This window comes from Taibaiella chishuiensis (genome assembly GCF_003014535.1).
GTDB lineage: Bacteria > Bacteroidota > Bacteroidia > Chitinophagales > Chitinophagaceae > Taibaiella > Taibaiella chishuiensis.
This window is the reverse complement of record NZ_PYGD01000012.1, coordinates 115,343-173,013: the sequence shown is the minus strand read 5'-3', so window position 1 is coordinate 173,013 and position 57,671 is coordinate 115,343. Positions and strand designations below refer to the sequence as shown.

Genomic DNA, 57,671 nt, shown 5'->3' with positions numbered 1-57,671 from the left:
GGCTGATGCTCCATTGTTTGGCCACGTTCTCTGCTGTTTCACCCATGGTATACGGATGGTACAGCGCCGATAATTTAGGGTTGATAAACCGCCAGCCCATGGTGGTATCGAACATTTGTTGTCCGCGGCCAAAGGCGCCTTCGGCTTTACCCATTACAAAAGGGGCGCGGGTCATGCTTTCTACGCCACCGGCAATAAAGAGTTCGCCTTCGCCGCACTGGATGGCGCGGCTGGCGTCCATAATAGCCTGCAGGCCGGATGCACAAAGACGGTTAACCGTGTTGCCGCCTACGGTAATAGGCAACCCCGCCAGCAACGCCGACATACGGGCTACATCGCGGTTATCTTCGCCGGCCTGGTTGGCTGCGCCGGCAATCACGTCTTCGATAGCATTTACATCTACCGAAGGATTGCGGGCTACCAGGGCCTTAATCACGTGGGCGAGCATATCGTCCGGGCGCACTGTGCTTAATGTTCCGCCATACTTGCCTATGGGCGTGCGTACGGCATCAATGATATAAACTGACATTTGAGGAAAGATATTAGATTTCAGATAAAAGACATAGGATTTATGAGCGGTTGTTTTCCGGTTGGTTATCTTTAACGCCTGCCGTGTTGGCTAAATGTCATTTTTTAGCATCCATTTATCTACACGTTCCGGGTCTACCCCAACTCCGATGCCTCCTTAAACTTTAACGCGGAATTACTTGATTACCCCCAGCTCTTTACCTACTTTGGTAAATGCGGCAATAGCGGTATCCAGGTGGTGCTGATCGTGCGCGGCCGAGATCTGTACCCGGATACGGGCTTGCTCTTTAGGCACTACCGGGAAGAAGAAGCCGATTACATAGATGCCTTCTTCCAGCAGGCGGGCAGCCATTTTCTGCGCCAGTACCGCATCATACAGCATGATCGGCGTGATAGGGTGCGTACCGGGTTTGATATCAAATCCTGCTTCGGTCATTTTCTTGCGGAAGTACAGGGCATTGTTCTCCAGTTTATCGCGCAGTTCGGTGGTTTCGCTCAGCATATCCAGCACAGCGATAGAAGCGCCTACTACCGAAGGAGCAACGGTATTGCTGAACAGGTAAGGCCTGCTGCGCTGGCGCAGCATTTCGATCACTTCTTTCTTACCGCTGGTAAAACCGCCGGAGGCGCCGCCCAGGGCTTTGCCCAGTGTGCCGGTAATAATATCTACACGGCCCATTACACCGCAAAGTTCGTGTACGCCACGCCCGGTCTTACCCATAAAACCGGAAGAGTGGCTTTCGTCGATCATAACGATGGCATCGTATTTATCGGCCAGGTCGCAGATCTGGTCCAGCGCGGCAATGGTACCGTCCATAGAGAATACGGAGTCGGTAACGATCAGGCGGGTACGGGCATCTTTATGTTCGATCAGGCGGGCTTCGAGCTCCGCCATATCGTTGTTCTTGTAACGGGCGCGTTTGGCTTTACACAGCCTTACGCCATCGATAATAGAAGCGTGGTTGAGTTCGTCGGAGATAATCACATCCGCTTCGCCCAGCAGGGGTTCGAATACACCGCCGTTGGCATCGAAGCAGGCCACGTACAATATCGTGTCTTCTGTGCCCAGGAATTGGGCGATCTTTTGTTCCAGCTCTTTGTGGATGTCCTGCGTACCGCAGATAAAACGTACAGAGCTCATACCATAACCGCGGTCGTCGATCGTCTTTTTCGCGGCTTCCAGTACTTTGGGATGCGAAGACAGGCCGAGGTAGTTATTGGCGCAAAAATTAAGCACCTGCTTTCCGTTTACAGTGATCTCCGGGCCCTGCTCAGAAGCGATAACGCGTTCGGATTTAAACAGGCCGTTGGTTTTGATCTCTTCCAGTTCGTTCTGGATACGGGTATAAAATGGTTTGCTTGACATAAGAGCGTAAAAATTTGCGGCAAAGCTAAGCAATTACGGCATAGCGCGGCATTTTAGCCGGTAGATTTAGCGGCATATTTATGTTGCCTGCCGGGCTTAAATAACAGGGAAATAGTAACTTCGCGCCGGCTATACGTCATGCAAGGGGGGCCTGGCTGGCGCAGGGGCCATCACAATCGGCAATAAACAGGTGATTTCAGGATACATATAGCCGGCATGGCATAAATCCCCTGCCCCGGCAGACTATGGGAAAAGAAATCCCCGTTTTTAAACTATCCGGCAACGGGAGCATCTATGATGGGATGTTTGCCCCGGTTACCGCAGCAGCATTTAATACCTTATTCAATAAACGATACCGCATGCAATTTTTAAAATCCCTGGCCGTCGTAAGCGCCTTCAGCCTTATTACCCCGGCTTATGCCCAGCAGAAGTTTACTGAAGGAACCATCGAATATACCATATCGATCAACGGTCCTGCCCCTACGGATTATAGTAACCCGGGCCTGAGCAAGGCCGGCACCCTGCTGTTCAGTATCAAGGACAACAATGTACGCCAGGACCTGAAACTGGAAGATGGTTATACCTATTCCCGGATCGGTAATTTCACGACCGAAAAAGATATCATCCTGCAAACGCTGAATACCATAAACTACGCGATAGAAACCGATCTTAAAAGCCTGAAAGCCAAAGCCGGCGCTTATTATGGCGCAAAGCTGGAAACCACAGGCAATACCCGAAAGGTAAACGACCTGGAGGCGCAGGAAGCCCTGCTTAAATACAAAGACGGGACCTCGATGCGCTTTTTTTACCACAAAGACTACGAACTGCCCCATCCCGAGATCTTTGAACGCATGCCGGAACTGAAGGGCATTCCCGCCCTGTTCGACGTGCCCATGAGCAACGGGTATGTAACTCACTTCGAACTGCGCCGCATTACCCCCGGCCCGGTAGGGAATACCATTTTCCGCGTACCGGAAGGTTACCGTATCATTTCCAAAAAAGAATATGATAAATTGACGAACTAGTATTGTATTTTTGTTGCATCCGCATAAAAAATAATCTGTAACAAATAAAATCAATAGAGTTATGCGTTGGAGAGGCGAGCGCGAAAGCGATAACGTAGAAGATCAACGGGGCATGTCGGGCGGTGGCAAAGTAGCCATTGGCGGCGGTATCGGCGCCATTATCGTACTGGTGCTGGGCCTGCTTACCGGCAAAGATCTCTCGTCCCTGTTGCCGTTTTTACAGGGCGACCAAGCCGCTACGGAGCAAACGAATGGACCGCGTCAACCGCGCCCCGACGATTCCACCGCGCAATTCGTAAGCGTAGTGCTGGCCAGTACCGAAGACGTATGGACGGAACTGTTTACCGCCAACGGCGAACAATACCAGAAACCGAAGCTCCGCATTTTCGAAACCAGTACGCAAAGTGCCTGTGGCGGCGCCTCGTCGGCCATGGGTCCCTTTTACTGCCCTGCCGATCAGCGGGTATACATCGACCTCTCTTTCTGCGACGAACTGCGGACCAAATTCCGGGCGCCGGGCAACTTTGCCGTAGCCTATGTCGTAGCGCACGAAGTGGGGCATCATGTACAAAACCTGATGGGCATATCGGAACAGGTACAACGCCAGCGTGCACGCCTGAGCGAAGCCGATTACAACAAGTTATCCGTTAAACTGGAACTCCAGGCCGATTTCCTGGCGGGCGTATGGGCCTACCATGCCAACCGTACGCGCAGGCTGATCGAGCCCGGCGACCTGGAAGCCGCACTTACCGCAGCCAACGCGATCGGCGACGACAAACTGCAAAAAGAAGCACAGGGTTATATTGTACCCGATGCCTTTACCCATGGTACCTCCCAGCAACGGATGTACTGGTTTAAAAAAGGTTTCGAAACCGGGGACCTCTCCCAGGGCAAATTCCAGGATATCCGGTAAAACAGGAAGCGGTCCATTCAACTATACGACGATCATTTACACATGTCCATAAAAGTAGCACACCTCAGCAAAGTATTCGGCGAGCAAACAGCAGTAAACAATATATCCTTTGAAATAGGCAGCGGCGCCGTCGTTGGTTTTCTCGGGCCCAATGGCGCCGGCAAGTCCACGACGATGAAAATGCTGAGCACTTATATCAGCCCTACCTCCGGCAAGGCCGAAGTATGCGGTTTCGACGTAAGCGCCCAGGCCATGGACGTACGCCGGCAACTGGGTTACCTGCCCGAAAGCAATCCCCTGTACTACGATATGTATGTAAGGGAATACCTCGAATTTGCCGCGGGCGTACACCGGCTGGATAAGGTAAAAAACCGGGTGGATGATATGATCGCCAGGACCGGCCTGCAAAAAGAAGTAAAGAAAAAGATCGGTACGCTGTCCAAGGGATACAAGCAGCGTGTAGGCCTGGCGCAGGCCATGATCCACGACCCTAAGGTGCTGATCCTCGATGAACCTACCAGCGGCCTGGACCCCAACCAGATCGTAGATATCCGCGACCTGATTATAGAACTGGGCCGCGAAAAAACCGTGCTGTTATCGACCCACATCATGCAGGAAGTGCAGGCCATGTGCAGCCGGGTAATCATTATCAATAACGGTAACCTCGTGGCCGACGACGCCATAGGCAATATCCAGAGTGGCAAGCAACAGCAGGCAGGCCTTATTGTCGAATTCGACAAACCTGTGCCCGAACAAAGCCTGTTGCAGTTAAAGCAGGTAAATGCCGCATTGGCGCTGGGCGACAACCGCTGGCAGTTGCAGACGCAGCAACCCGAACTGCTGCGCAAAGAGCTGATGGCCTGGTCGCTGCAGCAGGACATAGCCCTGCTGAGCCTGCAAAATAGCAGCCAGTCGCTGGAAGAGGTATTCCGCGACCTGACCCGCAATAAATAAGCAACAGCTTTGCCTGACATAAAAAAAGTCCGTTGCTCCCTGGAGCAACGGACTTTTTTTACCTGGAACAGGTACCGCTTAGTTGATACCGGCGGTAACGGACTCTTTATTGATCTTTTTAACCAGGCCCTGCAGCACATTACCCGGACCACATTCGGTAAAGCTAGCCGCCTCGTCGGCCACCATGTTCTGGATGGTCTGCGTCCAGCGTACCGGCGCAGTAAGCTGGTTGATCAGGTTTTCTTTGATCTTTACCGGGTCGGTATAAGGTTTCGCGTCTACATTCTGGTAAACAGGACAAACCGGCTCGCGGAATTCCGTTTGTTCGATAGCCTCCTGCAGTTCCTGACGGGCAGGTTCCATAAGCGGTGAGTGGAACGCGCCACCAACCTGCAATACCAGCGCACGTTTGGCGCCTGCCGCCTTCATGGCTTCGCAGGCCTTATCGATACCGGCAATGCTGCCGGAAATAACCAGCTGCCCAGGACAGTTGTAGTTGGCAGGTACCACCACTTCGTCGGTAATACCAGCGCATACTTCTTCCACTTTGGCATCTTCCAGGCCAAGAATCGCGGCCATGGTAGAAGGATTCAGTTCGCAGGCCTTCTGCATGGCATCCGCACGGCGGGCTACCAGCTTAAGCCCATCTTCAAAGCTCAGTGCGCCTGCAGCCACCAGTGCCGAAAATTCGCCCAGCGAGTGTCCCGCAGTCATATCCGGCACGAGGTCGGGCTGCACGAGATAAGCGATCACAGAGTGCAGGAATACCGCAGGTTGCGTTACTTTGGTCTGCTTCAGCTCTTCTTCCGTTCCGGAAAACATAATGTCGGAAATACGGAACCCGAGAATTTCATTGGCCTGTTCGAACAGGTCTTTGGCTTTTTTATCAGATTCGTATAACGCTTGACCCATTCCGTGAAACTGGGCGCCCTGACCGGGAAAAATGTAGGCTTTTTTCATATGTATATTCAAAAATATGTTTACGACGGGTACTCCGGTAGCTAACAAAAGGCGTTTTCCACAATCAAACCCCTGCTATATTTCCATAATATATCCATCAAATCTGCTGCAATGTTACTATCAATAGCGCAATTTCACAAAGGATTTTACTTGAATTGCCATCGGGGAAAATTGTAATTTATCCACAATCAACCAAAAAGTCATTCTTAGAGCGTATTTTTGTAGCAGGTCTTCGTACCTTTTTATTCTATTTCGAACCAAGCAAACAACCATACCGGTATACCGATGAAGTTCACGTTTTATGGCCATGCCTGTTTTGCCGTTGAGGTATCAGGCAAAAAATTACTGTTTGATCCATTCATTACCGGCAACGAGCTGGCTAAAGATATCGATATCAATACAATAGAAGCGGATTACATCCTGGTATCCCACGGGCACGGCGACCATGTTGCCGACCTGATGGCGATTGCCCGTAATACCGGCGCTACCGTGGTATCCAACGCTGAAATTACGACCTGGGTTCAACAGCAGGGTTATGATAAGGTTCACCCGATGAACTTCGGCGCCCGCCAGTTTGATTTCGGTAAGGTGCATTATGTGCCTGCAGCGCACAGCAGTGGTTTGCCCGATGGCAGCTACGGCGGTAATCCCGGCGGTTTTGTGATCAAAACCGACAGCATTAATTTTTACTATTCGGGCGATACCTGCCTGACCATGGATATGCAACTGATACCGCGTTATGCCAAACTGGATGTGGCTATTATGCCCGTGGGCGGCAACTTTACTATGGATGCGGAAGAAGCGGTTATCGCTGCCGATTTCGTACAGTGTAACAAAGTTGTAGGCATTCACTTCGATACCTTCGGGTATATCGTGATCGATAAGAACAAGGCGCAACAGGTATTTAAAGATGCCGGCAAAGAACTGATCCTGCCCGAAATAGGCGCGACGATAGAACTGTAGTACCAGGGGCATTGTCCCTGGCGAGCAACAACAAAATCACAATCAGTCCCGCACCCAACAGGCGGGACACCTGATATCAAGATAAGATGGCAAAGATAATAGCGATAGCGAATCAAAAAGGTGGCGTAGGCAAAACAACGACAGCAATCAATCTTGCTGCGAGCCTTGCCGTCCTGGAATATAAGACACTGCTTGTAGATGCGGATCCGCAGGCAAACAGTACGACGGGAAACGGTTTTGATCTGAAGAATATCCAGGTAAGCCTTTACGACTGCATCGTAAACGAGATGCCCGTATCGCAGGCCATGCTGGAAACAGAGACGCCTAACCTGTACCTGCTGCCCTCGCACCTCGACCTCGTGGGTGCGGAGATCGAGCTGATCAATCATCCGAACCGCGAACACGTGATGAAACTGGCGCTCGAAGCAGAGAAAAAGAATTTCGATTTTATCATTATCGATTGCTCCCCCTCGCTCGGCCTCATTACCGTAAATGCGCTTACTGCCGCCGACTCGGTAGTGATCCCGGTACAGTGCGAATACTTCGCCCTGGAAGGTTTAGGCAAACTGCTGAATACGATCAAGATCGTGCAAACCCGCATCAATACCGAGCTCCAGATCGAAGGTATCCTGATGACGATGTACGATGGCCGCCTGCGCCTGAGTAACCAGGTGGTAGAAGAGATCAAGAATCACTTTGAAGATATGGTATTCAATACCATCATTCACCGCAACACCCGCCTGGGCGAAGCGCCCAGCTTCGGCAAGCCTGTACTGATGTACGATACCGACAGTACAGGTTCCGTAAACTACCTGAACCTGGCCAAAGAGATCCTGCAGAAGAACAACCTGACCAAAATTAAAAACGAGGATAAAATATTCGAACCGGACGAGCATGGTACAAGCAACTAATACCGACGAGAAAGTGAAAGAAAACGCGAACATGACAAATTCCAACAATAAGAAAAAAGCATTGGGCCTGGGCATCAAAGCCCTGCTTAATAATATTGACGAAGAGCTGAAAGCTACTTCAGAAGCGGTTCCGGCGGCAGCCAAACCGGCTTCTGCCACGGTAGCCGTGGGAGGACGTATTCCCGTAGACCAGATCGAAGTAAACCCCAAGCAGCCCCGCCACGATTTTGACGAGCAGGCTTTGAAAGAGCTGTCGGAAAGTATTGCCCTGCACGATATCATACAGCCGATAACCGTAGCCAAAATGGCAAATGGCAAATACCGGCTGATATCGGGCGAACGCCGTTTCCGTGCTTCCAAAATGGCCGGACTGAAAGATATACCGGCGTATATCCGTACTGTAGACGACCAGGAACTGCTGGAGCTGGCCCTGCTGGAAAACCTGCAACGCGAAAACCTGAATGCCATGGAGATCGCGCTCAGTTATAAAAGACTGATGGACGAATGTACCCTGACCCAGGAACAGGTGGCAGAACGCATGAAGAAAGAACGCAGCACGGTAACCAATTACCTGCGCCTGCTGAAACTGCCGCCCGATATCCAGAAATCGGTACGCGACGGACAGCTGAGCATGGGTCATGCCCGCGCCATCATAAGCCTCGAAAATGTGGACGAGCAGTTGTACGTACACCGCGAAGTGATCCAGAAAGGCCTTTCTGTGCGCCAGGTGGAACAACTGGTCAAAAACATGATACAGGAAAAGAAACCGCTGGACAAAAATGCCCCGGTTATTCCCAAACTGCCACCGGCCTACAAACGTATCGAAGATAATATGGCCTCCCATTTCGCCACCCGTGTATCGCTGAGCCGTAAGAAAAACGGTAAAGGTTCGATCCAGATCGAGTTCTACAGCGATGAAGACCTGGAAAGGATCATGGATGCGATGAAGATCTGAGGATAGCAAACAACTTATAAAAAAGACAGGCGTCAATGACGCCTGTCTTTTTTAGTATCACTCCGGTAAAGCCGGCTAATTGATGAGCTCCTTCGCTGCGCTCAGGATGACAGGCTTTCTCCTGGTGCTTGATGTTTTACACGCTGATAAAGCCGGCTAACGGATGAGATCCTTCGCGATGCTCAGGATGACAATCGTCCTCTTGGTACTTGCTACTTGATACCAGATACTAAAAAAAGGAGATTCTTCGCTGCGCTCAGGAGACAGGCTTTCCCCTGGTGCTTGATGCTTTACACGCTGATAAAGCCGGCTAACGTATAAGCTCCTTCGCGATGCTCAGGATGACAGCCTTCCGCTTGATACTTGATACCTGATACTAAAAAAGGAGCTCCTTCGCTACGCGCAGGATGACAATCGTCCTTTTGCTACTTGAGACTTGATACCTGATACTAGAAAAAGGAGCTCCTTCGCTGCGCTCAGGATGACAGTCTTACTCCTCAACGGCGGCGTACATCATTTCGATAATCTTTACCACTTCCCTGCCCTCTTCGGCGCCGGTCATCACGGGTTGGTTATGATGCAATACATCCACCACATTCTGGATTACTTTGTCGTGGTTGCTCATCGACCCCTTGTACAGGCCATAGTCATTCTCCTTTGCTACGATATTGATCTGGGGCAGCTCTTCGCCGGCGATACACTGGTATTCGAGGGTATTCAGGTATTGTCCGCCTATCTTAAGTGTCCCGTTCTCGGCCAGGATCGTAATGGAGCCTTCCATGTTTTTCTCATAGGCACAGGTCGAGAAATTAAAATTGATGATGGCGCCGTTTGCAGCTTTCATTACGAAGCTGCCGCTATCTTCAAATTCGGTATTGGATTGGTGCGCAAAATTGGCAATCCTGCCCGAGGCCTCTGTAACCGGGCCATTGAGGTAATACAGGATATCGATAAAGTGGCTGAACTGGGTATACAGGCAACCACCATCTTTGGCTTTCTTACCGCGCCAGTCGCTTTGTGCATAATAAGCGGCGCCCCGGTTCCAGAAGCAGTTTACCTGCATCATAAACACACGGCCCAGCCTGCCGGAAGCGATCAGGTCTTTAACTGCGGCCACCGGCGGGTTATAACGGTTTTGCTTTACTGCAAAAATGATACGGTCGTTGCGCTGCGCAGCCTCGATCATTTCGTCCGACTCGGCTGTGCTCATCGCCATCGGTTTCTCCACCACCACATGTTTGCCGGCGTTCAGCGCGGCCACGGTATGCGCAGCATGTAGATAGTTGGGAGTACAGATACAGATCACATCGGCTGTGGTGGCCGAAAGCAGGTCTTCCACGTTGGGGTAAAAAGAAATTTCTTTATCCGGCAATTCATCGACGATATCGGTGTTGATATCGCAGATCGCAACCAGTTGGGTCGCTTTATTGTTCCTGATATGCTCTGCATGCCTGCGGCCGATATGGCCAAATCCTATTATCGCAAACTTAATCATGGTTCTCTTTTATCATGCATCCTCGCAGGGATGCGTAAAATACGCACTGGTAGCGGCTTACAGCGCCGCATCTATTTCATCAATATGGTTAAAGACCGGTAGCCCTTTGCCCGCCACCAGGTCGCGTTCCCGGTTGGCGCCCGGGCTTTCGGCCAACAGCAGCAATGCTTCGCAACGGTCGATCACTGCCATGGATATGTCCATAACGGCTTTATAGGTATCTATGCCCGCAGCCTGCGCTACTACCGGCAAGGCTGCATTAACACCGATCAGCGGGATATGTCCTTTGGCAAGCAATTGCGCCGCTGCCTGGTTCATACGGTCCAGGTTATGTTGCCGCTCCGCTGCTGTGGCTGCGGAGTAAGGCCCTGCTACACCTATAATCATAGTCCTCGTTTTATAAAAGCCGGCTGGGCAGGCTCAGCTTGCAAATATAATTCCTGTTGGATAAACGCGGCAAAGATGTTCATCGCTCAACTGGCGGATATACGCGATCAGGCGATCCTGTTCCAGGTCGGGGAAAGCGGCGGTCAGCGCCGCTACCGAAACCTGTTGTTCCTTCCGGATAAGGGCCAGCAGTTTTTCCTTAAGGGGGTCTGAAGGTACGTTATCTTTCTTTGCCTTCCGCCTGCACACATCACATCCGCCGCATTCTTTCGCGGTTTGCTCGCCGAAATACCGCGCCAGCAGTATATTGCGGCATACGTCTTCCGTTTGTATATAACGGATCATCTGCTCTGTGCGCTCCTCGTGGGCTTTACGCAGCCGGTCAATACGGGCGCTGTTCAGCAACAGCTGGTGCGGCGTCATGCGGTTGTGCTGCCAATACAGTGCGCCGCCTGCAAGCCCCGGCCGGTAATCGATAATACCCAGGGTGTCGAGGCGCTGCAAAGCCTGGTCCAGCGCCGCTTTATCCACTTTCAGGATGCGGGCCAGGTCAAATTCGTTAATATAAGCCGGGAAGTGAAATATACTGCCGTATAACCGCAACAGGCCCGTGGTTACATAAGCCAGTTTGGGCTCGTTACGCGCCAGGTAATCGAGCGTCGGCCTGTCGGTGGTAAACTGTACCTGGGTGCGGGTATTGGCCTGTTCGATCCATTGCCAGAAACCTTCGCGCTCCAACAGGCGGATGGCGCTGAAGGCTGGCAATACATCAAGCTTGAAGTTATGTGCAAACTGCAGTGCATCGAAGGGTTGCAACTCTTCAAAACCGGATCCCACGGGCATTTGCAGATAATCGCCCACCATCTGGTATACCTTACGGATAAACGCATCGGGCGGATAGCTGATTGCAGTCGACTCCTGCAACCTTACGATATCGCGATGGTTGTAAAACAGTACGGCATGCGCCTTATTGCCGTCGCGGCCGGCCCTGCCTGCTTCCTGGTAATAGGCTTCGATATGTTCGGGCACATCGTAGTGCGCCACGATCCGCACATCCGGCTTATCGATACCCATACCGAAAGCGGTAGTGGCACTCATGATCTGGCTATGACTTGCCGTCCAGCTCTGTTGTGCGGCCTCGCGTGCGGTGCGTTCCATACCGGCATGGTATACGAGCGCATCCAGTCCTTCTTCTTTCAGCTGCAAAGCCGTTTCCACACAACGTTTGCGACTGCGGCAATACAGCACGCCGCTGCCCTTTATGGCTTCGAAAGCGCGTACCGTATCCACCGGTTTATTTTCGGTATACCGTATCGTATAAAAAAGATTGTCGCGCACCACGCTCTGTTTAAACAGGGCCGGCTGCTGCAACTTGAGTTGTTGGATGATATCCTGCTGCACCTGTTCGTTGGCCGATGCCGTAAGCGCCAGTACCGGCACCCCGGGTGCGAAAGCCCGCAGGGTATCGATCTTCAGGTAAGCAGGCCTGAAATCGTGGCCCCATTGCGAAATACAATGCGCCTCGTCTACCGCGATCAGGTTGAGCTGAAAAGCGCCGGCGTACTCGCGGAAAACATCGGTCTGGAGACGCTCCGGCGACACGTACAACAATTTGTACTGGTTGTCTGCAGCCCGTTCCAGCGTATCGCTGATCTGCCGGGCATTCATACCCGAATGCAGGAATGCGGCACTGATACCGCGGCGCTGCAATTGCATTACCTGGTCCTGCATCAGCGCAATGAGCGGGCTCACTACGATAGCAAAACCATCGCGGGCCAGTGCAGGCAATTGGTAACATACAGACTTGCCGCCACCGGTAGGTAGCAGGGCAAAGGTATCCCTGCCGGCCATTACAGCGGAGATGATCTCCTCCTGCAGGGGCCGGAAGGAAGTATAATGCCAGTATTGTTCTAAAAGGGAAAGCAGCAAGGGTACAGAACGGGCGTTTTTTTAATCCGGTAATTTCTGTCAAAGATAATGATCCCCTGTTTATATACCGCGTTGCATACCGGTTATCCTGTTCTTTATCACGATGGGCCTAAGGGGTCAATACCAGGCGTTGTACCTCGTTGATTGTCCCGTTGGTCAGACGTACAAAATAAAGGCCCGCAGGCTGATCCCTGAGATCGATATCCAGCGCAGTATTGCTACCCCTGGCTATGGTATAACGCCTTACGGTATTACCGCTTACATTGCTTACCTGTACCGTCAATGCCTCGGTCAAGATACCGGGATATACCAGCCGGAACCTGCCAGTGCCGGGGTTAGGGGCAATGGTGCTTAACGACCGCCCGGGTACTGAAGGCAAGGCAGTAGGAGGGCCCACGGCTTGCCTTATAGCAGCGTATACATCGGGCAAGGGGCCTATGTTTTCGGAAACAGGCGCTATACCCGGTAATTGGGGCTTCCCGGTAGTCCTCAGGATCGACAGGACGTTCGCCGGTGTTAATACAGCACCGTTGTTACGGCTTTTGTAGGCCGATTGTAAAAGAATAACCGCACCGGATACAATGGGCGATGCACTGGATGTACCGCCAAAATTAGCGGTATAATGATAGTTAGCGCCTTCGGTATTATACAGGTCTCCATAACCGGTAGTCGTTACCTCTTCGCCATTGCCCTGCAGATCCACACGGGAGCCGTAGTTAGAGAAGTAAAGCCGGGACCTGTTGGCAGCATTGCCACCCACGCCGCCTGCCCCCACGACAATAGCGCCGGAATTATTCGCCGCCAGGAAAGGATGATGCCCGCCGTTGCCGGTACTGTATACCGGGGCGTCCAGGTTCTCATCGCCATTACCCGCCGCCTCTACCACGACAATACCTTTACCGGAAGCCAGCCTGATGGCATTATATGCCGGCCGGTACCATTCCAGCGGCACTAAGCCTCTTTGTGTTTCGGGAGTTACCGTATCGACGTTAGGACCTGGTATCTGCTGTTCCAGCAACAATACATCGCCCGCGGCAAGCGAATCTATGGCATTGGTAATCGCTCCTACAGGGTTATAGCCCTGGGGCGTATAAGCCGCCGAGAAATAAGGACTGCAATCCGGGGCAATGCCCGTAATACCCCAGTTATTATCCTTCGAGATGACGGAACCCAATACGGCGGTCCCGTGGTCTTCTCCACCACCTCCGTTGGGGTCTAAAGGAGCGCCTCCTATAATAGTAACCGCGGGCAGATCGCCATGTGTGGCATTGAATGCAAATTCAAGATCACAGAATTTAATCCCGGCGCCCCTGTTCCCGTACCTGATCCTTACGCTGTCGGCCCCGATGCCGACGGCTGCATCTTTGTCGTAGCGTTGTTGACTGGTAAAATCAGGAGGAAGGGGCAATTGCGCAGGCAGCGGCACCTGTAATACTTCTGCGGCATCCTGTAAGCGGCGCAGCAAAGCGCGGGCCTTATCCAGGTTTCCGGCAAGGGGCAAATGAAAGTAAAACTCCATACGGGAATCCGGCAGGGACTGGCCGAGTTTCTTTTCCGCGGTCCTGCGCCAGGTTTCCAGTTTAGCATCGCTGACCTGGTGCACCCGGCTCCAAAAACCAAGCGCATCCAATTCCCCGGTTGCAACCGCCTGCCCGTTTTTGTTGACCAGGCGTTTATCTTTTATTTGATAACCGGCATCGTCTTTCATTTTTACATACAGCATATCCGCCGCATAGTAGCGGTCCGGTTGGCTGTACCCCACCAGCGACAGGAAACAGCAACAAAGCAAAACAACTATACCATTTTTCATATGATTCCTATTAACGTGCGATAAACAACTTACAAGGTAAAGCAGTTACTATTTTTTTAAATAATATTAAGAAAAATAAACTTTGTACACATTGTCAATACACGGTATTCATCCTACCATTCCGGGTCATGTACGCACAGTTTGCTGTCGATGTCGCTTTCAGGATCCTGGATGTAAAACGTTTATCGGGCCAATACCAGGCGTTGCACCTCGTTGATCGTAGCATTGGTGAGGCGTACAAAATAAACACCGGCAGGCTGATCCCTCAAATCGATATCCAGCGCGGCATTGCTCCCCCTGGCTATGGTATAGCGCCCTACGGTATTACCACTTACATTGCTTACCTGTACCGTCAGCGCTTCTTTCAACATACCCGGATACAACAGACGGAACCTGCCCGTGCCGGGGTTGGGGAAAATAGCGCTTACCGGTTGCCCGGGTACCGATGGCAAGGCCGTAGTGCGGTCCAGCACTTTTTTAATAGCGGCATAGACATCGGGCAAAGGACCTATATGCTCAGCAACCGGCGCAGCCCCGGCCAGCTGGGGTTTCCCCGTACTCTTCAAGATCGACAGCACATCAGCCGGCGCCAATACGGCGCCATTGTTGCGGCTCTTATATACCGATTGCAAAAGCGCAACGGCAGACGTTACGATGGGCGATGCACCGGATGTGCCACTGAAGACGCTGGTGTAATGATAATTTTCGCCCTCCGCATCATACAGGTCGCCGTAGCCCGTCGTGGTTATCAGTTCACCGTTGCCCTGCAGGTCTACACGCGAACCGTAATTGGAGAATGCAAGACGCGACCTCGGTTCAGCCCGGCCACCAACGCCACCCGCCCCCACGATGATCGCCCCGGAGGTATTGGCGGGTATAAAGGGATGATGGTCGCCATTGCCGGTCTTATAGACACGGTCATCCAGGTCTTGCCGGCCATTACCGGCCGCCTCTACCACGATGATACCCATACCCACGGCATACTTAATAGCATTGTATATAGGCCTGCTCCATTCTACAGGCACCAGGCCGCCCTGCGATTGCAAATAGGTATAATCGGTATTGGGCCCGGCCATCTGCTGCTCCAGCAGCAATACATCGCCGGGACCCAGCACATCAAAAGTACGGGTGATAGCGCCGGCAAGATTATAGAAACCGTTGTCGGCGGTAAAGACCGCCGAAAAATAAGCCTTGCAATCGGGGGCAATACCCGTGGTGCCCCAGCCATTGTCCAGCGATACGATCTGGCCCAGCACGGCAGTGCCATGATTGCTATTCCCGCTGCCCTGACCGGGCGGCGATCCGATCAGGGTTACGGCCGGCAGATCGGCATGCGCTGCGTTGAAATCATATTCTATATCGCAGACTTTTATACCGGCGCCTTTATTCTGGAAAACCAGGTAAACACTATCCGCGTTGATTCCCGTTTCTACGGTCTGCCAGTACAACTGCTGGGGCGTAAAATCGGCCGGGAGCGGCGCAGATATGGGTACCGGCATCTTCAATACTTCTTCGGCATCGCTGAGTTTTTGCAGCAGCTCCCTGGCTTGGTCCCGGTCTTCGGGCCGGTTTAAGCGGAAGCAAAATTCCATGCTGATATCCGGGAGCCTTTGTTGCAAACGGGTTTGCGCTTCCCTGCGCCAGGCCGCTAATTTTTCGTTGGAGGGGGCATGCAACCTGTTCCAGGTACCCAGTACCGCCAGGTCGTTCAGCACACTTTCGTCCTGCTTCCTGAGCGGGATCAATTGCCGGTTGTCCAGGCGATACCCGGCATCGTCCTTCATTTTCACATACAGGAGACCGGGGATATAACATGCATCAGGTTGTCCATAACCTGTCAAAGAGAGGGCACAGCACAATATGCCGGCGAGCAGCGCTTTCAGCTTCATCGTTTATCTTTTGTAGTTCAGGTAAATGGGGCAGGTTGAAAGTAACGCTTTTGTGTTGCATATCCATACACGATTGACAACCTGCCGTTTTTTATTGATAACCGCTGTCAATTATTTCACCACTACCCGGGATACCGCTCCCGGTAGCGGTTTCCACACTGCGGCAAAGGGGCATGAAAAAGCCCCGGATCAGCCATCAGGGCGGCGATCCGGGGCGTATATCATATAGCTATCCTTGCTTCAAGGCACTACTCAGAGCACAAGTTCCAGGATGGTAAATATTGCGAACACGATACTGGCAATACCATTGGTATTGGCAAAGGCCATATTGACTTTGCTGAGGTCGTTGGGTTTTACCAGGATATGCTGGTAGATAAGCAGGCCCGTAAATACGGCGGTACCGATCCAGTACAATATGCCGAACTGAGCAAAGATACCCGCGCCGATCACGAATAGGGCCGAAAAGAAATGCAGGGCATTGGATACCCGCAGGGCGTTGCGCGTACCCAGTGCGGCAGGAATGGAATGCAGCTTTTGTCCTTTATCGAAATCCTGGTCCTGGAGAGCATAGATGATATCGAAGCCCGATACCCAGGTCAGTACGGTAAAGGAAAAGAACAGGGGCAGAAAATCGAAATAACCGGTAACGGCCAGGTAAGCGCCAATGGGCGCCAGGGCCAGGCCCACACCCAATACCAGGTGGCATAAAGCAGTAAACCTTTTGGTAAAACTGTAGAACAGGATCACGAACAGGGCTATGGGCGACAGGTACAGGCAAAGAGGATTGATCAATGCCGTGGTCAACACGAACAATACACAGCATACGATCGTAAAGATAAGCGCATGTTGCGGTTTGATAGCGCCGGCGGGTATTTCGCGCTGTGCCGTACGCGGGTTCAACGCATCGAACCTGCGGTCGAGGTAGCGGTTAAAAGCCATAGCTGCGCTTCGTGCAAATACCATGCAGAGCAGCATCAGCCCCAGCAACGACCAACGAAAGGTCTGGTGGTCGTAGGCAACGGCGAGCGTAAAGCCGATAAGCGCAAAAGGCAGGGCAAAGACGGTATGACTGAACTTTACCAGGGAAAGATATTTCTGGACTACATTACTGTGCTGTGGCATAGCGGGTACAGTTGTCTGGGCCATCGGTACTGTTTTTGAGTTGAGGTACTGCGGATAATTTTATTCTACCTCTGCTTCGAAGGAAACAGAGATCTTTTCGCGGTCCGCGTTGGAAACGATCAGTACATTTTTTTGCTGATGTCCTTTCCTGCCGGCCGAGTTAAACTCGACCAGGATCTCGCCTTCGCCACCCGGCAGGATCGGGTCTTTGGAAAAGGAAGGTACGGTGCAACCACAGGAAACGATCGCGTCGGAGATCATCAGCGGGTTATCGCCCAGGTTTTTGAATTTGAAAGCGTGGCGTACTTTCTCACCTTCTTTTATTTTACCGAAGTTGAATTTATCTTCCGGGATGACCATTTTGGTTTTGGGCATCTCTTTCACTTTGGCTTCCCGCTCGTTGCGTTCATCAAGTTCCGTACTATGTCCTGACTGGGTGCCGATGCCGTATTTATTGAACAGGGCACGCTGGCTTACACCGCTTATTTCCACCAGTGCAATCGTCAGCACGGAAAGGGTAAGTACGGTCAGTAATATTGTTTTTACCTGGGAGTTCATTGTCGTTTGTGTTATTTAAATTATGCCCTTACGGGCAACATGCAAAGGTAACCTGAAATCCGGTATTCCCCTAGCCGGCCTGAAGAAATACCTGTTCCATGGCCCGGGCTTTCAGCCTTACTTCTTCCCACTCTGCCGCAGCCACGCTATCGTAGGTAATGGCACCGCCTGTCTGGTACGAGAGGTAACCGGTAGCACTGTTGTAAAATAAACTGCGGATCACGACATTAAAATCAAAATCGCCGCCGGGGCTGCTATAACCCAGGGTACCGGCATACAGGCCGCGCCGCGATCGCTCGTACTGTTCGATCAGCTCCATTACCATTACCTTGGGGGCGCCGGTCATACTGCCCATAGGAAAGGCATGCCGTATGGCCTGTTCGGGGGTAACGGTTTCTTTTAAAAGGCCGCTTACCGTAGAGATAAGCTGGTGCACCTGTGGAAACGAATAGATACCAAACAGCTCGGGCACGCTAACACTGCCCGTCCTGCAGCTGCGTGCCAGGTCGTTGCGCACCAGGTCTACGATCATTACGTTTTCTGCCCGTTCTTTCTCATCGTTGTACAGGGCCGTTTTCAGCCGTTCGTCTGTTGCCGGATCGCTGCTTCTGCGGGCTGTGCCCTTTATCGGTTGCGATACCAGTTCGTCGCCGGCTTTAAACAGGAAACGTTCGGGGCTGGCGCAAACCAGGAAGGCATCGTGGGTACGGTAAAACGCCGCAAAGGGAGCAGGATTCAGGCGGTTGAGCCGGTGAAAGGTGAGCCAGGGATCGATCGTAGCGGCTGTAGCATAGGCTTCGGTACAGAGGTTAAGTTCATAACAGTCGCCTTCGACGATATGCCCGCGCACCTGCTCTACGGCATCGATATACGCTTCTTTGGTAAAACGGTATTGCCAGGATACGCCTGCCGGAGCGGGGCCTTCAATTACAGCCTCCTGGCCAAGTATGGCCTCCAGGATGGCTTCCGGAGCGGCATCCAGGCTTTCCACCACCAGGGTATGGGTACCGTAAGGGATATAAGCCACATGTACGGGCTTAAAAAAGAACTGTTCTTCAAAGCCTTGCCGGGCCTGGTGCCGGCTGGTCAGCCGGGGTTCGACCTGGTTTTTAAAATCGTATTCCAGGTGTCCGAATAACCAGTCGCCGCCGGCTTCGCCGAAGGGGATATTGCTCCCAGCAGCGCCGGCAGCTACCAGCAATTCAAAGCGGTTGGGACCATGCTGGTATTGGTTATTGTCCAGATAAGCAAAAATGCTGAAAGGGCGGAGCCAATTCAGCATTTTTGTTTTTATTACTGCCAATTCTTCTCCGGGAAAAGAATAAGATACAGAATTTCGTATTGTCATTAAGTTCGATCAATTAGTAATCGTCATCGTCGTCATCGTCAAAGCCACCACCATCGTTAAAGAAACCGAGGTCGCTGAAGTCATCGTCCAGGTCATCGTCTCCCGCTTTCTTTTTACCTGCGCCGCTACCGGAGCTGGTTTTCTTTGATTTCGGGATATCGAATTCTTCAAAGTCCGGGTCTTCGTCAGCGAAATCATCAACCTCTTTGAAATCATCATCCTCGTCAAAGTCATCATCCTCGTCATCGTCGTCGTCATCATCATCGTCATCTGCTTTTGACTTTTTGGGAGAAGCCTTTGCAGCAGCTACTTTTTTCTTGGGTGTTTCATCGTCAAATAACTCATCATTATCATCATCGTCCTCTGATTCAACGCCTTTTGCTTTGCTATCTTTTTTAGGCGCAGCGCTTTTTTTTGCCGGAGCGGCCTTTTTCGCCGCTGTCTTTTTTTCTGAATTGGATTTCATAGCACACGAACTATTATTTGCTGGTTGTATAATTTTCGATGTAAATTTTTAATTGTTTTTTGATTTGACAAAATCTTTTTGGGAAAATTATCGGAAAATAAATTTTGCCCGCTTAAAACAGTGCCAAAAGCTGATCCCGGCCGGTTCCGTTGGAAATAAACTGGATACGGATCTTCAGGTATTCTTCTACAAATCTACAATAACTTTTAAAAGATTCCGGCAGTTGTTCATGCGAGGTGCAGGTGCTGATACTGGTTTCCCAACCGGCGAACGACTCGTATACCGGCGCTATATCCCTGTCGCATATATCAAACGGGAATTCTTCGGTTTGCTGACCATCGATCTGGTAAGCCGAAGCGACTTTAATCTCTTCAAACTCATCCAGTACATCGGCCTTGGTTACGATAAGACGGGTAACGCCGCTCAGCATCGATACGTAACGCAGAGCTACCAGGTCCATCCATCCGCAACGGCGCGGACGTTTGGTAACAGCCCCGAATTCATGACCGGCAGCACGCAGGCGTTCGCCTGTTTCGTCGTGCAGTTCGGTAGGGAACGGGCCGCCGCCTACACGGGTGCAATATGCCTTGGTAATACCGTATACTTCGCCGATTTTGGACGGCGCTACACCCAGGCCGGTACATACGCCGGCCGAGATGGTATTGGAAGAGGTTACAAAAGGATAGGTACCGTAGTCCACATCGAGCATACTGCCCTGGGCGCCTTCGGCCAGTACTTTTTTACCCTGTTGCAAATGATTGTTCAGCCAGTATTCGCCGTTAACGATATTGAGCGTACGCAGGTAAGCCACCGCTTCGAAGAAGGCTGCCTCCCAGCTTTGCCAGTCGGGCACTTCATCATAAAGACGCAGCATATCGAGATGCTTGCCTTTCAGGCGCTCGTAACGTTCTTCCCAGTTTGGCGCCAGTATATCGCCTACCCTGAGGCCGTTACGGCCGGTTTTATCCATATAGGCCGGACCGATACCTTTCAGCGTAGAACCGATTTTCTCTTTGCCTTTTGCATGCTCTGACGCAGCATCCAGCGCACGGTGCGTTGGCAGGATCAGGTGGGCTTTATGAGAGATGAAGAGGTTGTGCTCCAGGGCTACGCCCAGCTTTTTCAACCCTTCTATTTCTTCCTGTAAAGTAACCGGGTCGATTACGACACCGTTACCGATAAGGTTCAGTGTTTTTTCATGAAACACACCGGAAGGTATGGTTCTTAATACTACTTTCGATCCGTTTACATACAAAGTATGTCCGGCGTTCGGGCCACCCTGAAAACGGGCGATAATATCATAATGAGCAGCCAGGTAGTCTACGATTTTACCCTTTCCCTCATCACCCCATTGCAAGCCAATTAATACGTCAACCATGTTGGATTTTTAATGCGAAAGGGCAAAAATAAAGAAAGCTCCCGGGTAAAATCCAAGAAATTTGAGTTTTTTTATTGCCTGTTTTTGTTTATTAATCACCCCGTGCAAATATTGCAGGGGCCTGTCCGGCATTTGTTTTACCTTGCCGCCGGCGGGCGCCTGTGTCCTGCCGGTTTTATCATGAAAAGAATACTGATCTCCGGGCTGTTTTCCCTGTTGCTGACGGGCATTGCTTATGGCCGGCAAACGACAGGTGGCAACGGCTTTAATGCCGACTCGGCCTACGCCTTTACGGCGCGCCAGGTGGCCTTTGGCCCAAGGGTGCCCAATAGCCCGGCGCAACTGGCCTGCGCAGCCTGGCTCGGGCAAAAGCTGGCACAGTATTGCGATACCGTGTACCGGCAACAGGTTACCGTTACCGCCGGCGATGGCGCTACCAGCCTGCGTTGTATCAACCTGGTAGGCGTTATCAACCCCGCGGCCACACGCCGCATCCTGCTGCTGGCCCACTGGGACTCGCGCCCCTGGGCCGACCGGGACCGTAAAAAAAAGAAACAGGCCATAGACGGCGCCGATGACGGCGCCAGCGGTACGGCCGTACTGCTCGAACTGGCACGGGTATTGCAAAACAGCGCCCCGGGCCGCGGCACCGTGGGCGTCGATATCCTGCTTGCCGATGTGGAGGACTATGGTAAAGATGAATGGCAGGACGCCTCATACGCCCTGGGCACACAATACTGGTGCCATAACCCGCATGTGGCCGGTTATACGGCCGAAGCCGGTATTCTGCTCGATATGGTGGGCGGCAGCAAGGCCCGTTTCCCCATGGAAGGCTTCTCCCGGCAATACGCGAGCCCGGTAGTGGATGCCGTATGGCAGGCCGCAGCGGCAGCCGGTCATAGCGCCTATTTCCCCACGGAGAAAGAAGGTTATATTACCGACGATCATGTACCAGTCAATACCATACGGCATATACCCACGATCGACATGATCCACCTGCCCCGGCATTCGGAAACGGGTTTCCCGGAACACTGGCATACGCACCGCGATAACATGTCAGTGATCGACAAACACACCTTACAGGCCGTGGGCGAGACCCTCCTGTACTACCTCCGGCATTTATAGCACGCAAACGAAAATGCCCGGAACCTGATGGCTCCGGGCATTGTTTATCTTCAGCGCTTAGTGCGCGTATTTCCGCAGGGAATCGAGCGGCGTATCGCCGTAAAAACTCTTGATCAGCACCCGGTGCTTATCGTAGATATTGATCTGGGGCAGCATTTTATAGGAAAATAAGCGGTCGACGGTCTGGGCGCTGTCTATACCCACTTTGATGGCAGGATGCTCGCCGAGCTTGGTCTGTTCAAAAAAGGATTTGAGATAAGGCAGCATTTGTCCGCCTGCCAGAAACAATACCTTATTATCTTTGAAGTCGGATTCGTGTTCGCCTATCGCAACCCCCATATGGATACAGTGGCCGCAGGTGGGATTGAAAAGCACAAGGAAAAAATTATGATCGTCCTTAAAGCTTGCTGCCGGGTATTCTACACTATCCCTGCTGATGACACGCATAGGCGGCAATACAGAACCTATCTCGCGGTACGAAACCTTTGCCTCTTCTTTTTGTTGTGCAGGCGATAAGGTATTCAGACCAAGCAGGGCTGCGGAGAGCGCCAGTATTTTTTTTAACATCGGATATTTTTTAAACGGGCATACAATTGCCGTTTCAAAAATAATACAAACAATTTATAACCATGTCCGCCGCAATAAATAATAACATCCCCTTAGCGGAACGCATGCGTCCCCGGAACCTCGACGAGTTTATAGGCCAGCAACACCTGGTGGGACCGGGTAAGGTATTGCGCAATATGATCGAAAACCGCCAGCTCCAGTCCCTGCTGTTCTGGGGACCGCCCGGCGTCGGTAAGACCACCCTGGCACAGATTATAGCCCACCAGATGGACATGCCCTACTTCCAGCTCAGCGCCATCGAAAGCGGTGTAAAGGAAGTACGCGGCGTGATCGAGTTATCGCGTAAGGCGGGCAAGGCCGTGCTGTTTATCGACGAGATACACCGGTTCAATAAGGCGCAGCAGGACAGCCTGCTGGGCGCGGTGGAGAAAGGCATCATTACCCTGATCGGCGCTACGACCGAGAACCCTTCGTTTGAAGTGATCAGCGCCCTGCTGAGCCGCTGCCAGGTATATATACTCGAAGCCTTTACGGCCGACGATCTGAAACAGATCGTGAACCGGGCACTGGAACAGGACGAATGGCTCAGGAACCAAGGCGTGACGATGAAAGAATGGGAAGCGCTGATCCAGCTGAGCGGGGGCGACGGCCGCCGCATACTCAACCTGCTGGAGCTGGTGGTACAAAGCCTGCCCGCCCACCAGCGCGATATTACCAACAACAAGGTACAACAGATCGTACAACGCAAGATGGCCCTGTACGATAAGAGCGGCGAACAGCATTACGATATTATCTCGGCTTTTATCAAATCCATCAGGGGCAGCGATCCCAATGCCGCCGTATACTACCTGGCCCGTATGATCGAAGGCGGCGAAGACCCTAAGTTTATCGCCCGCAGGTTGCTGATCCTTGCCAGCGAAGACATCGGCAATGCCAATCCCAACGCCCTGTTGCTGGCTACCTCCTGCTTCCAGGCCGTAGAGATGATCGGTTACCCCGAGTGCCGGATCATCCTGTCGCAAGCCGTTACCTACCTGGCCTCGTCGGTAAAGAGCAATGCGGCTTATATGGCCATCAACGATGCACAGGCCCTGGTGAAGCAAACGGGTGACCTGCCGGTACCGCTGCATATCCGTAATGCACCGACCAAACTGATGAAAGAAATCGGTTACGGCGATAATTATAAATATGCCCACGATTACCCCGGCAATTTTGCAGCGCAGGAATTTATGCCCGACCAGGTAGCCGGGCTGCAGCTCTATAATCCCGGCGATAATGCGGCAGAACAACGGCAAAGGGAGTACCTGCGCCATTGCTGGAAGGAGAAGTATGGGTATTGAGTAGTGGGTAGTGGGTATTGAGTAGAGAGGAGAGGAGTAATCTTCTTTTGTCCTGATGCAGGGAAACCAAAAATCAAACGGCCGGGAAATAAGCTGAAAATTTTCCGGCTATCCAAACTGCTATTATCTAAAATCTATTATCTAAAATCTATTATCTAAAATCTATTATCTAAAACCTGATATCTCCTATCCGGGTACCTACTTCGAATAATACCGGTTTTCGGCAATACATTCGGCTACGGCATCGGGCACCAGGTAGCGGATCGAACGCCCCTCTTTGACCTGGGTACGGATATGGGTGGAGGATATTTCGAGCAAAGGCGCCTTTACCACCGATACATTGGCCGGCAAAGCATCGCGGTCGACCAGGAAACCCGGTCTTTCGAAAACCACGATCTTGTAGTATTCCAGTATAGTCTGGTAATTCTTCCAGCGTGGCAGGTTCTGGTAGCTGTCGCTGCCCATGATCACCGTAAACTTTTCGAGGGGAAATTTCTCGCTCAGGTAAGCAAGCGTGTCGATGGTGTAAGAAGGCTTGGGCAGGTGAAACTCGACATTGCTGACCCGGAAACGGGGATTATTCTTAATCGCCAACTCGGCCAGGTGCAGCCGGTCATACTCGTTCAGCAACGTATGCGACTCTTTAAGCGGGTTATGCGGCGAAACAACGAACCAGATCTTATCCAGGTCGGAGTGTTCCAATACGTGGCTGGCAATAATCAGGTGGCCGGTATGAATAGGATTAAAGCTGCCAAAATAGAGACCAATATTCATTTCCTTGCTGTAGCAGTAAAATTAACGGTGTGCGGGCATGGGATCAGCCCACTTCTACCCAGATATGCATGGCTTCATTCTTGCGCAGGCTCAGGCGGTAGCCCGATACCTGGATCGCGATCGGGTCGCCGAAGGGGGCAATAGCCTCAACAGAGACTGCTTCGCCGGGGATGCAGCCCATTTCCATCAATTTCACTTTGGCGTCGTTATCATCAAACTGCTGGATGATGCCCTTCGCGCCGTTTTTGAGATCTGATAAACGAAACAACATAAAATCTTTGTACAAAAATACTCCGGTTACAGCTCTGCGCCAAATTAATATGCGAAATAATGCCCGGACGGCCGCAGATATCGCTACAGCCCTTGCCCATGGCGGCTTGTTATCTTACCCCGGTTTTTAGCAAAATTCTCTTTAATTTTGCAACTCGATTCTAAACACAGGTAATGAGTATTCACAACAACTATGTTGCTATAATGGCCGGCGGTATCGGCAGCCGTTTCTGGCCCGAAAGCCGCCAAAAATTCCCCAAACAGTTCCTCGATTTACTGGGCACAGGAAAAAGCCTTTTGCAATGGACCTATAACCGCTTTAAGGATATCTGTCCGAAGGAAAATATATATGTAATTACCCACGAATCTTACGTAACGCTCTGCCAGGAACACCTGCCCGAGCTCGATCCCGCCAATATCATCGGCGAGCCCTTCCGTAAAAACACCGCGCCCAGCGCCGCTTATATCTCGCATAAGATCCACGCGTTAAATCCAAAGGCCAACCTCATTATCAGTCCTGCCGATCACCTGATCATGGACGAACGCATATTTGAGCGGCATGTGTACGACGCCCTCGATTTTGTAGGACATCACAATGCCCTGCTTACCCTGGGCATCAAACCTACCCGGCCCGATACCGGCTACGGTTATATCCAGTACCAAATGGATAACGACAGCCACGAGAAGGTGTTTAAAGTAAAGACCTTTACCGAAAAACCCAATCTCGACCTGGCCCGCACCTTCCTGAAATCCGGCGATTTTCTCTGGAACTCCGGCATTTTTGCCTGGAATGTACAAACCGTGCTGGAAGCCTTTGCCCAGCACCTGCCCGAGCTCAACGACGTATTCGTACAGGCCCGCGACGTGCTCAACACCCCGAAAGAGGCCATGGCCATGGAACGCCTCTACTCCCAATGCACCAATATCTCGATCGACTACGGTATACTCGAAAAGGCCGAGAATGTATATGTGATGCCGGCTTCGTTTGGCTGGAGCGACCTGGGTACCTGGGAATCGGCCTACGAGCACTCGGAAAAAGACTACCTCGGCAATGCCGTATATGGTAAAAACGTAATGGTGATCGATGCCTCGCATTGCATGGTAAAAGCACCGGCCGAAAAGCTGGTGGTACTCCAGGGGCTCGACCAGTTTATCGTGATCGATACCCCCGAGATCCTGCTGGTATGCGAACGTAACCGCGAGCAGCAGATCAAGGAATATGTGGCAGAGGTAAAACGGAACAAAGGCGAGAAGTTTTTGTAACGACCGGGGTCCTACAGCGATTTTTATTATTTCAAACATTGAACATACAGACACACATGGCACCTAAGTACAACAGAATACTGCTCAAACTTTCAGGCGAATCCTTAATGGGAGACCGCAGTTTTGGTCTCGACCCGAAAATGCTGGAGCGTTATGCATTAGATATTAAAGCTGTTGCAGCATTGGGCGTCCAGGTAGCCGTGGTTATCGGCGGCGGTAATATTTACCGGGGTATGAACGAAGCGGAGACCGGTATCGAACGGGCGCAGGGCGACTATATGGGTATGCTCGCCACCATGATCAACGGTATGGCCCTCCAGGCTTCGCTGGAAAAGGTAGGCGTTAAAACCCGCCTGCAGAGCGCCATTAAGATGGAGCAGATCGCAGAGCCTTATATCCGCCGCAGGGCTATACGCCACCTGGAAAAAGGCCGTGTGGTTATTTTCGGAGCCGGTACCGGTAATCCTTACTTTACCACCGATACCGCCGGTTCGCTGCGTGCCGTAGAGATCAACGCCGATGTGATCCTTAAAGGTACCCGTGTGGATGGCATCTATACCGCCGACCCGGAAAAAGATCCGACGGCGACACGTTACGAAAGCATCTCGTTCAACGAGGTAATCAGCAAAGAACTGAAAGTAATGGATATGACCGCTTTCACCCTTTGCCAGGAAAACAACCTGCCGATCATTGTATTTGACATGAACAAAACCGGTAACCTGACCGCTGTGGTTAATGGCGAAAATGTAGGCACACTGGTAAAATAATTATATTGGCAATCAGGGGACACAGCTACTGTGTCCTCTTTTATATGCCCCGCAAGGGTGGCACAGGATATGACGAAGCAGCAGCGCTATCAATTCGTGATCGATTATTTCGAAGAGCACGCTCCCGAAGCGGAAACGGAATTATTGTATGATAATCCCTACCAGCTGCTTATTGCCGTAATCCTTTCGGCGCAATGCACCGATAAAAGGGTAAACCTGACCACCCCCGCCCTGTTCCGTAAATACCCCAATGCCCGGGCCCTGTCCAAAGCGGACGTGGACGATGTATTTGACCTGATCAGGAGCATCAGTTATCCCAACAATAAAGCCAAACACCTGGTAGGCACCGGTATTATGCTCGAAGAAGCATTTGGCGGCGAAGTGCCGCTGACCGTCGAAGAACTGGTAAAACTGCCCGGCGTAGGCCGTAAAACAGCCAACGTGATCACTTCGGTGATCGACCACCAGCCAAATATGGCCGTAGATACCCACGTATTCCGGGTTTCGGCGCGTATAGGCCTGACGACCAATGCCAAGACACCGCTACAGGCCGAAATGCAGCTGATCCGTAATTTCCCGAAGGAACTGATTCACAAGGCACACCACTGGCTTATCCTCCATGGCCGCTATGTGTGCCTGGCCCGCTCGCCCAAATGCACGGAATGTGGTCTTAAACCGGTTTGCAAATATTACCAGACCGTCGTATCCAAGAAATAATCTGTTAACTTTGCAGGCCGCCACGGCGGCTGCATACCTATTTAGCATTAAAATTACCCAGAGTTGTCTGTAGCAGAAGAAAATAACCTGAATCCGATTAACTGGAAAGCAGCGTATAAAGCCAATTGTTTTAAAATAAGACTTTTTATAGGCATCGTTTTGTTTGCCGGTATTCTTACCGTATTTCCCTTTTTTTTCCAGTATATCGAATCGCGTGACGGGCTTAGCCTCGACGATAGCATTGTAGCGGCCATTCCCCCGCACGATGTGTCTATCCCTATTTTTATTTTTATCTGGAGCACTACCCTGCTGCTGGCATTGCGGTGTATCCGCGATCCGCAGTTGCTGCTTATCTCGCTTTATTGCTTTATCGTACTGACGCTGACGCGTATGTGCACGATCTATTTTATACCGCTCAACCCGCCGCAGGGGCTTATCCCGCTGGTAGACCCGCTTTCCAATTTTTTCTACGGCAAAACTAATTTTGTAACCAAAGACCTGTTCTTTTCCGGGCATACCTCCTCGCAGTTTATCTTCTTCCTGTCGCTGAAGAAAAAGCGGGATAAGGCTTTCGCCTTACTCTCCACCCTGGTGGTAGGCTGCCTGGTATTGGTGCAGCATGTGCACTATACGGTAGATGTGGTGGCGGCCATACCGCTTACCTATCTCTGTTTCCTGCTGGGCAGGCGCATAGCCCTGGGCCGCGGCGAAGCTTCGCTTACCGATCATTAAAATTGCCGCTGCACTATAAATTGTTTTAACTTTGCAGGCAGAACCCTTACCGGTTCTGCTTTTTATTTTTGATTTCCTTCAACATTTCCCATCGGGAAAAGAGGAAACCTCGGGGTGCCTTACTATTCAGGCTGAGATCACACCCGTAGAACCTGGACCGGATAATGCCGGTTAGGAAAGGTAAGCAAGACATTATCCAACTTACCTTATCGGAATGCCCGCAGACGACAGCGCTGCTGCAGCTGCGTATACAGCACCTTCCGTCTTTTGCCTGTAAGCACTTACCGTATACCCGGTAAGATTAAGTTTGAAATGAAGCATATGAACCAATACACTACACCGGCAGCCGTCCTGTTACTGGGCGCACTCTCCCTCCCTGTCTGCAGTTTAGCACAGGAAACAGATTCCGCCTCCGGCGCCGGTCGCCGCCAGGAATTGATCCCTGTAGAGATCCGAGCAGTAAGGGTTAACGAGAAAACACCCTATGCCGTATCCAACCTGAATGAAAAAGATATCCGTACCCAGAACCTCGGCCAGGATATTCCCTATATCCTCAACCAGACGCCCTCGATCGTGATCAGCTCCGATGCGGGCGCGGGCGTGGGGTACACCGGTATGCGCATCCGCGGTACCGATGCTTCCCGCATCAATTTTACGATCAACGGCATACCCGTTAACGATGCCGAATCGCAGGCCGCGCTCTTTGTCGATTTCCCCGATCTGTTATCCTCCACGCAATCCATACAGGTGCAACGCGGCGTGGGTTCCTCGACCAATGGCGCAGGGGCTTTCGGGGCATCGGTAAACCTGAGCAACCTGAAGCAGGATAAAACGGCCTTTGCCGAAGTGAACAATACCTATGGTTCGTTCAATACCTGGAAACATACCATCCGTGCGGGTTCCGGCCTGCTCAAAGGCGGCTTCCAGTTTGATGTGCGCGCCTCCAAGATATCGTCCGATGGTTATATCGAGCGCTCCGCCTCCGATCTGAAATCCCTGCAGTTCCTGGCCGGCTGGACCTCTAAAGATGAAAATACCTCGGTGCGCTTCAACCTTTTTACCGGTACCGAAAAAACAGGCCAGGCCTGGAACGGTGTACCCGAAACCATGCTGGGTACCAACCGCAGGTTTAACGGGCTGGGCCTGAAACGCGACGGCAGTTATTATAACGACCAGACGGATAATTACCAGCAGGACTATTACCAGCTGTTCTTCGACCATAAATTCGACGATAGCTGGAGCGCGCATGCCGGGCTCTTCCTGACCCGGGGCAAAGGTTTTTATAACGAATACCGCAAGGGCGAAGCCTTTGCTGATTATGGCCTTCCCAATTATACCACGCCAACCGGCGACACCGCTAAGACCACAGACCTTACCCGCAGGCTCTGGCTCGACAACTATTATTATGGCGCCGTATACTCGGCAACCTACCAGCAAAACAAAACACAGCTGATACTGGGCGGCGCCTATACCCGTTACGATGCCAAACACTATGGCTTTGTAACCTGGGCCGACTATGGCGTACCGGTCGACTACCGCTGGTATAACCTGACAGCCTACAAAAGGGATTTTAATATCTATGCCAAGCTGCAACAACAAGTGGCGCAGCATTGGTTCCTGTTCGGCGACCTGCAATACCGCAGGGTAAGTTACGAGATCAATGGCTTTCGCAAGAACCCCACCTTACACCCATCCGTCGACTATAATTTCGTAAACCCAAAAGCCGGCCTGAGTTATATCACACAACATGGCAACGGGGCTGAAAGCAAGGCCTATGCTTCATTTGCCGTGGCCAACAAAGAGCCCAACCGCGACGATTTCGAAGCTTCGCCTACGGCCCTGCCCAAACACGAAAGCCTTTATGATGCAGAACTGGGTTACCAGTACCGGGGTAATAAATGGGAAGCCGGCGCCAACCTGTATTATATGAATTACCGCAACCAGCTGATCCTTACCGGCAAGATCAACGACGTAGGTACCTATACCCGCAGCAATGCCGATAAAAGCTACCGTGCGGGCATAGAGCTTACCGCAGGCGTACGGCCTGCGCCCTGGCTGCAGTTACAGGCCAATGCCACCCTATCGCAAAACAAGATCCTGGACTTTAACGAGTACATCGACGATTACGATGCCGGCGGACAGATCCTGAATCATTACGACAAAACCGATATCGCATTTTCGCCCAATATCATAGCAGGCGGCAGCGCTACCCTCGAGCCCCTTCGTAAGATGCTGCAACACCAGCAATTCTTTATCGACCTGCTGGGCAAATATGTAGGCCGCCAGTACCTCGACAACACGGCCAACAAAGCCCGCAGTATTAATGCCTACAGCCTCTGCGACCTGCGCCTGCGCTATACCGTACAGACCTCGTTTGTAAAGGAGCTGGGCATTTCGCTAGCACTCAATAATGTACTGGATAAAAAATACGAAGCCAACGGTTATACCTTCAGCTATAAATCGGATGGTACGATCGCTACCGAAAATTATTATTTCCCGCAGGCCGGATTCAATTTCCTGCTGGGCGTAAGCATACGCTGGTAAAACAAAGAACACCTCATGAGCCTGATCCAACACCCGCAAACACAACTTTCCGAAGCCACGGTGCAACAGCTGCGTGCAGCCGCGCCCGCTACCGAAGCGCAGCAACGATTACCTGCAGATACCCTGACACTGTTGTATGAAAACCGCTGGTTCCACGTACTCGTACCCGCAGCCCTGGGCGGGCAGGAACTGCCCTTGCCCGAAGTCGTACGTTTGTTCGAAGCGCTGGCCTGGGCCGATGCCAATGTGGGCTGGTGTGTCAACCTGGGAGCAGGCGCCAATATATTTGCCGGTTACCTGCCCGGGCCTGCAGCCAAAAACATTTTTGCCCCGGCCGCAACCTGTTGCGCAGGCAGCGGCGCTATTACGGGTACGGCCCATAAAGTACCCGGCGGATACCAGGTGAGCGGCCGCTGGAAGTATGCCAGCGGATCGGCGCATGCCACGCACTTTACCGCCAATTGCGCCCTGCTCAATGAAGCGGGCAATCCTGTGCTGGAAGAAAATGTACCGGCCTTCCGCTCCTTTATTTTCCCGGCAAAACAAGTAACCATCCTGGACACCTGGCAGGTAATAGGCCTGAAAGCCACATCCAGCAATGATTTCGAGGTGACAGCTATTTTTGTACCCGATACCCAGGTCTTTTCTTTGGTAAAGGCCTCGCCCTTTGCACAGGGTCCGCTGTACCGGTTTCCTTTCGAGCAAATGGCGGTGGTAAATATGGCCTGTATGCTTACGGGGATCGCCCTACACTTTGCCGACCTGTACCACGAACTGGCTGCACATAAAAAACCGATACACAGCGATAAGCTGCTGGCCGAAAATGAAAAGGCCCAGGCTATCGAAAACAAAGCCGCTACTGCTTTTTATACGGCACGCGAGCATATGTACCATACCTTACAACTTACCTGGAATGAATATGAAGCGGAGAAAACTGCAAGTGCATCACTGCTCGAAGCATTGAGCCGCGATGCCCGCAAAGCCGCGCTGGAAGCGCGTAACCTGATCAATGCCCTGTACCCCTTATGTGGTATGAGCATTACAAACCCGGCCAGCGCGCTCAATAAGGTCTGGCGCGATGCGGCAACGGCAGGACAGCATTACCTGTTAGGGCCGCTTTATTAGCAGTTTTAAGCTTGGGTAATTTTTGTCGAGAATATTATCGAGTGCAGACTCCAGTTGCTGGTATTTAAATACAAAACCTTCTTCCGAAAGCCGCTGGGGTATTACCCAGCGGCTTTTCAGTACCAGTTCGGTTTCTGTTTTGATCAGCCTGGCGCCCAGCTCCAGTAACCATTTGGGCGCAGGCAGCCCCCAGGACTGCCCCATTACTTTACGCAAGGTATACATCAGCTCGCGGTTCTTTACCGGGTTGGGCGCGCTGCAATTATAGATGCCCCGTTTGCTTTCATCCTCCAATAGAAACAGGATAATACGATACAGGTCTTCGATATGGATCCAGCTAAACATCTGCCTGCCGCTGCCCTGCTGACCGCCCAGCCCCATGCTTACCAGGTTCGTATAAGGCCCGATTACGCCGCCGCCCGGCCCCAGCACAATCGCGATGCGCAGCGCTACAAAACGGGTAGGAACCAGGCGCTCAAAGGCAAAGAAAACATGCTCCCAGGCCCGGGCCACATCTACCGAAAAGCCCTGCCCGATCTCGCCTTCGGCTTCCGTCATGGGCCGGTCTTCGGCATAGCGGTAGATGGTAGCCGTGCTCGAATTGATCCAGAGCTGCGGCGGCCGGCTGCAGGTACGGATGGCATTGCCCAAGGTACTGGTCGTGTCCAAACGCGAGTTCAGGATCTCTTGTTTATTGGCTTCGTTATACCGGCAATTGACCGATTTACCGGCGAGGTTGAGCAAGAGCACCGCGCCTTCCAGGGCGGCAAGGATACCCGCTTTATCTTCCCAGCGGATATGCGGCCCCGAGCGGGCAATAATCAACACCTCGTATCCCGCCTCGCGAAAACGCTGCGCACAATACAACCCGATAAAACCGGAACCGCCGGCAATTACGATCTTCCCTTTATTCATGATGATAATAGTACAGTCTTGGTAAGCGGATAGCTATTTTTTCGACACGGGTAAACAGCACTGCTTATTTGCCTTTGCACTGTGCCAGGTATTTGGTGTATTCGTTCATAAACCTGTTCCTTTGTTTTTTATAATCGTCCACACTTTTAAAATTGCGGAATTCCGGCTTCATGTTATTAAAGTAGAAATAAACGGTTACCCCATTCCCGGGAAACATGACAAATGTCCCCAGCGTACTTCCCATCTCCACACCGGCCCTGCTGATACCATAAATTTTATACCCGTTAAACTCAAGTTCGACCAGACCCCTGGTTTCCCTGTTTTGTGTATGCGCATTCAGGTACTTTAGGTTGTCGAGCAAATGCTTTTGGTCTTTGTCATACGACTGCTCTTCTGAAAGCTCGACTTTCAGGTTGACAAAAGGCCTGTTCTTTTCATTGTTATATAAAATTCTATAACCATCGATCCTGGTTATGGCTACTTCACCCTGTTCCGTTTTCAGGGTCCTTACTTTTTCAGCGCCCTCGGGAAGCCGCTCAGGGTCGCCGGCAGTTAAAGCGGAGGCAGTTTGAAACGAAGTATAACATGAGCCGATCTCCTTTTTACCCTTGAAGCCTGTAAGCAATATTGCCAAAACAATCGTTGAAAGTAATTGCAGGTTTATGCTCCGCTTGTTGTTGCCTGTTCGTTGTCGTATCATAGTATATAAAGCAGGATAAGGCCCCTGTACAGCAGCCACGTGAAGGAGAGATAAACAGGCAGCCCAACCAGGTGCAGCCGCCGTTTATGTTCGAAAAACATAAATACTAATACACAAAAGAAATAACCCAGCGCGAGGGTATCCCGGAGGGGCCATACCGCCTGCCAGCCTATAACCGGCCATAACAACACCGACCCCATAAAAGAAACGGTTATTAAATGCAGGTAATAATGCAATTTGAGCCGCCATGGCCTTTTGAGGATAAAGAGGGTCTGGAACAGCAATTGGCCCAGTACCATAGCCAGTTCAAACCAGAAGGAGTACCGTACCGCGATAAACCGCTGCAGGTAATGCGCATAGATACTGAGGCTCCATGCGGTAAAGGCGATAGCCACGAATGCAAACAACAGTTTTACCAGGTTATTGCTTCGTATCCGTTGCATAGCGATTGCTATTTTTGTAGGGTCTTATAGTCGGTATAAAAGGCAGCGAGTGAATCGTATTGCCGGTCGATCAGCTCGTGCGGCAGATCGATGCGGTCTTGTGTGGTGTGCAGGAAAATGGTGTGCATGCCCATCCTGCGGCCGAATTCCATATCGCTCAGGTTATTGCCCACCATAATACTCCGGTTAAAATCTATGGCCGGAAAATCCTTTTTCGCATCTTCGGCCATACCGGTATTGGGTTTGCGGTGCGAGTGGTTACTGTCTATAGATGCTGCAAAATAGATCCGGTCTATCTTTCCGCCCGCGGCTACCACCTCTTCGGTAAGGTGATCGTGTATGTCGAGCAGCGCCCGCTCGGTCATATACCCACGGCCTACGCCACGTTGGTTGGTTACGATAAATACGTGATCGAATAGCTGCGAAAGCGCAGCCAGGGCTTCCAGGGCCCCATCATAAAACACAAATTCATCTTTATGGAAAATATAACTTCCGTCTTTTTCTTCGTTGATCACACCGTCGCGATCGAGAAATAATGCTGTGGCCATGCCCGATTTTTATTATTGAATTACCCGGATAAAGGAAGCAAAGCTTCATCTTACGCTACATACAAGCAAACCCACTTTTCTTTACCCGGTTGTTATCCCTGTCTTTTTATATCGCAAAAAAGATGGCAAAAAACAATCGCTCCGTATGTTACCCGCCGCGCTCAGGGGATAAGTTTTTGAAAACAGCCGCCCTGAGCGGGCTACAGGCCGGTATTACTCTTCGGCCTTCAACTCGGTTTGTGCCCGGTAATAATCTTCGGGAATACCGATATCGATAAAGTAGCTGTCGCTTACAAAACCGCTGAGGCTGCCTGCGGCCACTTCCTGTTCGAAGAAATCTTTTTCGAAAGAGAACTTTTTGGGGAAACTGCCGAAGTTTTCCTGTTCGCGGTTGAGCAGGTAAATACCACCGTTGATCAGGCCTTCCGCCTTAAACTGTTTTTCTTCGAAGGCTACGATCCGGTTGGCTTCGTCGAGCTGTACCGATCCGTAACGTTCAAAGTTCTGCATGGGCTTCAGGGCCAGTACGGCTTTGGCAGCCGGATCGGCCCCGGCCTGCATGTCGCGCAGGTTTACATCGAACAGGGTATCGCCGTTAAGTACGAATACCTTTTTTTCTTTGGCCTTGGCGAGGGCAAGCTTGATACCGCCACCGGTGCCCAAGGGTTCCTGTTCGATTACCCAGCTGGTTTTAAACGTAAAGGCGCGTTGCCGAAGCCATTCGATCACGACTTCGTGTTTATACCCCAGGGAAAAGATCACATGGTCGGCAAACTGCAATTCGAGGAAGCGCAAAACATGTGCCAGGAAAGGCTCTCCGGCTACAGGCGCCATACATTTCGGTACATCGTTAACCACACCACTAAGGCGCGTGCCCAGCCCTCCGGCCAATACTATACATTCCATTTTTCAGCAGGTTCAGGAGATAAGAAATTATAGCGCATATCAGGCTTCCGTAACGGGAAACAGGATTGCTTCTACCAATTGGCAAACAATATGCCCGATGGTAATATGACATTCCTGGATACGCGGCGTATCATTGCTGGGTACGTTTACCAGGTAATCCGACAGGTCTTTCATTTTACCGCCGGTATCGCCGGTAAAACCAACGGTGGTAATACCCATGGTACGGGCCAGCTCGAAGGCCTTGATAATATTGCCCGAATTACCCGATGTACTCAGTCCGACGATGATGTCGCCCTCCCTGCCCATACCTTTCAACAAGCGGCTGAAGACGAATTCGTAACCATAGTCGTTGGCTACGGCCGTAAGGTAAGAGGTATTGCAATGCAAGGCTTCGGATGGTAAGGGGTTACGATCGGTATAGAACCTGCCGGAAAACTCGGCGGCCAGGTGTTGCGCATCGGCAGCGCTGCCACCGTTGCCACAGAAAAGCACCTTATTGCCCCGGTTAAACGCCGCGACGATCTGTTCGGTAAGGGTCTGGATGGTGGCAAGCAACACCGGGTCTGCAATTACCCGCTCTTTAACCGATACCGAGGCCTTAAGAATAGCTGTTATTTGTTGTGTCATTGTATTAAATCTCAGAATTGTCAAAATTAATAAACTAAAACAGAAGAAGCCCAATCTTTAGTACTTTTGCGCCACAATTTTATCATCCCTCCTCATATCCGAATATGAATCCGAATTTTGAAACGATAGCGGAAGTAATCCGCAACCGCCGTACGGTCAAGGCTACGGCCATGAACGGGCAGATCATCCCCAACGAACAGGTAGACCAGTTATTGAGCCTGGCCGACTATGCGCCTACCCACGGCCGTACCGAACCCTGGCGTTTCGTGGTGTATACCGGCGAAGCCCTGCAGCAGTTCTGTAACGACCATGCGCAGTTGTACTGGGACAATACCCCTGAAGAAACCCGTTCGGCCCAGACCGTCGAGAACCTGAAGCACCAGGGCGATATGGTATCCCACCTGGTAGTGACCCTGATGAAGCGTACACCTGAAACCAAAATCCCGCTGATGGAGGAATATGCCGCCACTTCTGCTGCCGTGCAAAATATCCTGCTGGGCGCCGAAGCCCTTGGTCTTGCTGCGATCTGGAGCACAGGCGGTATGGCTTTAAAACCGGCGATGAAAGCGTATTACTCCCTTTCAGAAAATGACTTCGTAGTAGGTTTTCTCTACCTGGGTTTCAGCGATCAGCCTAAGAAAGAGGCCGTACGCAATATTCCGTTAACCGAAAAAGTAAGGTGGGCCTAGCGGAAACGCAGCCCCCGCCTTTATACACGTTTCCGAAATGTTTGTAACGCAACTGCTTACCCTCATTAAAAAAGACTTCCTGCTGGAATGGCGGCAGAAGCATACCCTGTTTGGGGTAATGCTGTATGTGGGTTGTACCGTATTCGTGTTATACATGATGGCCGGCCAACCGGAAAGCCGCATCTGGAATGCCTTATTCTGGATTGCCCAGTTGTTCGTGACGGTAAATACCGTGGCCAAGAGTTTTTTACAGGAGGGCGAGGCACGGACCCGGTATTATTTTACCATTGCGGCGCCGGTACAGTACATCATTGCTAAAATGGTGTATAGCCTGGCTATGATGCTGGTGATGATGTTTATTTCGCTGGTCCTGTTCAATGTCATGCTGGGCAGCCCGCTGATCCGGCCGGCCATGTACGTGGGCGTATGTTGCCTTGGCGCCTCTAGTCTTTCGCTGCTCTTTACTTTCTTATCCGCCATTGCGGCACAAGCCAGGCAGAATGCGGCTTTGATGGCTATTTTAGGCTTTCCGATCGCCATCCCGTTGCTGATGATCCTGAGCAACCTGGCCCTGGGCGCTGTCAGCAATGTATTACAGGAAGGCTGGTGGGGTATGGCATTGATGATGCTGGGCATGGATGTGCTGATCATCGCACTGTCTGTTATTCTCTTCCCCTTTTTGTGGAAGGAGTAGCAAACTGATGTCCGGACGCGCCGGCATGGATGCTTTCTATTACGCCCGGCACCGGTATAAACAAAAAAAAACAACCTGTATATTTTGTGCTGTACATAAACAAGGGTTTCCCGCTTTGGGAAACCCTTGTCATAAATAGCTGTGCCAGTTTTTAGATTAACATCCAACAGCCAAAAAACAAAAAAACATAGAACAAATATAATCTGAAAACCATACGAAAAAGTCATAAAAAATGCAAACGTGTACGAATTAATGCAAATATGTAAACATACATAAATGGTTAAAGATTAGATTTGTGAAGAATTATTTTTTTAATCAAAAAACAAAAAATCATGAAGTCGATTTACACGATCCTGGCCTTACTGTGTCTTACGATAAGTGCCTCTGCGCAAAGAACAACGAAAGTTAAAGCGATCTGGATTTCCTCCAGTCCCGGTTCGGAAACAACCCTTTCCTGCACAGATTCCAACGATGTAGAATTTATATTTATTAACCTCGGCCCGGGCACAGTGCTGACTACCGACACGTTTTTCCTGTATTCTCCCTGGGCGCCGGAAGGCAGGGTGAATGTAGTGCCCACATCTACAGCCGTACCTCCCAACGACACCATTATACACATTAAAGACAAAATCAAGGTTTCAAGCATTCAACGTCTTGCTGATGCCAGTAACGGAGAATTCCTCTATCCTCCTTTCGACGATGGAAGCTATATCATGTTTACCCAGGCCGTTAGCTTTTTCAATGTTAACCCTGCACCTGCCAATGCCCTGCAAATCGACACCGCGGGCAGCACAATGGCTGCCGGTGCAAAAATCAAACTCAACTGTAAAACCGGCATAGAAGACCTCTTCGCTTCGGGCAAAACTTCGAGCCTGATGACCTACCCCAACCCGGTAACAGGCGTCGTGAGCTTTAAATATGCCTACAGCAATAACCAGGTAACGGTGCGGATCGCCGACATTACCGGTCGCGTGGTAATGGTTAAAGAATTTGGCAAACAAAACGGCGAAAAAGAGCTTTCGGTAGACGTGTCAAGGCTCAATAATGGTATCTACTACCTCGAACTGATTGCCGACGACCGCAAAGCAGTGGGTAAGATCACCGTATCCAAATAACCGCTTCCATAAATGATAACCAAAGAGCTACCCATACAGGTAGCTCTTTTTTTGCGTTCAAAACCCAGCAGAAGCCCTGTTAAAACAGGAAAAGCCCGGATAGACATCCGGGCCTGCTTTTTATCTTATTTTAATCACGATAGTAATGTACGTCACAAAGCTGATTTTTAGTTACCCGGTTTACAAACGTTTGCAGTAATTCATATCCCCTCACATTGCAAATGTGAGCATCACCGACACGGCCGTATAAAAAATACCTACCTGCGTATCCTCCAAACATTCCCCAGATGCGCAAAAAACTTTAAACCCATAGCCGCTCCTGGCCAAGGATAGACAGGCAAGCAGCTTTATTTAACACTTCTTTGCCAGCCACTTTTGCCCCGCATTGTTAAATAGAAAAATCAACAATAAGTTCATTTTTTATGCTGCCTGTTGTTGCCTGTTTATCTAAAAACCAAAAAAGAGATTATGAAAAAAAATTACCTGAACCTGTTGCGCAGCGCGCAACTTACCGCTTTATTATGTTTAGCGCTCAGTATCCCGGCACTGGCGCAGGCGCCTGCAAACGATGAATGCAGCGGTGCCATCTCGATCACACCTTCTGCAACGGCCACCTGCAGCACACCCACCTCAGGCAACAGTGGCACCGCGACCCTCTCCTCTGATCCCATCAGCAATTGTGCCTACGAACCCAGCCACGACCTCTGGTATAGTTTCCAGGCCACCGGCGCCGCCCACCAGATATCGCTTACCAATGTGACGCCCACCGCATCCAACCTGGCCTATTACGCCTATACCTTGTCGGTATACAGCGGCGCCTGTGGTACGCTTACCGAGTTTAATTGCGGTGACGGCTACCAGGATATCAGTGCGGGCGACCCGGCTACCGACATCGTTTTTACGGCATCGGGGCTCACGGCCGGCGCCACCTATTATATCCGGGTAGCGGGCGACGATGCCAGCGACGACAACTTCAATACCGTGGCAACGGGTATCAGTTTCGACCTCTGCGTGGGAGCGGCGCCACCGGCACCCGTTTATGATGAATGCGCAGGCGCCACGTTTATCAACAGCTCCGGTACAACGACGGTAAGCAATATCAATGCCACGCAAAGTATGGCGCCGATAACCTGCGAAGGGTATACCGCTTTTGTAGCCAACGATATCTGGTTCAAATTTGTACCCGCCACCACCGGCAATATGACTGTAGACGTAGACCAGACCGACATCGACGCAGTATGGGAATTGTTTAGCGGTACCTGCGGATCGCTGACCAGCATGGGCTGCTCCGACGAAGGCGGCCCCATATCCGCAGCCGTTACCGCCGGTCAGACCTATTACCTGAGAGCTTATGCCTATTCCTCCAATACCTCGGGCGACTTTATCATCACTGTTGGCGGCGTACCGCTGCCCGTACAGTTTGTAACCTTAACCGGGGCTGTTAAAGACAATTATGCCCGCTTAAGCTGGACCACTTCCAGCGAGCACAATAACAAAGGGTTTATCGTACAACGCTCCGACGACGGCAGGCAATTCAGCACGATAGGTTATCTCGCCACACAAGCGCCCAACGGCAACAGCGAGCATAAGCTCAGCTACACCTTCGACGACCGAAGCCCGGTTTATAATTCCGTATTCTACCGGCTGGAGCAGGAGGATATGGACGGCCGTAAACAACAATCGAAGATACTGCGCCTCGATGCGGCAGATGCCGCTTTCGATATGATCGCCGCACCGAATCCCTTTACCGGGTCCGTATCCGTCAATACCTATGGCGCAACGGGCAGCGACGCGGTAATAAGGATAATGAGTCTTGCCGGCAACGTGGTGCGTACCCTGCCCGTAACCGCAGCCGAAACTCTTATAGACCTGAGTTCCCTGGCAACCGGCACTTACCTAGTACAATACACGGACAGCAGGCAGAGCAAAACCATTAAGCTCAGCAAACAATAACTTCCTGCTGCCGGGCTGCGCCCGGCAGCAGGAAACAAGCATAACCCATAACAAAAACGCTCCTGTATGAAAAAGAAAACCATCAAGATCGGGCAGAAGCTGTTCCTGCAAAAGGAAACGGTGATCCAGCTCAGCAAGACACAACAGGCCCCTGTACTCGGCGGCGTCAATACCCGCGAACCTGCAGCCGCCTGCCTGACGCATACCATTTCGACGATCCGGCACCCGGCTACCTGCCAGGATTAATACCCCGCAGCACCGTACAAAGAGAAAGGCAGGAACACCAGGTGTTCCTGCCTTTTGGTTAAGGTTAGTTTCGTATCGCGGTTTAGAAGATCAGGACAACCACATTGCCGCCTGTAGTATTGCCGTTCCAGTTTACGGTACTACCGGCATTGCTATTGCAAGGCAAGGCAGGCACAGTAACGGGAGAGGTAAAACCGGGGTAGCTGCCCACATTGGCAGAATAGCTGGTTGGCGTTGCATTTACCCAGCCCCGCACAAAGTAATAGTATACTGTAGCCGGCAGGGAAGCCATTCCCGGCAGGTCGGAAGGCTGGTTAAAAGCAGTGGTGCCAGGAGGAACGGTTACCGGCTGGCTGGCAAAAACGGTGTTGGGCGTAGCAGGATCTGCACCGGCAACATGATAGGTGTACACGCAACCCGACAGGTTGATAAAGGTAAAGGTGTTGGCCTGGCTACCAAATGCGCAAGCCATTGCAAAAAGAGCAGAAAGGAAAAACTTTTTCATAACATGTGTTTAGTGAGAGCCAAAGGTCAACAGCTATGGGTGCAAAAAATGCCCCCGTACTTTTTTTCTGTACGGGGATATACCCGGTGGCAAAAGGCCGGTGACAGGGATAAACTGCCGCTGCAAACGATCGACCGCAGGTTATGTTTTCGCTCCTGCTTTACTGTGCAGCAGCATACCGCCAATAACCAGTGCGATGCCGGTACAGGCAAGCCCATCCGGCGGCTTGCCATCGAGCAGGATCAGCTCGCCCAGGAGCGCAAACAGCACCTCGCCGGCCTGCGTCGCTTCGACGGAGGCCAGCAGCTGATGATCGTCCCGGGCGCTGTCGGTAGCTTTGAAAAATAAGGTAGTGGCGATAACGCCCGAGGTTACCGCTACCAGGAAGGATTGAAAAACCAGGGAACCGGAAGGCGGACCGGCCACCACGAAACCTGCCGCTGCGGTAACGATCCAGAAAGGCGTACTGCCCAGGGTCATGCCCAGGGTGCGCTGCTGGGCATCGACCCGGTTACCGGCCACTTTCATCATCATGCGGTTGCCAACGGGATAAGCGAAGGCCGCTACCAGTACCGGCAGCGTTCCCGCCAGCAGTTGCGGGACAGTAAGCGAGGCAGCCTGGCTGATTTGCATGACCATTACCCCTGCAAGGATAACCAGCGAGAACAGCATGGCGCGTCCCGGTATGCGTTGCCGGTTGCCGCGGCGTTCGAGCAGGGGCGCTACCAGCATACCGGCTACAATGGTGATCTGCCAGGTACCGGCTACCAGCCAGGAGGGCCCGTACTTAGCGGCAAACGTAAGCGGGGCGTAGAAGATACCGAAGCCAACGGTACCCCATAAGAGCCAGGGCACGGGATCGGCTTTCATGATGCGCAAAAGCGGCCTGATGCCGCCCCGCAGCGCAACCAGTACCCACAGGAGCGGCAGCATAAGCAGGAAGCGCAGCGAGGCGCTCCACAACCAGCTGCCGCCCGACAGCGACATCATACGGTTGAGGATAAAGGACAATGCGAAGAACAACGAGGATACCAGTCCCAGCACGATAGCCACGGACCTGCGTTTTTGGATCATACGGAAATACCGGCCGGACTTAACCGGTAGTACAAACATACATACAAATTACAGGGCCGGTAAAACCCATATTTTCCGGCATCCTTTCTCTTTGATTATACCGCGTTTTGTAATACCTTTGCCCGCAGTTCCCGGAGGAGCACTACCGGGTTATCATTCAATTAAAATAAATAACGGATATGACACCTGTACTGTTGAACATGTACGAATTAGGTAATAAAGTTGGTGAATTTTCTGCATACGCCCTGGTGGTGGTTATGGCCATCGTTTGGATCTGGGTAATGTTCAAATACCTGAATACTTCCGATCTGAATGACTAACCCGGATGCACATATAGCCAAGATCCGCGCCGACTATACCCGCGATTCGCTGGGCGAAGAACAGGTAGGCGATGATCCGGTTGCATTTTTCCGGAAATGGTTCCAGGAAGCCGAAGCTGCCGGTGTGAGCGAAGTCAATGCTATGACCTTAGCCACAGTAGACGCTTCTTCCAGGCCATCGGCGCGTATTGTGCTGCTCAAGGGATTAGAAGACGACAGTTTTGTATTCTTCAGCAATTACGACAGCAACAAAGGCGAACAGATGGCCGCCCAACCCGATGTAGCGCTCCTGTTCTTCTGGAAAGAGCTGGAACGCCAGGTGCGGGTAGAAGGCCGGGTAGAAAAAATACCGGCGGCAGACTCCGAGACCTATTTTCACTCCAGGCCAAAAGGAAGCCAGATCAGCGCCCTTGCATCGCCGCAAAGCCAGGTGATCGCGGGTCGCGAAATACTCGAAGACAAAGTAAAACAGCTGGAACAACAATATGCATCGGGCGAAGTGCCCCGGCCCGAACACTGGGGCGGTTACCGGGTAATCCCTACCCGCATAGAATTCTGGCAGGGACGGCACAATAGATTGCACGACCGGATCGTTTTTACCGGGAGCCGCAACAATGGCTGGACCAGGCAACGGCTTGCACCCTGAGCCTTTCAAAATTTAATGTCAAACCCGCAAACCTGAACAGCCTTCCAGAATCATGAAGTCTCTCTTTACCCAAAAACAGCTGAACATCACATTGGAGCGCCTGGCGCATCAGTTGCTGGAAAATCATGGCGATTTTTCAGATGCGGTACTGATCGGGATGCAACCCCGCGGGATATTTCTTTCCGACAGGATACACAGTAAACTGAAAGCCCTGCTGCCGGGCGCCGTTATTCCTTACGGCAAACTCGACATAACCTTTTACAGGGACGATTTCAACACTTCCAACGAATTACACGTAGCCGCAGAAACCGATATCAACTTCTCCATAGAAGGTAAAAAGGTAATCCTGATCGACGACGTATTATATACCGGGCGTACGATAAGGGCCGGGCTCGACGCCCTGCTCGACTTTGGCCGTCCGGGTTCTGTAGAGCTGCTGGTACTGATCGACCGGCGCTTTAGCCGGGAACTGCCCATACAGCCCGACTACCTGGGTATGACCGTCGACTCCGTTGCTTCCCAAAAAGTAAAAGTACTGTGGAAGGAACAGGATAAGAAAGACGAAGTTGTGCTTATTTAAAATTTAAACAACAAAATCATATAAGTGTCTCTATCCGTAAAACATCTATTAGGCATTAAAGACCTTACACCGGAAGATATAGATCTCCTGCTCCGGACCGCAGATAATTTTAAGGATGTCCTGCAACGTCCCATTAAGAAAGTTCCTATTCTCCGAGACACTACCATAGTAAATTTATTCTACGAAAATTCCACCCGTACCCGCATTTCCTTTGAGCTGGCCGAAAAAAGGCTCAGTGCAGACACCATCAACTTTACGGCTTCGGGCAGTTCCGTATCCAAAGGAGAAACGCTGATCGATACCGTGCAGAACATCCTGTCCATGAAAGTGGATATGGTGGTTATGCGCCACTCGGCAAGCGGGGCGCCGCATTTCCTGGCCAAGCATATCAATGCCGCTATTGTGAATGCCGGCGACGGGATCAACGAACACCCTACCCAGGCGCTGCTCGATGCGTTCTCGATCCGGGAAAAACTGGGCGGCCTGAAAGGCAAAAAGGTAGCGCTGTTTGGCGATATCATGCACTCCAGGGTGGCTTTAAGTAATATTTACCTGCTGACCAAAATGGGCGCCGAGGTAATCGTTTGCGGTCCGCCTACCCTTATACCCAAACACATCGAAAAACTGGGCGTTACCGTATCGTACGATGTACGCAAAACCCTGGAATGGTGCGATGTAGCGAATGTGCTGCGCATACAGCTCGAACGCCAGAACAAACCCCTGTTCTCTTCCCTGCGCGAATACTCGCTCTACTATGGCATCAATAAAGAACTGCTGGATTCGATCGGTAAAGAGATCGTGATCATGCACCCCGGTCCGATTAACCGCGGCGTGGAACTGAACAGCGACGTAGCCAACAGCAAACATTCCATTATCCTGGACCAGGTACAAAACGGCGTAGCCGTAAGGATGGCCGTGCTTTACCTGCTGGCCGGCAAGAAAGATGAAGCGTTTGGGTAGGAGGAAGATGGGAGATGTTAGACATTAGATGTTAGATATCAGATGTTGTATATTGGGCATGCTCCACAGCATACCTGCAATCTAATCGCTAAGCATTTAAAATCTACTCCCGTCAACCAGGCCATTAAATACTAAAACTTAGCAATCAGGCGTTAGGCTAGTGTATCAGAAATGTTTGAAACTCCGGGAAAGAAGACAATAAGACCGCGGCAATCTAAAATCTGCCCATACTATAAAATCTCTCGGTCTTCTGCTATCTAAAATCTAACCCCTGACACCTAAAATCACAACACAATATTATCAATGGAAGCGATTCAAATGGTTGACCTGAAGCGTCAATACCAGAAAATAAAACCCCAGATAGACGCGGCAATTGCAGAAGTGATCGACAGCACGGCCTTTATCGGCGGACCAGCGGTTAAGGCATTTGCACGCGAACTGGAACAGTACCTGGACGTAAAACACGTAATCCCCTGCGCTAACGGTACCGATGCCCTGCAGATCGCATTAATGGCCCTGGGCCTGCAACCCGGCGACGAGGTAATCACACCTTCTTTTACCTTTATCGCTACGGTAGAGGTGGTGGCCTTACTGCAGCTTAAACCGGTATTCGTAGAAGTGGACCCGCGTACCTATACCCTCGATCCCGAATCGGTACGTAAGGCAATAACACCGCGTACGAAAGCGATCATTCCCGTACACCTGTATGGCCAATCAGCGCCCATGCATGAACTGCTGGAGATCGCCAATGAACATAACATTCCGCTGGTAGAAGATAATGCCCAGGCCATAGGCGGTTATTATACCTTCCCCGACGGCAGCCGGAAAGCCAATGGCACTATGGGCACCGTAGGCACCACTTCCTTTTTCCCATCGAAAAACCTGGGCTGCTACGGCGACGGCGGCGCTATGTTTACCAACGACGACGCCCTGGCCGAACGCTTATACATGGTAGCCAACCATGGTCAGAAGGTGCGTTACTACCACGAGCTGGTAGGCTGTAACAGCCGCCTGGACTCGATACAGGCAGCCGTACTGCGCGTTAAACTGGCCGAACTGGACCAGTACTGCGATGCCCGCAGGGCCGCAGCCGACTATTACGACAGCGCCTTTGCCGCACACCCATTGATCACGACACCGTACCGCGCCCCCTATAGTCACCACGTATTCCATCAATACACGCTGCAGCTGGACAAGGTAGACCGTAACGAAGTGCAAAAGCGCCTTGCGGACAAAGGTATTCCGTCGATGATCTATTACCCTGTGCCCAGCCATAAACAAAAAATGTTTGAAGCCCTGGGCGGCAACGATTATGTGCTGGAGATCACAGATTACCTGAACCAGCGCGTACTGTCCCTGCCGATCCATACCGAACTTACAGATGAAGAACTGAATTTTATTACTACCAGCCTGATCGAGATCGTGAACGAGCTCGCCGGTTAAGTTATAGAGCATATAAAAATGCCCGTCCCCTGATGAGGACGGGCATTTTTATACCCTGTCATACCGCCTCTTTAATAGCGCTCGCCAAAACGGTAGGCGATCGTCATAAAAGCGGAAGGCAAAATAAGTTCGCCCTTGATATTGGCCGGCGCCGCCCCCGTGCCGTAACGCAGGTAGTACCGTTGTTTCTGTTCGAAAATGTGGGTATAGGCAAGGTTGGCGTGTAATACGCCGTAGATCGGGTATTGCCGCGATATATGCCTTATATATTGTAATCCGAAATTGATCTGTGGGTAGAAAAAACTACGGCCCGAATCGACAAGTTCCAGCGGGCTGCTTTTGGGACCGATATCCACGCCGCTTGCCACCGGGTTGATATAAGCCACACCGATACCGCCATTGAGCACGAAAGACTGCTCCTCATCCTCCGTAAGTTTATAGTTGAGATTCAGTTTCAGCTCCTTCTCTCCTACCGAAATATTCAGGTTGTCGATATAGGCATTGGTAACCGGCAGTTGCAGGGAAAAAATACTGAACAATAAAGAAGGGTAAAGCCTGCTGCCCGGCGGTTCGTAACTGATCCAGGCATGAGCACCGATATAGGGGCGGTTATAATATCCTTCTTTGTTGAGGAAAAAAGGGTAACCCAATGTCCCGCCCAGGCCTGCGCTAAACTGGGCACCGGCGGGCGCCCCAAAGCAGACAGCGATCAATAAGCAGAACAATAACCTGTATTTCATAAACGGACCGGAAGCGTCAAAGATAACAAAAGCAGGGCAACCGGCCCTGTATAAAGCGGCCAGGCGCGGACAGGTACACGCAACGGCGAAGCGCTTACCGGTATAAGGCGGCTTTCTACCGGAAAATAGGCCCCGGTGGCCGTTTCTTTTTTTACTTTCTTCTTTTTCTATGCTACTTTTGCATTTCTTAAAAACGATAACGGAATCGTAACTTATCATTTGTAATCAGTCATATTCCACAATGGAAGCAACACTCGAACAAGCCAAGCAACTCGGACTACAGGAAGCCGAATTTGAAGCCATTAAGGAAGTCCTGGGCCGCACGCCTAATTTCAATGAAACTGCCATGTACAGTGTTATGTGGAGTGAGCATTGCAGCTACAAGAACTCCATTAAATACCTGAAAAAGCTGCCCCGCGACGGTAGCCGCCTGCTGGTAAAGGCCGGCGAAGAAAATGCAGGTCTTGTAGATATCGGCGATGGTCTTGCCATAGTGTTTAAAATCGAATCGCATAACCACCCTTCTGCGATCGAACCCTTCCAGGGCGCAGCAACCGGTGTAGGTGGTATCCACAGGGATATCTTCACCATGGGTGCACGTCCAATCGCAGCGCTGAACTCCCTGCGTTTCGGCGACCTGAAAAATGCTAAAACACAACACCTGCTTAAAGGTATCGTAAAAGGCATCGGCCATTATGGCAACTGCTTTGGCGTACCAACCGTAGCCGGCGAAGTATATTTTGAAAACTGCTACCAGACCAACCCCCTGGTAAATGCTATGAGCGTGGGTGTGGTAAAAGTAGGACAGACCTTCTCCGCCACTTCCTATGGCGAGGGCAACCCCGTATTTATCGTAGGTGCAGCCACCGGCAAAGACGGTATCGGCGGCGCCTCTTTCGCTTCGGCCGATATTACCGCAGAAAGCGCTGAACAATTACCTGCCGTACAGGTAGGCGATCCATTCGAAGAGAAAAAACTGCTGGAAGCCTGCATGGAGCTGGTAGGCAAAGACCTGGTGATCGGTATGCAGGATATGGGTGCTGCAGGTATCAGCTGCTCCACTTCAGAGATGAGCGCCAAAGGCGAGCATGGCATGAACATCAACCTCGACAAAGTACCTACCCGCCAGGAAAACATGAAGTCCTGGGAAATGCTGCTGAGCGAAAGCCAGGAGCGTATGCTGATCGTGGTACAAAAAGGTAAAGAAGCCGAAATGCAGGCCATCTTCGACAAATGGGATATCCATTGCGAACAGATCGGCGAGGTAACCAAAGAGCCAAGGCTCAAATACTACCTGAACGGCGAACTGCAGGCCGATGTGCCCGGCGAGAGCCTGGTACTGGGCGGCGGCGCCCCGGTATACGAACGCGAATACAAAGAACCCGCTTACTTCGCCCAGGTAAATGCCTTCGACCCGAACAGCATTGCCGAGGCAACAGATCTTAAAGCGGTAGCACAACAAATTATTCAACTGCCTAACATCGCTTCCAAGCGCTGGATATACGAGCAATACGATTCGATGGTAGGTACGGCCAATGCCAGCACCAATGCCCCTTCCGATGCAGCCATCGTACGCATGCACGGCACCGACAAGGCACTGGCGGTAACGGTAGACTGTAACAGCCGTTACGTATACCTGAACCCTTATGTAGGCGGTATGATCGCCGTGAGCGAAGCAGCCCGTAATATCGTGTGCAGCGGCGGTCAGCCGGTAGCCATTACCAACTGCCTTAACTTCGGCAACCCTTACAATCCGGAAGTATACTACCAGTTTGTACATGCCCTGCAGGGTATGGGCGATGCCTGCCTGCAGTTCGACACCCCGGTTACCGGCGGTAATGTAAGCTTCTACAACCAGTCGGAAGACGGCCCGGTATACCCTACGCCTACCATCGGTATGGTGGGTGTGCTGGATAACATATCCGATGCCATGACCCTCGACTTCAAACAGGAAGGCGATAGCATTTACCTGATCGGCCAGAGCCGCAACGATATCAACGGTTCCGAATACCTGTTCAAGCTGCATGACGTAAAACACAGTCCTGCCCCGCATTTCGACCTTAAGGAAGAAGCAGCGCTGCAGCAGACCGTTGCCTCGCTGATCAAATCCAAACTGGTCGCATCTGCACACGATGTAATGGAGGGCGGCCTGTTTACCACCCTGCTGGAAAGCAGCCTGCAACAAGGCCTGGGCTTCAGCATCGACCTGCATAGTGGCATCCGTAAAGACGCCTTCCTCTTTGGCGAAGCGCAAAGCCGTGTAGTAGTAAGCGTAAGCCAGGACCAGGTTGCCGCATTCGAAGCTGCACTGGGCAGTCATCCGTTCGAAAAGCTGGGTACCGTAAGCGGTAACAGCATCGTGATCGCCGGTGAAAACTGGGGTACAGTAAACGACTGGAAAGACCTGTACGATACCGCTATCGAAAAAGAACTGAAATAAATCAATGCAATAAACTGCTGCCGGTTACCCGAAATAATACCGGCAGTAGTTTTATATTTCAAATCTAAGTAGTACTATTACCTGATATTTTACCCCGACTTTTTTTTGTAACTAACCCATTTCTAAACATTTGTATGAAAAAACTCATCTTATCTGCCCTCATGATCGGCGGAGCAGCTATGGCAGCTCATGCCCAGCCCAACAGCGTACTGGTATTCGGCGACCTCGGTATCCACAGCACTAAGGACGCTAACGACAACAAAACCCGCAGCTTCAACATCAACCCCGGTATAGGTTACCAGTTTAACCGTAACTGGACCCTGGGTCTGGCTGGTGGCTTCGGAACTGCCCGTTCCAGGCAGGTAAACCAGAAAGAGTGGAATTTCACCAACACCTACAACGCGGGCGTATTTGTACGTCACACCTTACCCGTAGGTAAAATCTTCGCCTTCTTTACCCAACTCGAAGCAGGTTATAAAGGCATGTCTATCGGCAATACCGGCGTTAACACCACAACCAATGCCAACGGTTTCTACGCTAAATTAACACCTGCTGTTGCGGTTTATGTATTCGACGGTTTTGCCCTGAACTTCGGTTTCGGCGGTATCGAGTACAACACCATGAAAATGTCCGGCGCATCTAAAGCCAGCTCAGCATTCGACCTGACCTGGGGTAGCCAGTTCAATATCGGCGTATCTAAAAACTTCTCTTGTGGTCACATGAGGAAGCACCACCGCGGTCATGGTCCCCAGATCAACCACGGCAGCCGTATGGACAAACACGAAATCGAAGAAGATAGCAAAGAAAGCGAAGATTAATCGCGTTACCATATATCGATAAAAAGGACGGGTATTTGCCCGTCCTTTTTTAATTAAAACGTATACCTTATTTTAGCCCCGGCTCGTTGTGTAGTTGTAAGCGGATTGTGTAAGCAACCATCGTTAAACCCCAGCACTCATGAAAATTACCGGCTCGCCCTTCTTCCGGGCCTTCGTCTTTGCACTCGGTTACGGGTGCCTGTTTTACCTGCTCCAGTTTTTCTTTGCAGAAACAACACTGCTGGGCATCCATCCCGGCACGGCCAACCTGCGCTCCTGGGATGTGGTGTATTACGAAAGCATTGCCCGTAATGGTTACGATGGCACGAGCCACAATACCGGGTTCTTTATCCTCTTTCCGCTGCTCTGGAAATTATCGGGGTTTAATATCTGGGGGATCTGCGCTTTCAATATCTGTTGCTTTGCTACAGGATTTGCCTTCCTGAGCCGCGCCCTGCAGGTTACCGACAAGATCATCTACATGTTGTGGCTGAGCCTGCCTTCGGGTTATTTTTTCTTCCTGCCTTATACCGAGGCCCTGTTTTTCTTGTTAGGCGCTATTATCCTGTATGCCGTCCGGCAGGAGCGCCCGGTATTGTGCTGGATCGCCTTGTTCCTGGTTTCCCTGGTACGCCCTACGGCCTCTATGCTTATCCCTGCCTTCCTGGCAATGGAACTGTTCAGCAACCCGAAAAAAGACTGGTGGAAAAGTATACTCCGGACCGGCTACCGTTATATCGCGCCCATACTGGCCGCCTTATCCCTGTTTGTGGTCTGGCAATACCGGCAAACCGGTATCTGGTTCGCTTACTTTAAAACACAGGCTACCATATGGGGGCATGTATTCAGCTGGCCCGGCATACCCTTTACCAATATTGCCGGCGGCGACGACCGGTATCACTGGCTCAGCAGCCTGGCCATCCTCATCGACCTGCTGGCCCTCGCCTTACTGATCCGGCAATTGATACGCTGGCTCAGGAACCGGGACCTGGAGGATAAGACTTTTATCCTGGCGGCCGGCTACCTGGCCATGCTCCTGGTCAACCTGCTTTTTATGAACCCGAAATACGGCAACCAGACCAGCAATATTATGGGAGCCAACCGGCATAGCCTGGCCACGCCTTTTTTCTTTGTATTCCTGTACCGGCTATGCCAGGTGCAATGTTCGCGGCGGCAATTGCTTTATGTATTCCTGCTGCTGAATGCATTCTGGATCCTGTTTGGCGCCTACCATACCTTCAGTGCATGGTATACCATAGCGTTGATCAATGACCTGCTGATCATGACCTTTCTCTGCTGGCGCTCGCAGGAGCGATACAGCTGGCTTGCCTTTCCCGTCATCGCCTTTAACTTCTTCGTGCAGCTGCATTTGTTCCAGCAATTTATTACCCCATTGTATGTCGACTAGACGATAAATGACAGGGTTGGGTTCTTCTTTATAGACGAACCGGCCCGGCACATTATTTGCTTTTCCCTAACTTCGCCTTCAAATCAACAACAACATGAGCATAGCTGATATCTTAGGGCTCCGCAACAAAGAAAAAGCGGAACAGAACCTGAAAGCAGGAGAAGCGTTCCTGGAGCAAAACAAAGGTAAAGAAGGTGTGGTAACGCTGCCCAGCGGCCTGCAATATCTGGTGCTTACCGAAGGCGATGGTCCCAAACCAGCCGCTACCCACAGGGTTACCTGCCATTACCATGGCACCCTGATCGACGGTCGCATATTCGACAGTTCGGTACAGCGCGGCCAACCCGCTACTTTCCCCTTAAACCAGGTAATTGCCGGTTGGACCGAAGGTCTGCAGCTGATGGGTGTGGGCAGTAAGTACCGCTTCTTTATTCCTTCGGGCCTGGGTTATGGCGCCCGCCAGGTAGGTAGCGATATCGGCCCCAACAGCGTGCTGGTATTCGACGTGGAACTGTTAGGCATAGCCTGATCTTAAACCGCCAAAAACATGGTAACCGTATAAAGCAGCAATACACTTGCTGCTTTATCGTTTTAGCCGGTCCCGGTATTTAGAAATAAGCGATATAACCAAAGTGAATCTTCGTTTGCCGGAACTGCAGCGTTTCGCCACTGTGTTTACCCACGCCTATGGCGATATTGAAGATGCCCGATTTATTTTCGAGCGTAATACCGGTACCCAGGCTCACCGGGTAATCGTCGCGGCTGATGTCGCCAAACCGGGTCGTTACATAGGCATCATCGTTGAAGAGGTAGAAGTAGGAATTGCCCCCGAGCAGGATACGGAGTTCGACCGTGCCGACATGGTACTGGTTGGCATAAATGCTTTGTTCGTCGAAGCCCCGCAGCAATTTAAAGCCCCCGATCTGGTACAGTTCATTGAGGAACAAACGGCTGCCGCTCAGGTAGCCGCCATTGTAACCGGCCTTTAATACCAGGCTTTTGCCCAGCGGTATATAATACGCCGCCGATGCCGCAAACCGGTACTGGTACTTCTGGTTATTCAGCGTATCGTACAGGCTTCCATAATCAAAACCCGAACCATCGTCTATCGAAATGATCGCTTCATTTTTCTTGACCTCGCGCAACAGCCCCGAAGCGCTTACCCGGCCCTGCCAGCCCCTGCGCGGGTTCAGCTTGTAATCGGTGCGGTCCATCAGGAACTCCACGCCCGCGCCCCGGGTAGCTATATCCAGGTTGTCCGGCAATCTTTTGTTTTGCTGTACATATCGCAGGTCCGCATTCACGATCCGGTTGCTGTAGGATTGGTAGGATAGCTTTACATAATCAGTAGCATTCAGCTGGTACCGTATACCGCCTTCGAAAGATACCCGTACAAAAGTGGTGTCTTTTTTAAACAGGTCGAAACTGCCCTCCACGCCGAAAGGCGTACCAAACAGGTAAGGCACCGCCAGGTCTACATGAAAGCGGGGCGATTTGTATTGCATGTTCAGGTAGGTCAGTGCAATCGTTTCGCCATAACCCAGCGCATTTTTGAGGCCCACCTGTACATCGGCAGTAAGCATGAATTTGCCGGTCTCCACGGTATTCGGCTGCAGGCCTATAAGGCCGTTCAACTGGTTGGCCTTTCGCTCCCGGAGATAAAGTTTCAGTTTGTTCTCCGCAATGGTAAATTCCATTTTCCAGGGCGCCGCTTCCTGGAGGAAGGACAGCTCACTTATCTTTTTACTGATCAGCCGCAACTGGCTTTCGTTATAGAGGTCGCCCTGGTGTATGCCCAGGTAGTTTTGCAAAAAATCGCGCGATATCTCCACTTCACCGTCTATGATGAGGGTATCGATCCGGATCTGGCTGCCTCTTTCCAGGATAAGGTCTGCTTCGAGCCCCTTATCGGTAGCGGTCATATTATCCAGCGCCGTAGCGGCAAAGGGGTAACCATTATCCTCGCAATAGCGAAGCAATTTTTCGCTCAGGGCGGCGAACCGCGTAGGACTGATTACTTTCTGTTCCCAATCGCGCTCCCGCAAACCGACGTCGTTCAATAAAGCTTTGGGCAACTGTGCAAACGAAAGCCGTGCCCAGCGGTAATGCGCGCCCCGGAACAACCAGGCCTGCACTACCGTGTCCGACAATACCAGCGAATCTACCGAGGCTGCCAGGAATCCTTCTTCCTGCAAATCGGGAATAAGCTTGCGGAGGTAAGCCAGGGCTTCGGGCGTGCTGTTGAAATGCTGGTCGGCAGGAATATTTTTCTTGTTGAAGGCAAATGCCGTGCCCCCTTCCACATCGACCGGGTAGAGGTAGAGATGGCTGCCCTGCGCCTGCACCTGGCTGGCCAGGGCCGTAAGACAACCTATAAAAATAAATAAATTACATATAATACGATACATACCAGTTACCGGCAACCCTTGGGCTCCAAAAATAGTCGTAATTGTTTAAACGGTGGCAGTATTCTTGTATTGCAGGCCCGGCGGTTATCGGGCCCCTTTGCCGGCTTCTACGGGTTACCAATAGGTTATAATGATAACTGCATGACAAAACTCATGCGGCAATACGGGAAATATTTCCGAAATTTGCATTCCATTTACTATTCCCCATTTTATAATTTAATGGCAGCTACAACACCAGTATTACCCAAATTTCCCAATACGAAGAACTCGCTGCACAGCGAGCTCAAAAGCCGTGTTCAACAATATTTTACGGAGAACAATATCAAACAGACCGGCAATTTTGCCTTATGGCATAAAGCGATCGTGCTGGTTGCAGGCTTCTTTGCCTTATACCTCCACCTGCTTATCGGCCAGCCGGCCTGGTATTGGGGATTGCTGGAATGCGCCCTGCTCGGCTGTATCGTCGCCTCAATCGGCTTTAACGTGATGCACGACGGCGGCCATGGCAGTTTTAGTGAAAGCAAGCTGATGAACAGGATTGCCTCTTATTCCAGCAGCATGCTGGGCGCAAGCCAGTTTATGTGGAATATGAAACATAACATGATCCACCATACCTATACCAATGTAGACGGTGTGGACGACGATATCGAGATTGGCGTACTGATGCGCATGGCGCCTACGCAGAAACACTATAAACTGCACCGCTTCCAGCATATTTATTTTGTAGGCCTGTACATGATGATGTATATCTTCTGGGTATTTTTCAGCGACTACAACAAGTATTTTTCCCGCAAGATCGGTGCAGTGCCTTTGAAGAAGATGAGCGCAAACGACCATATCCGTTTCTGGATAGTAAAAATATGGCACGCGGCGATCTTTATCATTATCCCGATCATTGCCGTGGGTTGGCTGCAGTGGCTTATCGGCTTCCTTACCCTTAGCCTGGTGGGTGGCTTTATCCTCAGCATTGTATTCCAGCTGGCGCATACTGTAGAAGATGCCGAATTTCCCGTAGCTAATTTTGATACGCAGAAATTGCCCGATGAGTTTGCAGCGCACCAGATCAAGACCACGGCCAACTTTGCAACCAAGGACAAAGTGATTAACTGGTTTGTAGGCGGACTTAATTTCCAGATCGAACATCACCTGTTCCCGAAAATATCTCACATACACTACCCTGCTATCAGCGAGATCGTGAAGAAAGTATGTAAAGAATACCAGCTCGAATACATTGAATATCCTACTATGCGTAAGGCTGTAGTAGCCCATGTCAACTTCTTAAAAGATATGGGAAGAGGCTGATAAAATCCTTTATTTCAGGGCCCAAAAGGTTCAAAAAAATAGCTTGTCTTTTTAAAGACAAGCTATTTTTTTTCTATAAAATACAAGCTCAGCCTATATCATTTCATAAATAATGAAAATTTAATCGCAATACGTGTAAAATATAAACTCTTTTTTTAACTTTGGTTATAACGTTACTTTATGAAAAAAAGTGGCAACCTATAACAAATTAACATTTTTTACAATAAACAAACATGCTCCTATTCTTGTTTTCGTAAAAGATAAAATTGATATCCTTTTTCATCACAGAACAAAAGCTATATATATATGATAACATAAAAACACGAACCAAATAACCAACCAATTATGAAAAGTGTCAAAAGGATAGTATTGCTTGCAATACTTAGTGTGGTATGCATGTCTTCGTACGGCCAGCCCTTGCAATTCAACCCCAACAACCCGGCTCATACCGATACCAGTACGATTATGGTATTGAATATCAAGACCGACTTCGGAGCCCTGGGCAACAACGTTACGAATGACCAGGATGCATTTGAGGCAGCCTCCGAATTTATTAATGCAAGAAAGGGATATTGCCAGCTGATTATACCGGCGGGAACTTACCGGGTAGGCAAACAAACCCCGGGCCTCTTTTACTACCTGACCGGCAGGGATGTGCTCAAGATCATGAATTGTACCAATGTGTCCATTACGGGTAATGGCTCACCGGTGATACAGTACGCCGACAACCTGCGTTACGGTTATTTCGACCCGATCACGGGTTCTCCTACCAACCCGATCGATCACTGGATCGACGCCTATACCTGGGCCACGCCCGGAAATTGTATCTATATTTATAACAGCAACGGCGGCGATGGCCGTATCCGGATTTCGGGACTTACACTCGACGGGAATATGTACGGCGGTAAAGTCGTGATCGGCGGCTCGCTGGTTCCCATCAATATCCAGATCGAACATTTCGGAATTTTCCTGCACGGCGCCGGTAAGGTAACCATAGAGAACGTGACCACGCGCCGATTCGGCCTCGACGGCATCATTATCCGAAATAACCCCGACAATCCCGCGCACCGGGATGTAGTGGTGAATAACTGCCTGTCGGAGTACAACGGCCGTTTAGGCATCTCCGTAATCGGCGGCAGGGATGTTACCCTCAACAACTCCTCATTCAATAATTCCGGTATGGGCATTATCGCCTCCGCGCCTTGTGCCGGTATCGATATCGAGGCGGAGAAAGAGTATATTACCCAAAGCTTATGGCGTATCTACGACTTTAAAGCCAACAATTGCGAATTTGGCAACAATAAAAATGCCGGTGTCGTTATCGTTGCAGGAGCCGTAGTTACTCCGGCCGATACCCTGTTCGGCAATAACTTCGTCTTTTCCAATTGTGATATCTATGCTGCGCCTACCTCGTCGTTTGCCATAGACCTGGGACAATACCGCAAAATTACCTTCGACCATTGTAATATAACCGGCGCCGTGTTTGATGCAGGCAACAGGGCCTATAAACCGGAAGATGGGGTAAAATTCCTTTCCTGTTATTTCCGCGATATCTACTATAAGAAAACGGGATCGAGTTGTTATAAAACAAGGCAACATTATACCGAACTCAGCTCCGTTATATTTTCGACCCGCGACAATGCCCTGTCCAGTTATATGCAGTTCGACAACTGCGTGTTCGACCTGGCCTATAAAAGGCTCTGGAATATCTATTCCACACCACAGGCCCCGGCAAGTGTTACCAACTGCGTGATCAAAGCTTCAACTACAGGTGGCTATATCGATTTTACGCAGATCGGTTTCGACTCTAACGCGGTACTACAGAACAATAAATTTGTATTCTACGATTTCCAGGAATACCGGCACCAGCAAGGCAATACCATTTATGCCTCACCCAATATACCGGGCAATAACCAGTTTACCTTTTACAACATCGTAACCAATCCTGCTCCCGCCGTACGCGATACGATATACGGCAAGGTAGAACGGATAGACGGCGTAGACAGCTGT

General features: G+C 51.1%; 56 protein-coding genes and 1 riboswitch (2 of these 57 running past the window's edge). Of the genes, 30 read left to right on the top strand and 26 right to left on the bottom strand.

All coding sequences use genetic code 11. The features are described 5' to 3' along the window. A protein-coding gene (locus B0I18_RS22455; protein ID WP_106524999.1) for an acetyl-CoA C-acyltransferase crosses the window boundary here: on the bottom strand, positions 1-529 show its beginning. It extends 665 nt beyond the left edge of the window; 529 of the gene's 1,194 nt are visible here — the first part of the coding sequence; the start codon lies at positions 527-529; its stop codon lies beyond the left edge, outside the window. A 174-nt stretch (positions 530-703) separates the two neighbouring features. Further along, complete coding sequence (kbl, locus tag B0I18_RS22450; RefSeq protein WP_106524998.1) at positions 704-1,894, bottom strand: glycine C-acetyltransferase; 1,191 nt, start codon at positions 1,892-1,894, stop codon at positions 704-706. Positions 1,895-2,253: 359 nt separating this feature from the next. On the opposite strand from kbl, the gene B0I18_RS22445 reads away from it, so the two are divergent. The 3 genes from B0I18_RS22445 to gldA all read left to right on the top strand — a co-directional run bounded on the left by B0I18_RS22445 (position 2,254) and on the right by gldA (position 4,786). Beyond that, positions 2,254-2,919 (top strand): hypothetical protein, encoded by a 666-nt coding sequence (locus B0I18_RS22445; RefSeq protein ID WP_146146848.1) that lies wholly within the window; start codon positions 2,254-2,256, stop codon positions 2,917-2,919. A gap of 61 nt (positions 2,920-2,980) precedes the next feature. Beyond that, positions 2,981-3,832 carry a KPN_02809 family neutral zinc metallopeptidase gene (gene ypfJ, locus B0I18_RS22440; protein WP_106524996.1) on the top strand — a complete coding sequence of 284 codons (852 nt, stop codon included), beginning with the start codon at positions 2,981-2,983 and terminating at the stop codon, positions 3,830-3,832. A gap of 42 nt (positions 3,833-3,874) precedes the next feature. Then, complete coding sequence (gene gldA, locus B0I18_RS22435) at positions 3,875-4,786, top strand: gliding motility-associated ABC transporter ATP-binding subunit GldA (protein ID WP_106524995.1); 912 nt, start codon at positions 3,875-3,877, stop codon at positions 4,784-4,786. Positions 4,787-4,864: 78 nt separating this feature from the next. Here gldA and fabD read toward each other — a convergent pair whose 3' ends face one another. Next, positions 4,865-5,746 (bottom strand): ACP S-malonyltransferase, encoded by an 882-nt coding sequence (gene fabD, locus B0I18_RS22430; protein ID WP_106524994.1) that lies wholly within the window; start codon positions 5,744-5,746, stop codon positions 4,865-4,867. 285 nt (positions 5,747-6,031) lie between these two features. On the opposite strand from fabD, the gene B0I18_RS22425 reads away from it, so the two are divergent. From B0I18_RS22425 to B0I18_RS22415, 3 genes are all read left to right on the top strand, one after another. Continuing rightward, positions 6,032-6,709 (top strand): metal-dependent hydrolase, encoded by a 678-nt coding sequence (locus tag B0I18_RS22425; protein ID WP_106524993.1) that lies wholly within the window; start codon positions 6,032-6,034, stop codon positions 6,707-6,709. A gap of 86 nt (positions 6,710-6,795) precedes the next feature. Further along, positions 6,796-7,620 (top strand): ParA family protein, encoded by an 825-nt coding sequence (locus B0I18_RS22420; protein ID WP_106524992.1) that lies wholly within the window; start codon positions 6,796-6,798, stop codon positions 7,618-7,620. Beyond that, complete coding sequence (locus tag B0I18_RS22415; protein WP_245882142.1) at positions 7,604-8,575, top strand: ParB/RepB/Spo0J family partition protein; 972 nt, start codon at positions 7,604-7,606, stop codon at positions 8,573-8,575. Before B0I18_RS22420 ends, B0I18_RS22415 begins: the two co-directional genes overlap by 17 nt. A gap of 490 nt (positions 8,576-9,065) precedes the next feature. Here B0I18_RS22415 and B0I18_RS22410 read toward each other — a convergent pair whose 3' ends face one another. The 10 genes from B0I18_RS22410 to B0I18_RS22365 all read right to left on the bottom strand — a co-directional run bounded on the left by B0I18_RS22410 (position 9,066) and on the right by B0I18_RS22365 (position 20,957). Further along, positions 9,066-10,070: a Gfo/Idh/MocA family protein gene (locus B0I18_RS22410; protein ID WP_106524991.1), complete on the bottom strand. Its 1,005-nt coding sequence runs from the start codon at positions 10,068-10,070 to the stop codon at positions 9,066-9,068. A 57-nt stretch (positions 10,071-10,127) separates the two neighbouring features. After that, the gene (locus B0I18_RS22405; RefSeq protein ID WP_106524990.1) at positions 10,128-10,457 is read right to left on the bottom strand and encodes a DUF4406 domain-containing protein; all 330 of its coding nucleotides are present in this window, start codon (positions 10,455-10,457) and stop codon (positions 10,128-10,130) included. A 33-nt stretch (positions 10,458-10,490) separates the two neighbouring features. Continuing rightward, positions 10,491-12,386 (bottom strand): RecQ family ATP-dependent DNA helicase, encoded by a 1,896-nt coding sequence (locus B0I18_RS22400; protein WP_106524989.1) that lies wholly within the window; start codon positions 12,384-12,386, stop codon positions 10,491-10,493. Positions 12,387-12,495: 109 nt separating this feature from the next. Further along, entirely contained in the window at positions 12,496-14,196 is a 1,701-nt protein-coding gene (locus B0I18_RS22395; RefSeq protein ID WP_106524988.1) for a S8 family serine peptidase, read from the bottom strand. Positions 14,197-14,378: 182 nt separating this feature from the next. Continuing rightward, complete coding sequence (locus B0I18_RS22390; protein ID WP_106524987.1) at positions 14,379-16,085, bottom strand: S8 family serine peptidase; 1,707 nt, start codon at positions 16,083-16,085, stop codon at positions 14,379-14,381. Between the two features lie 252 nt (positions 16,086-16,337). Beyond that, a complete protein-coding gene (locus B0I18_RS22385; protein ID WP_245882141.1) occupies positions 16,338-17,231 on the bottom strand; it encodes a UbiA-like polyprenyltransferase in 894 nt (297 codons plus the stop codon). Between the two features lie 36 nt (positions 17,232-17,267). Beyond that, the gene (locus B0I18_RS22380; protein WP_106524986.1) at positions 17,268-17,765 is read right to left on the bottom strand and encodes a DUF1573 domain-containing protein; all 498 of its coding nucleotides are present in this window, start codon (positions 17,763-17,765) and stop codon (positions 17,268-17,270) included. Positions 17,766-17,835: 70 nt separating this feature from the next. Further along, positions 17,836-19,047 carry an anthranilate synthase component I family protein gene (locus tag B0I18_RS22375; protein WP_181358582.1) on the bottom strand — a complete coding sequence of 404 codons (1,212 nt, stop codon included), beginning with the start codon at positions 19,045-19,047 and terminating at the stop codon, positions 17,836-17,838. Positions 19,048-19,126: 79 nt separating this feature from the next. Next, the gene (locus tag B0I18_RS22370) at positions 19,127-19,579 is read right to left on the bottom strand and encodes a hypothetical protein (protein ID WP_106524984.1); all 453 of its coding nucleotides are present in this window, start codon (positions 19,577-19,579) and stop codon (positions 19,127-19,129) included. Positions 19,580-19,691: 112 nt separating this feature from the next. Further along, positions 19,692-20,957 (bottom strand): adenylosuccinate synthase, encoded by a 1,266-nt coding sequence (locus tag B0I18_RS22365; RefSeq protein WP_106524983.1) that lies wholly within the window; start codon positions 20,955-20,957, stop codon positions 19,692-19,694. Between the two features lie 180 nt (positions 20,958-21,137). On the opposite strand from B0I18_RS22365, the gene B0I18_RS22360 reads away from it, so the two are divergent. Next, on the top strand, positions 21,138-22,082 hold the full coding sequence (locus B0I18_RS22360) for a M28 family peptidase (RefSeq protein WP_106525016.1): 945 nt from the start codon (positions 21,138-21,140) through the stop codon (positions 22,080-22,082). 57 nt (positions 22,083-22,139) lie between these two features. Here the strand turns inward: B0I18_RS22360 and B0I18_RS22355 are convergent, their stop codons facing one another. Further along, positions 22,140-22,649, bottom strand: a complete 510-nt coding sequence (locus tag B0I18_RS22355; RefSeq protein ID WP_106524982.1) for a hypothetical protein — start codon at positions 22,647-22,649, stop codon at positions 22,140-22,142. Positions 22,650-22,711: 62 nt separating this feature from the next. Between B0I18_RS22355 and B0I18_RS22350 the strand changes: the two genes are divergently transcribed. Then, positions 22,712-23,989, top strand: coding sequence for a replication-associated recombination protein A (locus B0I18_RS22350; RefSeq protein WP_181358581.1), 1,278 nt, complete (start codon positions 22,712-22,714; stop codon positions 23,987-23,989). 198 nt (positions 23,990-24,187) lie between these two features. On the opposite strand, the gene nadD is transcribed toward B0I18_RS22350, so the two are convergent. Beyond that, positions 24,188-24,763 (bottom strand): nicotinate (nicotinamide) nucleotide adenylyltransferase, encoded by a 576-nt coding sequence (nadD, locus tag B0I18_RS22345; RefSeq protein ID WP_106524981.1) that lies wholly within the window; start codon positions 24,761-24,763, stop codon positions 24,188-24,190. A gap of 43 nt (positions 24,764-24,806) precedes the next feature. Then, positions 24,807-25,031, bottom strand: a complete 225-nt coding sequence (locus B0I18_RS22340) for a FeoA family protein (RefSeq protein WP_245882140.1) — start codon at positions 25,029-25,031, stop codon at positions 24,807-24,809. 176 nt (positions 25,032-25,207) lie between these two features. On the opposite strand from B0I18_RS22340, the gene B0I18_RS22335 reads away from it, so the two are divergent. From B0I18_RS22335 to B0I18_RS22310, 6 genes are all read left to right on the top strand, one after another. Continuing rightward, on the top strand, positions 25,208-26,296 hold the full coding sequence (locus tag B0I18_RS22335) for a mannose-1-phosphate guanylyltransferase (protein ID WP_106524980.1): 1,089 nt from the start codon (positions 25,208-25,210) through the stop codon (positions 26,294-26,296). Positions 26,297-26,352: 56 nt separating this feature from the next. Then, positions 26,353-27,063, top strand: coding sequence for a UMP kinase (pyrH, locus tag B0I18_RS22330; RefSeq protein WP_106524979.1), 711 nt, complete (start codon positions 26,353-26,355; stop codon positions 27,061-27,063). A 69-nt stretch (positions 27,064-27,132) separates the two neighbouring features. Further along, positions 27,133-27,780: an endonuclease III gene (nth, locus tag B0I18_RS22325; RefSeq protein ID WP_106525013.1), complete on the top strand. Its 648-nt coding sequence runs from the start codon at positions 27,133-27,135 to the stop codon at positions 27,778-27,780. 63 nt (positions 27,781-27,843) lie between these two features. After that, positions 27,844-28,512 carry a phosphatase PAP2-related protein gene (locus B0I18_RS22320; protein WP_106524978.1) on the top strand — a complete coding sequence of 223 codons (669 nt, stop codon included), beginning with the start codon at positions 27,844-27,846 and terminating at the stop codon, positions 28,510-28,512. A gap of 100 nt (positions 28,513-28,612) precedes the next feature. Next, a riboswitch (TPP riboswitch) is annotated at positions 28,613-28,707 on the top strand. Positions 28,708-28,824: 117 nt separating this feature from the next. Further along, positions 28,825-31,056, top strand: a complete 2,232-nt coding sequence (locus tag B0I18_RS22315; RefSeq protein ID WP_245882139.1) for a TonB-dependent receptor — start codon at positions 28,825-28,827, stop codon at positions 31,054-31,056. A gap of 15 nt (positions 31,057-31,071) precedes the next feature. Continuing rightward, positions 31,072-32,181: an acyl-CoA dehydrogenase family protein gene (locus B0I18_RS22310; protein WP_106524977.1), complete on the top strand. Its 1,110-nt coding sequence runs from the start codon at positions 31,072-31,074 to the stop codon at positions 32,179-32,181. Here the strand turns inward: B0I18_RS22310 and B0I18_RS22305 are convergent. The 6 genes from B0I18_RS22305 to B0I18_RS22280 all read right to left on the bottom strand — a co-directional run bounded on the left by B0I18_RS22305 (position 32,164) and on the right by B0I18_RS22280 (position 36,320). Then, positions 32,164-33,096, bottom strand: coding sequence for a TIGR01777 family oxidoreductase (locus B0I18_RS22305; protein ID WP_106524976.1), 933 nt, complete (start codon positions 33,094-33,096; stop codon positions 32,164-32,166). The two genes, B0I18_RS22310 and B0I18_RS22305, sit on opposite strands and share 18 nt — an antisense overlap. Before the next feature lie 64 nt (positions 33,097-33,160). Continuing rightward, positions 33,161-33,796 carry a hypothetical protein gene (locus tag B0I18_RS22300; RefSeq protein WP_146146847.1) on the bottom strand — a complete coding sequence of 212 codons (636 nt, stop codon included), beginning with the start codon at positions 33,794-33,796 and terminating at the stop codon, positions 33,161-33,163. Next, positions 33,793-34,239, bottom strand: coding sequence for a hypothetical protein (locus B0I18_RS22295; protein WP_106524974.1), 447 nt, complete (start codon positions 34,237-34,239; stop codon positions 33,793-33,795). Before B0I18_RS22295 ends, B0I18_RS22300 begins: the two co-directional genes overlap by 4 nt. Positions 34,240-34,247: 8 nt before the next feature. Then, positions 34,248-34,787 (bottom strand): D-glycero-alpha-D-manno-heptose-1,7-bisphosphate 7-phosphatase, encoded by a 540-nt coding sequence (locus tag B0I18_RS22290; protein WP_106524973.1) that lies wholly within the window; start codon positions 34,785-34,787, stop codon positions 34,248-34,250. 213 nt (positions 34,788-35,000) lie between these two features. Beyond that, on the bottom strand, positions 35,001-35,693 hold the full coding sequence (locus tag B0I18_RS22285; RefSeq protein ID WP_106524972.1) for a nucleotidyltransferase family protein: 693 nt from the start codon (positions 35,691-35,693) through the stop codon (positions 35,001-35,003). A gap of 39 nt (positions 35,694-35,732) precedes the next feature. Then, complete coding sequence (locus B0I18_RS22280) at positions 35,733-36,320, bottom strand: D-sedoheptulose-7-phosphate isomerase (protein ID WP_106524971.1); 588 nt, start codon at positions 36,318-36,320, stop codon at positions 35,733-35,735. A gap of 104 nt (positions 36,321-36,424) precedes the next feature. On the opposite strand from B0I18_RS22280, the gene B0I18_RS22275 reads away from it, so the two are divergent. The 5 genes from B0I18_RS22275 (at position 36,425) to B0I18_RS22255 (ending at position 41,017) form a co-directional block, all read left to right on the top strand. After that, entirely contained in the window at positions 36,425-37,009 is a 585-nt protein-coding gene (locus B0I18_RS22275) for a nitroreductase family protein (RefSeq protein WP_106524970.1), read from the top strand. A 37-nt stretch (positions 37,010-37,046) separates the two neighbouring features. Further along, on the top strand, positions 37,047-37,703 hold the full coding sequence (locus tag B0I18_RS22270) for a heme exporter protein CcmB (RefSeq protein ID WP_106524969.1): 657 nt from the start codon (positions 37,047-37,049) through the stop codon (positions 37,701-37,703). 332 nt (positions 37,704-38,035) lie between these two features. Next, the gene (locus B0I18_RS22265) at positions 38,036-38,818 is read left to right on the top strand and encodes a T9SS type A sorting domain-containing protein (RefSeq protein WP_106524968.1); all 783 of its coding nucleotides are present in this window, start codon (positions 38,036-38,038) and stop codon (positions 38,816-38,818) included. Positions 38,819-39,286: 468 nt separating this feature from the next. Further along, positions 39,287-40,771, top strand: coding sequence for a T9SS type A sorting domain-containing protein (locus B0I18_RS22260; RefSeq protein WP_106524967.1), 1,485 nt, complete (start codon positions 39,287-39,289; stop codon positions 40,769-40,771). A 66-nt stretch (positions 40,772-40,837) separates the two neighbouring features. Next, positions 40,838-41,017, top strand: a complete 180-nt coding sequence (locus B0I18_RS22255) for a class I lanthipeptide (RefSeq protein WP_106524966.1) — start codon at positions 40,838-40,840, stop codon at positions 41,015-41,017. A gap of 82 nt (positions 41,018-41,099) precedes the next feature. Here B0I18_RS22255 and B0I18_RS22250 read toward each other — a convergent pair whose 3' ends face one another. Together B0I18_RS22250 and B0I18_RS22245 are read right to left on the bottom strand one after the other, a co-directional pair. Next, positions 41,100-41,522: a hypothetical protein gene (locus B0I18_RS22250; RefSeq protein WP_146146846.1), complete on the bottom strand. Its 423-nt coding sequence runs from the start codon at positions 41,520-41,522 to the stop codon at positions 41,100-41,102. Between the two features lie 141 nt (positions 41,523-41,663). After that, positions 41,664-42,635 carry a DMT family transporter gene (locus B0I18_RS22245; RefSeq protein WP_219906031.1) on the bottom strand — a complete coding sequence of 324 codons (972 nt, stop codon included), beginning with the start codon at positions 42,633-42,635 and terminating at the stop codon, positions 41,664-41,666. A gap of 140 nt (positions 42,636-42,775) precedes the next feature. Between B0I18_RS22245 and B0I18_RS25175 the strand changes: the two genes are divergently transcribed. The 5 genes from B0I18_RS25175 (at position 42,776) to B0I18_RS22225 (ending at position 46,545) form a co-directional block, all read left to right on the top strand. Further along, positions 42,776-42,916 (top strand): hypothetical protein, encoded by a 141-nt coding sequence (locus tag B0I18_RS25175; protein ID WP_181358580.1) that lies wholly within the window; start codon positions 42,776-42,778, stop codon positions 42,914-42,916. Then, positions 42,909-43,562 (top strand): pyridoxamine 5'-phosphate oxidase, encoded by a 654-nt coding sequence (gene pdxH, locus B0I18_RS22240; RefSeq protein WP_106524964.1) that lies wholly within the window; start codon positions 42,909-42,911, stop codon positions 43,560-43,562. Before B0I18_RS25175 ends, pdxH begins: the two co-directional genes overlap by 8 nt. Positions 43,563-43,614: 52 nt before the next feature. Further along, the gene (gene pyrR / locus B0I18_RS22235) at positions 43,615-44,142 is read left to right on the top strand and encodes a bifunctional pyr operon transcriptional regulator/uracil phosphoribosyltransferase PyrR (RefSeq protein WP_106524963.1); all 528 of its coding nucleotides are present in this window, start codon (positions 43,615-43,617) and stop codon (positions 44,140-44,142) included. A 24-nt stretch (positions 44,143-44,166) separates the two neighbouring features. Continuing rightward, on the top strand, positions 44,167-45,102 hold the full coding sequence (locus tag B0I18_RS22230; protein ID WP_106524962.1) for an aspartate carbamoyltransferase catalytic subunit: 936 nt from the start codon (positions 44,167-44,169) through the stop codon (positions 45,100-45,102). A 303-nt stretch (positions 45,103-45,405) separates the two neighbouring features. Further along, positions 45,406-46,545, top strand: coding sequence for a DegT/DnrJ/EryC1/StrS family aminotransferase (locus tag B0I18_RS22225; RefSeq protein ID WP_106524961.1), 1,140 nt, complete (start codon positions 45,406-45,408; stop codon positions 46,543-46,545). Between the two features lie 71 nt (positions 46,546-46,616). On the opposite strand, the gene B0I18_RS22220 is transcribed toward B0I18_RS22225, so the two are convergent. Then, positions 46,617-47,285: a hypothetical protein gene (locus B0I18_RS22220; protein ID WP_146146845.1), complete on the bottom strand. Its 669-nt coding sequence runs from the start codon at positions 47,283-47,285 to the stop codon at positions 46,617-46,619. Between the two features lie 241 nt (positions 47,286-47,526). Between B0I18_RS22220 and purL the strand changes: the two genes are divergently transcribed. From purL to B0I18_RS22200, 4 genes are all read left to right on the top strand, one after another. Beyond that, on the top strand, positions 47,527-49,725 hold the full coding sequence (gene purL, locus B0I18_RS22215; RefSeq protein WP_106524959.1) for a phosphoribosylformylglycinamidine synthase subunit PurL: 2,199 nt from the start codon (positions 47,527-47,529) through the stop codon (positions 49,723-49,725). 134 nt (positions 49,726-49,859) lie between these two features. Beyond that, complete coding sequence (locus B0I18_RS22210) at positions 49,860-50,543, top strand: outer membrane beta-barrel protein (protein WP_106524958.1); 684 nt, start codon at positions 49,860-49,862, stop codon at positions 50,541-50,543. Between the two features lie 139 nt (positions 50,544-50,682). Next, positions 50,683-51,951 (top strand): hypothetical protein, encoded by a 1,269-nt coding sequence (locus B0I18_RS22205; RefSeq protein ID WP_106524957.1) that lies wholly within the window; start codon positions 50,683-50,685, stop codon positions 51,949-51,951. A gap of 94 nt (positions 51,952-52,045) precedes the next feature. Further along, positions 52,046-52,480, top strand: a complete 435-nt coding sequence (locus B0I18_RS22200) for an FKBP-type peptidyl-prolyl cis-trans isomerase (RefSeq protein ID WP_106524956.1) — start codon at positions 52,046-52,048, stop codon at positions 52,478-52,480. 79 nt (positions 52,481-52,559) lie between these two features. Here the strand turns inward: B0I18_RS22200 and B0I18_RS22195 are convergent, their stop codons facing one another. Next, complete coding sequence (locus B0I18_RS22195; RefSeq protein WP_146146844.1) at positions 52,560-54,359, bottom strand: BamA/TamA family outer membrane protein; 1,800 nt, start codon at positions 54,357-54,359, stop codon at positions 52,560-52,562. Positions 54,360-54,578: 219 nt separating this feature from the next. Between B0I18_RS22195 and B0I18_RS22190 the strand changes: the two genes are divergently transcribed. Together B0I18_RS22190 and B0I18_RS22185 are read left to right on the top strand one after the other, a co-directional pair. After that, positions 54,579-55,661 (top strand): fatty acid desaturase family protein, encoded by a 1,083-nt coding sequence (locus tag B0I18_RS22190; RefSeq protein WP_106524954.1) that lies wholly within the window; start codon positions 54,579-54,581, stop codon positions 55,659-55,661. A gap of 345 nt (positions 55,662-56,006) precedes the next feature. Then, positions 56,007-57,671 carry the 5' portion of a right-handed parallel beta-helix repeat-containing protein gene (locus B0I18_RS22185; protein ID WP_106524953.1) on the top strand. It continues 288 nt past the right edge of the window, so 1,665 of the gene's 1,953 nt are visible here — the first part of the coding sequence; its start codon is at positions 56,007-56,009; its stop codon lies off the right edge, out of view.

Coding starts and splice junctions, on each gene's coding strand:
- kbl (WP_106524998.1), bottom strand. CDS start 1,894: ATGTCAAGCAAACCATTTTATACCCGTATCCAGAACGAACTGGAAGAG.
- B0I18_RS22445 (WP_146146848.1), top strand. CDS start 2,254: ATGCAATTTTTAAAATCCCTGGCCGTCGTAAGCGCCTTCAGCCTTATT.
- ypfJ (WP_106524996.1), top strand. CDS start 2,981: ATGCGTTGGAGAGGCGAGCGCGAAAGCGATAACGTAGAAGATCAACGG.
- gldA (WP_106524995.1), top strand. CDS start 3,875: ATGTCCATAAAAGTAGCACACCTCAGCAAAGTATTCGGCGAGCAAACA.
- fabD (WP_106524994.1), bottom strand. CDS start 5,746: ATGAAAAAAGCCTACATTTTTCCCGGTCAGGGCGCCCAGTTTCACGGA.
- B0I18_RS22425 (WP_106524993.1), top strand. CDS start 6,032: ATGAAGTTCACGTTTTATGGCCATGCCTGTTTTGCCGTTGAGGTATCA.
- B0I18_RS22420 (WP_106524992.1), top strand. CDS start 6,796: ATGGCAAAGATAATAGCGATAGCGAATCAAAAAGGTGGCGTAGGCAAA.
- B0I18_RS22415 (WP_245882142.1), top strand. CDS start 7,604: ATGGTACAAGCAACTAATACCGACGAGAAAGTGAAAGAAAACGCGAAC.
- B0I18_RS22410 (WP_106524991.1), bottom strand. CDS start 10,070: ATGATTAAGTTTGCGATAATAGGATTTGGCCATATCGGCCGCAGGCAT.
- B0I18_RS22405 (WP_106524990.1), bottom strand. CDS start 10,457: ATGATTATAGGTGTAGCAGGGCCTTACTCCGCAGCCACAGCAGCGGAG.
- B0I18_RS22395 (WP_106524988.1), bottom strand. CDS start 14,196: ATGAAAAATGGTATAGTTGTTTTGCTTTGTTGCTGTTTCCTGTCGCTG.
- B0I18_RS22390 (WP_106524987.1), bottom strand. CDS start 16,085: ATGAAGCTGAAAGCGCTGCTCGCCGGCATATTGTGCTGTGCCCTCTCT.
- B0I18_RS22385 (WP_245882141.1), bottom strand. CDS start 17,231: ATGGCCCAGACAACTGTACCCGCTATGCCACAGCACAGTAATGTAGTC.
- B0I18_RS22380 (WP_106524986.1), bottom strand. CDS start 17,765: ATGAACTCCCAGGTAAAAACAATATTACTGACCGTACTTACCCTTTCC.
- B0I18_RS22375 (WP_181358582.1), bottom strand. CDS start 19,047: ATGCTGAATTGGCTCCGCCCTTTCAGCATTTTTGCTTATCTGGACAAT.
- B0I18_RS22370 (WP_106524984.1), bottom strand. CDS start 19,579: ATGAAATCCAATTCAGAAAAAAAGACAGCGGCGAAAAAGGCCGCTCCG.
- B0I18_RS22365 (WP_106524983.1), bottom strand. CDS start 20,957: ATGGTTGACGTATTAATTGGCTTGCAATGGGGTGATGAGGGAAAGGGT.
- B0I18_RS22360 (WP_106525016.1), top strand. CDS start 21,138: ATGAAAAGAATACTGATCTCCGGGCTGTTTTCCCTGTTGCTGACGGGC.
- B0I18_RS22355 (WP_106524982.1), bottom strand. CDS start 22,649: ATGTTAAAAAAAATACTGGCGCTCTCCGCAGCCCTGCTTGGTCTGAAT.
- B0I18_RS22350 (WP_181358581.1), top strand. CDS start 22,712: ATGTCCGCCGCAATAAATAATAACATCCCCTTAGCGGAACGCATGCGT.
- nadD (WP_106524981.1), bottom strand. CDS start 24,763: ATGAATATTGGTCTCTATTTTGGCAGCTTTAATCCTATTCATACCGGC.
- B0I18_RS22335 (WP_106524980.1), top strand. CDS start 25,208: ATGAGTATTCACAACAACTATGTTGCTATAATGGCCGGCGGTATCGGC.
- pyrH (WP_106524979.1), top strand. CDS start 26,353: ATGGCACCTAAGTACAACAGAATACTGCTCAAACTTTCAGGCGAATCC.
- nth (WP_106525013.1), top strand. CDS start 27,133: ATGACGAAGCAGCAGCGCTATCAATTCGTGATCGATTATTTCGAAGAG.
- B0I18_RS22315 (WP_245882139.1), top strand. CDS start 28,825: ATGAAGCATATGAACCAATACACTACACCGGCAGCCGTCCTGTTACTG.
- B0I18_RS22310 (WP_106524977.1), top strand. CDS start 31,072: ATGAGCCTGATCCAACACCCGCAAACACAACTTTCCGAAGCCACGGTG.
- B0I18_RS22305 (WP_106524976.1), bottom strand. CDS start 33,096: ATGAATAAAGGGAAGATCGTAATTGCCGGCGGTTCCGGTTTTATCGGG.
- B0I18_RS22300 (WP_146146847.1), bottom strand. CDS start 33,796: ATGATACGACAACGAACAGGCAACAACAAGCGGAGCATAAACCTGCAA.
- B0I18_RS22295 (WP_106524974.1), bottom strand. CDS start 34,239: ATGCAACGGATACGAAGCAATAACCTGGTAAAACTGTTGTTTGCATTC.
- B0I18_RS22290 (WP_106524973.1), bottom strand. CDS start 34,787: ATGGCCACAGCATTATTTCTCGATCGCGACGGTGTGATCAACGAAGAA.
- B0I18_RS22285 (WP_106524972.1), bottom strand. CDS start 35,693: ATGGAATGTATAGTATTGGCCGGAGGGCTGGGCACGCGCCTTAGTGGT.
- B0I18_RS22280 (WP_106524971.1), bottom strand. CDS start 36,320: ATGACACAACAAATAACAGCTATTCTTAAGGCCTCGGTATCGGTTAAA.
- B0I18_RS22275 (WP_106524970.1), top strand. CDS start 36,425: ATGAATCCGAATTTTGAAACGATAGCGGAAGTAATCCGCAACCGCCGT.
- B0I18_RS22270 (WP_106524969.1), top strand. CDS start 37,047: ATGTTTGTAACGCAACTGCTTACCCTCATTAAAAAAGACTTCCTGCTG.
- B0I18_RS22265 (WP_106524968.1), top strand. CDS start 38,036: ATGAAGTCGATTTACACGATCCTGGCCTTACTGTGTCTTACGATAAGT.
- B0I18_RS22260 (WP_106524967.1), top strand. CDS start 39,287: ATGAAAAAAAATTACCTGAACCTGTTGCGCAGCGCGCAACTTACCGCT.
- B0I18_RS22255 (WP_106524966.1), top strand. CDS start 40,838: ATGAAAAAGAAAACCATCAAGATCGGGCAGAAGCTGTTCCTGCAAAAG.
- B0I18_RS22250 (WP_146146846.1), bottom strand. CDS start 41,522: ATGAAAAAGTTTTTCCTTTCTGCTCTTTTTGCAATGGCTTGCGCATTT.
- B0I18_RS22245 (WP_219906031.1), bottom strand. CDS start 42,635: ATGTTTGTACTACCGGTTAAGTCCGGCCGGTATTTCCGTATGATCCAA.
- B0I18_RS25175 (WP_181358580.1), top strand. CDS start 42,776: ATGACACCTGTACTGTTGAACATGTACGAATTAGGTAATAAAGTTGGT.
- pdxH (WP_106524964.1), top strand. CDS start 42,909: ATGACTAACCCGGATGCACATATAGCCAAGATCCGCGCCGACTATACC.
- pyrR (WP_106524963.1), top strand. CDS start 43,615: ATGAAGTCTCTCTTTACCCAAAAACAGCTGAACATCACATTGGAGCGC.
- B0I18_RS22225 (WP_106524961.1), top strand. CDS start 45,406: ATGGAAGCGATTCAAATGGTTGACCTGAAGCGTCAATACCAGAAAATA.
- B0I18_RS22220 (WP_146146845.1), bottom strand. CDS start 47,285: ATGAAATACAGGTTATTGTTCTGCTTATTGATCGCTGTCTGCTTTGGG.
- purL (WP_106524959.1), top strand. CDS start 47,527: ATGGAAGCAACACTCGAACAAGCCAAGCAACTCGGACTACAGGAAGCC.
- B0I18_RS22210 (WP_106524958.1), top strand. CDS start 49,860: ATGAAAAAACTCATCTTATCTGCCCTCATGATCGGCGGAGCAGCTATG.
- B0I18_RS22205 (WP_106524957.1), top strand. CDS start 50,683: ATGAAAATTACCGGCTCGCCCTTCTTCCGGGCCTTCGTCTTTGCACTC.
- B0I18_RS22200 (WP_106524956.1), top strand. CDS start 52,046: ATGAGCATAGCTGATATCTTAGGGCTCCGCAACAAAGAAAAAGCGGAA.
- B0I18_RS22195 (WP_146146844.1), bottom strand. CDS start 54,359: ATGTATCGTATTATATGTAATTTATTTATTTTTATAGGTTGTCTTACG.
- B0I18_RS22190 (WP_106524954.1), top strand. CDS start 54,579: ATGGCAGCTACAACACCAGTATTACCCAAATTTCCCAATACGAAGAAC.